At 65.3% G+C, this 55,876-nt stretch carries 53 protein-coding genes and 1 pseudogene (1 of these 54 running past the window's edge); 24 read left to right on the top strand and 30 right to left on the bottom strand.

Going from position 1 to position 55,876, the window contains the following annotated elements; translation table 11 throughout:
• Positions 1–364 precede the first annotated feature (364 nt).
• Positions 365–1,432, top strand: coding sequence for a phosphatase PAP2 family protein (locus NKJ37_RS13835; protein WP_023813862.1), 1,068 nt, complete (start codon positions 365–367; stop codon positions 1,430–1,432).
• Between the two features lie 143 nt (positions 1,433–1,575).
• Here the strand turns inward: NKJ37_RS13835 and NKJ37_RS13830 are convergent, their stop codons facing one another.
• Positions 1,576–2,076: a hypothetical protein gene (locus NKJ37_RS13830; protein ID WP_023813863.1), complete on the bottom strand. Its 501-nt coding sequence runs from the start codon at positions 2,074–2,076 to the stop codon at positions 1,576–1,578.
• Positions 2,077–2,242: 166 nt separating this feature from the next.
• Positions 2,243–2,569, bottom strand: coding sequence for a DUF1330 domain-containing protein (locus NKJ37_RS13825; protein ID WP_023813864.1), 327 nt, complete (start codon positions 2,567–2,569; stop codon positions 2,243–2,245).
• Between the two features lie 173 nt (positions 2,570–2,742).
• Between NKJ37_RS13825 and NKJ37_RS13820 the strand changes: the two genes are divergently transcribed.
• The 5 genes from NKJ37_RS13820 (at position 2,743) to NKJ37_RS13800 (ending at position 6,253) form a co-directional block, all read left to right on the top strand.
• Positions 2,743–3,435 carry a winged helix-turn-helix transcriptional regulator gene (locus NKJ37_RS13820; RefSeq protein ID WP_023813865.1) on the top strand — a complete coding sequence of 231 codons (693 nt, stop codon included), beginning with the start codon at positions 2,743–2,745 and terminating at the stop codon, positions 3,433–3,435.
• A gap of 67 nt (positions 3,436–3,502) precedes the next feature.
• The gene (ada, locus tag NKJ37_RS13815; protein ID WP_023813866.1) at positions 3,503–4,615 is read left to right on the top strand and encodes a bifunctional DNA-binding transcriptional regulator/O6-methylguanine-DNA methyltransferase Ada; all 1,113 of its coding nucleotides are present in this window, start codon (positions 3,503–3,505) and stop codon (positions 4,613–4,615) included.
• A gap of 12 nt (positions 4,616–4,627) precedes the next feature.
• Positions 4,628–4,855 carry a hypothetical protein gene (locus tag NKJ37_RS13810; protein WP_023813867.1) on the top strand — a complete coding sequence of 76 codons (228 nt, stop codon included), beginning with the start codon at positions 4,628–4,630 and terminating at the stop codon, positions 4,853–4,855.
• Positions 4,856–4,958: 103 nt separating this feature from the next.
• Positions 4,959–5,513 carry a methylated-DNA--[protein]-cysteine S-methyltransferase gene (locus NKJ37_RS13805; protein ID WP_023813868.1) on the top strand — a complete coding sequence of 185 codons (555 nt, stop codon included), beginning with the start codon at positions 4,959–4,961 and terminating at the stop codon, positions 5,511–5,513.
• A complete protein-coding gene (locus NKJ37_RS13800) occupies positions 5,510–6,253 on the top strand; it encodes a 2OG-Fe(II) oxygenase (protein WP_023813869.1) in 744 nt (247 codons plus the stop codon). Before NKJ37_RS13805 ends, NKJ37_RS13800 begins: the two co-directional genes overlap by 4 nt.
• A 24-nt stretch (positions 6,254–6,277) precedes the next feature.
• Here the strand turns inward: NKJ37_RS13800 and NKJ37_RS13795 are convergent, their stop codons facing one another.
• A complete protein-coding gene (locus NKJ37_RS13795; protein WP_352441786.1) occupies positions 6,278–6,877 on the bottom strand; it encodes a dihydrofolate reductase family protein in 600 nt (199 codons plus the stop codon).
• Positions 6,878–6,980: 103 nt separating this feature from the next.
• Here NKJ37_RS13795 and NKJ37_RS13790 point away from each other — a divergent pair, with 103 nt between their 5' ends.
• Entirely contained in the window at positions 6,981–7,397 is a 417-nt protein-coding gene (locus tag NKJ37_RS13790) for a winged helix-turn-helix transcriptional regulator (RefSeq protein ID WP_352774077.1), read from the top strand.
• 120 nt (positions 7,398–7,517) lie between these two features.
• Positions 7,518–8,765, top strand: coding sequence for a DNA polymerase IV (gene dinB, locus NKJ37_RS13785; RefSeq protein WP_352774075.1), 1,248 nt, complete (start codon positions 7,518–7,520; stop codon positions 8,763–8,765).
• Between the two features lie 18 nt (positions 8,766–8,783).
• Here dinB and NKJ37_RS13780 read toward each other — a convergent pair whose 3' ends face one another.
• The 11 genes from NKJ37_RS13780 to groES form a co-directional block, all read right to left on the bottom strand.
• On the bottom strand, positions 8,784–9,812 hold the full coding sequence (locus tag NKJ37_RS13780) for a cupin domain-containing protein (RefSeq protein WP_352774073.1): 1,029 nt from the start codon (positions 9,810–9,812) through the stop codon (positions 8,784–8,786).
• A gap of 140 nt (positions 9,813–9,952) precedes the next feature.
• On the bottom strand, positions 9,953–11,554 hold the full coding sequence (locus NKJ37_RS13775) for an FGGY-family carbohydrate kinase (protein ID WP_352774071.1): 1,602 nt from the start codon (positions 11,552–11,554) through the stop codon (positions 9,953–9,955).
• 160 nt (positions 11,555–11,714) lie between these two features.
• Entirely contained in the window at positions 11,715–12,443 is a 729-nt protein-coding gene (locus tag NKJ37_RS13770; RefSeq protein WP_031214035.1) for an SDR family oxidoreductase, read from the bottom strand.
• Positions 12,444–12,465: 22 nt separating this feature from the next.
• On the bottom strand, positions 12,466–13,725 hold the full coding sequence (locus NKJ37_RS13765) for a sugar ABC transporter permease (protein WP_352774069.1): 1,260 nt from the start codon (positions 13,723–13,725) through the stop codon (positions 12,466–12,468).
• Positions 13,722–14,543 (bottom strand): ATP-binding cassette domain-containing protein, encoded by an 822-nt coding sequence (locus tag NKJ37_RS13760; protein ID WP_128305755.1) that lies wholly within the window; start codon positions 14,541–14,543, stop codon positions 13,722–13,724. Before NKJ37_RS13760 ends, NKJ37_RS13765 begins: the two co-directional genes overlap by 4 nt.
• A gap of 95 nt (positions 14,544–14,638) precedes the next feature.
• On the bottom strand, positions 14,639–15,727 hold the full coding sequence (locus tag NKJ37_RS13755) for an ABC transporter substrate-binding protein (protein ID WP_127270010.1): 1,089 nt from the start codon (positions 15,725–15,727) through the stop codon (positions 14,639–14,641).
• Positions 15,728–15,972: 245 nt separating this feature from the next.
• On the bottom strand, positions 15,973–16,857 hold the full coding sequence (locus tag NKJ37_RS13750) for an AraC family transcriptional regulator (protein ID WP_031214037.1): 885 nt from the start codon (positions 16,855–16,857) through the stop codon (positions 15,973–15,975).
• Positions 16,858–17,187: 330 nt separating this feature from the next.
• Positions 17,188–17,484, bottom strand: coding sequence for a DUF982 domain-containing protein (locus NKJ37_RS13745; protein WP_031214038.1), 297 nt, complete (start codon positions 17,482–17,484; stop codon positions 17,188–17,190).
• A 98-nt stretch (positions 17,485–17,582) separates the two neighbouring features.
• Complete coding sequence (locus tag NKJ37_RS13740) at positions 17,583–17,801, bottom strand: hypothetical protein (protein ID WP_023814433.1); 219 nt, start codon at positions 17,799–17,801, stop codon at positions 17,583–17,585.
• 77 nt (positions 17,802–17,878) lie between these two features.
• Positions 17,879–19,510 (bottom strand): chaperonin GroEL, encoded by a 1,632-nt coding sequence (gene groL, locus NKJ37_RS13735; protein WP_352674186.1) that lies wholly within the window; start codon positions 19,508–19,510, stop codon positions 17,879–17,881.
• Between the two features lie 57 nt (positions 19,511–19,567).
• Positions 19,568–19,882, bottom strand: a complete 315-nt coding sequence (gene groES / locus NKJ37_RS13730) for a co-chaperone GroES (protein WP_352441792.1) — start codon at positions 19,880–19,882, stop codon at positions 19,568–19,570.
• A gap of 155 nt (positions 19,883–20,037) precedes the next feature.
• On the opposite strand from groES, the pseudogene NKJ37_RS13725 reads away from it, so the two are divergent.
• Positions 20,038–20,316: pseudogene (locus tag NKJ37_RS13725) on the top strand (ATP-binding protein); the annotation flags it as partial.
• Positions 20,317–20,448: 132 nt separating this feature from the next.
• On the opposite strand, the gene NKJ37_RS13720 reads toward NKJ37_RS13725, so the two are convergent.
• The 3 genes from NKJ37_RS13720 to NKJ37_RS13710 form a co-directional block, all read right to left on the bottom strand.
• On the bottom strand, positions 20,449–21,231 hold the full coding sequence (locus NKJ37_RS13720; RefSeq protein WP_128305760.1) for an SDR family oxidoreductase: 783 nt from the start codon (positions 21,229–21,231) through the stop codon (positions 20,449–20,451).
• Positions 21,232–21,405: 174 nt separating this feature from the next.
• Positions 21,406–21,684 carry an usg protein gene (locus NKJ37_RS13715; protein ID WP_127809820.1) on the bottom strand — a complete coding sequence of 93 codons (279 nt, stop codon included), beginning with the start codon at positions 21,682–21,684 and terminating at the stop codon, positions 21,406–21,408.
• Positions 21,630–23,093 carry a helicase HerA domain-containing protein gene (locus NKJ37_RS13710; RefSeq protein ID WP_352774067.1) on the bottom strand — a complete coding sequence of 488 codons (1,464 nt, stop codon included), beginning with the start codon at positions 23,091–23,093 and terminating at the stop codon, positions 21,630–21,632. Before NKJ37_RS13710 ends, NKJ37_RS13715 begins: the two co-directional genes overlap by 55 nt.
• A gap of 206 nt (positions 23,094–23,299) precedes the next feature.
• Between NKJ37_RS13710 and NKJ37_RS13705 the strand changes: the two genes are divergently transcribed.
• The gene (locus NKJ37_RS13705) at positions 23,300–23,605 is read left to right on the top strand and encodes a hypothetical protein (protein WP_013530714.1); all 306 of its coding nucleotides are present in this window, start codon (positions 23,300–23,302) and stop codon (positions 23,603–23,605) included.
• A gap of 58 nt (positions 23,606–23,663) precedes the next feature.
• Here the strand turns inward: NKJ37_RS13705 and NKJ37_RS13700 are convergent, their stop codons facing one another.
• The 3 genes from NKJ37_RS13700 to NKJ37_RS13690 form a co-directional block, all read right to left on the bottom strand.
• The gene (locus tag NKJ37_RS13700; RefSeq protein WP_127297075.1) at positions 23,664–24,494 is read right to left on the bottom strand and encodes an aldo/keto reductase; all 831 of its coding nucleotides are present in this window, start codon (positions 24,492–24,494) and stop codon (positions 23,664–23,666) included.
• A gap of 144 nt (positions 24,495–24,638) precedes the next feature.
• Entirely contained in the window at positions 24,639–25,271 is a 633-nt protein-coding gene (locus NKJ37_RS13695; RefSeq protein WP_352441793.1) for a Vgb family protein, read from the bottom strand.
• Positions 25,272–25,306: 35 nt separating this feature from the next.
• The gene (locus tag NKJ37_RS13690) at positions 25,307–26,527 is read right to left on the bottom strand and encodes a helix-turn-helix domain-containing protein (RefSeq protein WP_352441794.1); all 1,221 of its coding nucleotides are present in this window, start codon (positions 26,525–26,527) and stop codon (positions 25,307–25,309) included.
• A gap of 293 nt (positions 26,528–26,820) precedes the next feature.
• On the opposite strand from NKJ37_RS13690, the gene NKJ37_RS13685 reads away from it, so the two are divergent.
• The 3 genes from NKJ37_RS13685 to NKJ37_RS13675 all read left to right on the top strand — a co-directional run bounded on the left by NKJ37_RS13685 (position 26,821) and on the right by NKJ37_RS13675 (position 28,971).
• Positions 26,821–27,573, top strand: a complete 753-nt coding sequence (locus tag NKJ37_RS13685; protein ID WP_352441795.1) for a DUF899 domain-containing protein — start codon at positions 26,821–26,823, stop codon at positions 27,571–27,573.
• A gap of 83 nt (positions 27,574–27,656) precedes the next feature.
• Positions 27,657–27,917, top strand: coding sequence for a hypothetical protein (locus NKJ37_RS13680; protein ID WP_128305764.1), 261 nt, complete (start codon positions 27,657–27,659; stop codon positions 27,915–27,917).
• Positions 27,918–27,966: 49 nt separating this feature from the next.
• Positions 27,967–28,971 (top strand): zinc-dependent alcohol dehydrogenase family protein, encoded by a 1,005-nt coding sequence (locus NKJ37_RS13675; protein WP_352441796.1) that lies wholly within the window; start codon positions 27,967–27,969, stop codon positions 28,969–28,971.
• Positions 28,972–29,034: 63 nt separating this feature from the next.
• Here the strand turns inward: NKJ37_RS13675 and NKJ37_RS13670 are convergent, their stop codons facing one another.
• Together NKJ37_RS13670 and NKJ37_RS13665 are read right to left on the bottom strand one after the other, a co-directional pair.
• Complete coding sequence (locus NKJ37_RS13670; protein WP_352441797.1) at positions 29,035–29,304, bottom strand: bestrophin family protein; 270 nt, start codon at positions 29,302–29,304, stop codon at positions 29,035–29,037.
• An 18-nt stretch (positions 29,305–29,322) separates the two neighbouring features.
• Complete coding sequence (locus tag NKJ37_RS13665) at positions 29,323–29,943, bottom strand: TetR/AcrR family transcriptional regulator (protein ID WP_127327753.1); 621 nt, start codon at positions 29,941–29,943, stop codon at positions 29,323–29,325.
• A gap of 291 nt (positions 29,944–30,234) precedes the next feature.
• Here NKJ37_RS13665 and NKJ37_RS13660 point away from each other — a divergent pair, with 291 nt between their 5' ends.
• The 6 genes from NKJ37_RS13660 to NKJ37_RS13635 all read left to right on the top strand — a co-directional run bounded on the left by NKJ37_RS13660 (position 30,235) and on the right by NKJ37_RS13635 (position 37,905).
• A complete protein-coding gene (locus NKJ37_RS13660) occupies positions 30,235–30,732 on the top strand; it encodes a (2Fe-2S)-binding protein (RefSeq protein WP_352441798.1) in 498 nt (165 codons plus the stop codon).
• Positions 30,729–31,787, top strand: a complete 1,059-nt coding sequence (locus tag NKJ37_RS13655) for an FAD binding domain-containing protein (RefSeq protein ID WP_352441799.1) — start codon at positions 30,729–30,731, stop codon at positions 31,785–31,787. Before NKJ37_RS13660 ends, NKJ37_RS13655 begins: the two co-directional genes overlap by 4 nt.
• Positions 31,777–34,050, top strand: coding sequence for a xanthine dehydrogenase family protein molybdopterin-binding subunit (locus NKJ37_RS13650; protein ID WP_352774063.1), 2,274 nt, complete (start codon positions 31,777–31,779; stop codon positions 34,048–34,050). The genes NKJ37_RS13655 and NKJ37_RS13650 overlap by 11 nt, the downstream gene beginning before the upstream one ends.
• Before the next feature lie 101 nt (positions 34,051–34,151).
• Positions 34,152–34,631 (top strand): (2Fe-2S)-binding protein, encoded by a 480-nt coding sequence (locus tag NKJ37_RS13645; protein ID WP_352554561.1) that lies wholly within the window; start codon positions 34,152–34,154, stop codon positions 34,629–34,631.
• Positions 34,628–35,611, top strand: a complete 984-nt coding sequence (locus NKJ37_RS13640) for an FAD binding domain-containing protein (protein WP_352554562.1) — start codon at positions 34,628–34,630, stop codon at positions 35,609–35,611. The genes NKJ37_RS13645 and NKJ37_RS13640 overlap by 4 nt, the downstream gene beginning before the upstream one ends.
• A complete protein-coding gene (locus NKJ37_RS13635; RefSeq protein WP_352774061.1) occupies positions 35,608–37,905 on the top strand; it encodes a xanthine dehydrogenase family protein molybdopterin-binding subunit in 2,298 nt (765 codons plus the stop codon). Before NKJ37_RS13640 ends, NKJ37_RS13635 begins: the two co-directional genes overlap by 4 nt.
• Positions 37,906–38,061: 156 nt before the next feature.
• Here the strand turns inward: NKJ37_RS13635 and NKJ37_RS13630 are convergent, their stop codons facing one another.
• Positions 38,062–38,220 (bottom strand): outer membrane protein, encoded by a 159-nt coding sequence (locus NKJ37_RS13630; protein WP_352774141.1) that lies wholly within the window; start codon positions 38,218–38,220, stop codon positions 38,062–38,064.
• An 818-nt stretch (positions 38,221–39,038) separates the two neighbouring features.
• Between NKJ37_RS13630 and NKJ37_RS13625 the strand changes: the two genes are divergently transcribed.
• A complete protein-coding gene (locus tag NKJ37_RS13625; RefSeq protein ID WP_352774059.1) occupies positions 39,039–41,210 on the top strand; it encodes an autotransporter outer membrane beta-barrel domain-containing protein in 2,172 nt (723 codons plus the stop codon).
• Positions 41,211–41,322: 112 nt separating this feature from the next.
• On the opposite strand, the gene NKJ37_RS13620 is transcribed toward NKJ37_RS13625, so the two are convergent.
• From NKJ37_RS13620 to NKJ37_RS13590, 7 genes are all read right to left on the bottom strand, one after another.
• Positions 41,323–42,204: an EamA family transporter gene (locus tag NKJ37_RS13620; protein WP_352774057.1), complete on the bottom strand. Its 882-nt coding sequence runs from the start codon at positions 42,202–42,204 to the stop codon at positions 41,323–41,325.
• A 215-nt stretch (positions 42,205–42,419) separates the two neighbouring features.
• Entirely contained in the window at positions 42,420–43,502 is a 1,083-nt protein-coding gene (locus NKJ37_RS13615) for a sensor histidine kinase (RefSeq protein WP_023814325.1), read from the bottom strand.
• Between the two features lie 166 nt (positions 43,503–43,668).
• Complete coding sequence (locus NKJ37_RS13610; RefSeq protein WP_352774055.1) at positions 43,669–45,159, bottom strand: efflux transporter outer membrane subunit; 1,491 nt, start codon at positions 45,157–45,159, stop codon at positions 43,669–43,671.
• 12 nt (positions 45,160–45,171) lie between these two features.
• On the bottom strand, positions 45,172–48,315 hold the full coding sequence (locus NKJ37_RS13605) for an efflux RND transporter permease subunit (RefSeq protein ID WP_352774053.1): 3,144 nt from the start codon (positions 48,313–48,315) through the stop codon (positions 45,172–45,174).
• 3 nt (positions 48,316–48,318) lie between these two features.
• Positions 48,319–49,590, bottom strand: a complete 1,272-nt coding sequence (locus NKJ37_RS13600; RefSeq protein WP_502901996.1) for an efflux RND transporter periplasmic adaptor subunit — start codon at positions 49,588–49,590, stop codon at positions 48,319–48,321.
• A 243-nt stretch (positions 49,591–49,833) separates the two neighbouring features.
• On the bottom strand, positions 49,834–50,040 hold the full coding sequence (locus NKJ37_RS13595) for a hypothetical protein (RefSeq protein WP_352611136.1): 207 nt from the start codon (positions 50,038–50,040) through the stop codon (positions 49,834–49,836).
• A gap of 140 nt (positions 50,041–50,180) precedes the next feature.
• Complete coding sequence (locus NKJ37_RS13590; protein ID WP_352774050.1) at positions 50,181–50,900, bottom strand: hypothetical protein; 720 nt, start codon at positions 50,898–50,900, stop codon at positions 50,181–50,183.
• Positions 50,901–51,110: 210 nt separating this feature from the next.
• Between NKJ37_RS13590 and NKJ37_RS13585 the strand changes: the two genes are divergently transcribed.
• The 4 genes from NKJ37_RS13585 to NKJ37_RS13570 form a co-directional block, all read left to right on the top strand.
• Entirely contained in the window at positions 51,111–51,839 is a 729-nt protein-coding gene (locus tag NKJ37_RS13585) for a response regulator (protein ID WP_352774048.1), read from the top strand.
• On the top strand, positions 51,836–53,077 hold the full coding sequence (locus tag NKJ37_RS13580; protein WP_352774046.1) for an ATP-binding protein: 1,242 nt from the start codon (positions 51,836–51,838) through the stop codon (positions 53,075–53,077). Before NKJ37_RS13585 ends, NKJ37_RS13580 begins: the two co-directional genes overlap by 4 nt.
• 544 nt (positions 53,078–53,621) lie before the next feature.
• On the top strand, positions 53,622–54,788 hold the full coding sequence (locus NKJ37_RS13575; RefSeq protein ID WP_352774044.1) for an acyltransferase family protein: 1,167 nt from the start codon (positions 53,622–53,624) through the stop codon (positions 54,786–54,788).
• Positions 54,785–55,876, top strand: the 5' portion of a protein-coding gene (locus NKJ37_RS13570; RefSeq protein ID WP_352774042.1) for a glycosyltransferase family 2 protein. It continues 15 nt past the right edge of the window; only the first 1,092 of its 1,107 coding nucleotides appear in the window; the start codon lies at positions 54,785–54,787; the stop codon falls past the right edge of the window. Before NKJ37_RS13575 ends, NKJ37_RS13570 begins: the two co-directional genes overlap by 4 nt.

The following is a 55,876-nucleotide window of genomic DNA, read 5'->3' as shown; positions in this document are numbered from 1 at the left end:
CGGCAAAACCAGAGAAGAAACAGTTACCGCGGCGATGGCGGGCTGCTTTGTTGGCTCCCCGCCTGCCGCCTCTGCTCTTCGATTGGCCGGCAAGAACCGGAGTTTCGCATCGGCCGGATCTTCCTAGTCATGGCTCCAGGTCATCGGCCAATCCGATGATCCCGGGATCATCGGCGGCGCCGATGATCGCGTTGCAGAGACAAAGAGGACGGCGCAACGCTTTCGTAAACAGACTCTTTGCCAACAAGCATTCCATCGCTCTAATATTTAGAGATCTATTTGCCCACAAGTGTAACCTGATGGTAATATATCGCCTGCGAAATAATCCAATTATTTTTTTGGACAACTGGCGGGACGTCCTTCGATGAGTGAGCACACAGGTCAGCGCGGCAACAATCGCCGCCCAGCTGCCATCCTTGACCTCGACATCGCGACAACCAGGAGCGGCTGGCTGCTGGTTGCCTTGTGTCTGATCTATGCCATGACCGCTGTTTGCCTGCAGCCGGACCGCTACCTGCATCTGGCGCAATCCTATGCCAAGCCGTTCGCCTTTTTCCTGCCCGCGCTTCTGGCGGCGGGCCTTGGTGTGGCGGGGCTGGCATTTGCCCGGCATACGCCGACGAGGTTCATCCTCGGCGTACTCAGGCACCGCTGGCTTGCAGCCGCACCCGTCATCTTCTTGTTCTTTCTCGGCGTCACCGCATTCACCACCTTGAAGGCCGCCATCCCGGACATGGTGCCGTTCTACGCCGACCGCGCCCTGGCGGACCTCGATCTTCGGCTGCATGGCGCGGATCCCTGGACATGGGCGCACAGCATCGTTTCCGAACCGGTGTCGGTCGCCATTTTCGCCGGCTATGGATATGGCTGGCTTCTGCAATGGTTCGGCGCCGTGCTCTTCGTCGCCTTCTGGAACAATCCGGTCGGGCGTTTGCGCTACCTATGGGCATTCGCGCTGACCACGATGCTGTGCGGCACCGTTCTTGCGACCCTGCTGTCGTCCGCCGGCCCGATATTCCACGACCAAATCTACGGCGGCGACCGGTTTGTCGCGCTGCAGGCCGCCCTGGCGCAGAGGGGCTACGGCGCGTCGGTCCATCTGTACGCCGATTATCTGTTTACAGCCTACCAGAGTGGCCGCCCGGAACTCGGCGGCGGCATCTCGGCCATGCCCAGCATGCATGTTGCGATCGCCACGCTCAACGCATTCTTCCTGGCCCAATTCGGCCGCCGGTGGGCAATCGCCGGCTGGTCCTTCGCGGCCTTCATCCTGTTCGGTTCGGTTTACACCGGCTGGCACTATGCCGTGGATGGCTATCTCTCGATTCTCGTGGTGTCCCTGCTCTGGTACGTGACGGGACGCTTCGTCTTGCCGCAAGCGAGCCGGGATACCGCCGAGGTGGGATTGGCGATCCCGGATCAAGCGGCATAAAGACCGTACCTGCCTGACGCCGCGAGGAGCGCCAGCGGCACGCACCTCCCCGGCTTTTCCTCGCCGAAAGCGGCCGCTGGGCCGGAGCTGCCAACTGTCACGGAGGGCGACCAGGCGGCATTGACGCCGCCTGGCTTCATTGCTTACTGGCTCGGCGCCATCGTGTGTTCGCATGACACTTTCGGGTTCATGTCGGCGAAAATGCCGGTCGGGTTGCCCTTCCAGGCCCAGACATGCAGTTCGTAGAATTCGCCCAGGCCATAGCGGTTGGGCGCGCTGTTGAAATTGAACAGCTGTCCGTCCAGCGACGCCGGCCCCTTCGAGGTGATGTATTCGACCGCCACCAGTTGCAGCGTGCCGTCGGCCATCGGCTCGTACATCACGGCCTCAGGCCGGGCGATATCGATCTTGTCGTCCTTCAGATATCCGCCGTTGACATAGTGGATGCCCATGGCGCCGCCGGTGATGCCGCTGGCGCAGGGAATGGGCGCATAGCCCTCTGATGTAGCGGCCTTGACGTCGAGAAACCGGCTGTTGGCAGCCCGCACCTTGTCAGCCAGCGGATTGGGGACGGACGCAAGCGCGGCCGCTTCCTGATGCGCCTGTGCGAAGCTGGTGCAGACGGCCAGCATGGCCCCGGCCATGACAAGTCTGCAGCGAAAATTTGGCCTGTTGAGAAAGTTCGATATCATCTTCATTCTATTCTTCTTGAAAAAGCACAGCTGGCCGGCCGCCGAAAATACGGAGGCCCGGCAGGCAAGCGCTGTGACTGTTGTTGCTTGGAGATCCCGAAAACGATGCCAGGAATGGTCATCCCTTTGGCAGATACGGGATCGTTCCGGCCAGATCGGTGTTGTCGATCATCTGGAAACGGCTGTCGCTGCCGCCCTGACGGGCCGAAACGAAGGGCGCATAGGCCGGATCATTGGTGAAGGCGCGCGCCGCCGCTTCCGACGGGAACGCCATCAGCGCGATCAGCGTGGTGTCGAGCGGCTTGCCTTCGAGCGTCTTCACATTGCCGCTGCGCGACAGATATCTGCCGCCATGCTTGTGTACGAGGTCGTGCACCGATGCGGCATAGGCCGGCACCCATTGCGGGTCGTTTATCTTGATGTCTGCGATAACGTAAGCGGTCATGATAGTCTCCTGATTGCGGCGCACAGGGTATCCCGTGCAACCGGCCAAGGGCTCGCATGGCAAGGCGCTCGCCAACCAGTCCGCGATCTGTACTGGGGTAGTACAGTTTCCGTACTGGCCGCCTCAATCATGAAGGCCTAATGTTCGACCCAAGTTGGAGGAGAGGCACAATCATGACCCAGCACGGATACAAACAGTTCTGCCCGCTATCGATGGCCGCGGAGGTGCTGTGCACCCGCTGGACGATGGTGCTGATGCGCGAATTGGTGGCGGGTTCGACCCGCTTCAACGACCTGCGCCGCGGTGTCCCCAAAATGTCGCCAACCCTTCTGTCGCAACGGCTGAAGGAGCTTGAGATCGCCGGGATCGTCGAGCGCGGGGAGGTCCGGGGCGAGAAGGGGATCTTCGATTATCGGCTGACGGAGGCCGGCCGCGATTTGCGCCCGGTCGTCGAGGCGATGGGCTTCTGGGGGCAGAAATGGGTCGAGTCCCGGCTGTCGCTCAAGAACCTCGATCCGTCATTGCTGATGTGGGACATGCGGCGCAATTTGAACCCCTCGCCGCTGCCCGAGGGACGCACGGTGATACAATTTCTGTATCAGGACCTGCCGGCGTCCAAACGGTCATGGTGGCTGATCGTCGAGAAGCACGGCGAGGTCGATCTGTGCTGGTACGATCCGGGTTTCGACGTCGACCTCTACGTCTCGACCGACCTGCACACGATGACGGCGATCTGGATGGGATTGCTGACCGTCGAGAAGGCCGGTGCGAAGGTTGCCCTGACCGGCGACCAGGCCATCGGCAGGAAGATGCAGACCTGGCTCGGGCTCAGCCCGTTTGCGATCGAGCCCAAGCGTGCGGCGTAGGAGAACCGGCGGGAGGTTGTCAGGAAACGGGTGGCGGGGCCTTCTTCCAGCGGCTTCAATGCCGGCCATGTTCATCACCCTGGCGAAAAATCTGAAATCCGCGCCGCCGCAAATCGCCGACGATCCGCGCTGGGCGCGTATCGTTGCGCGCGACAAGTCGGCCGACGGCGCATTCTGGTATTCGGTGGCGACGACCGGCGTCTATTGCCGGCCTTCCTGCCCGTCGCGGCGCGCCAATCCGAAAAATGTGCAACTGCACGGCACGCTCGATCAGGCCAGGACAACCGGCTTTCGCCCGTGCCGGCGCTGCAACCCGGATGGCCCATCGCTCGAGGCCGGTAATGCCGCGATGGTCGCCGATGCCTGCCGCAGGATCGAGCAGAGCGAGGAAGAACCGTCGCTCGCTGAGCTGGCTGATGCCGCCGGCCGTAGCGCCGGTTATTTCCATCGTACCTTCAAGGCGGCCACCGGGCTGACACCGAAGGACTATGCCGCCGCGCACCGCGCCGCCCGGGTCCGCCAGGGCCTGGAAGACGGCGCCAGCGTGACGACGGCGATCTACGATGCCGGTTTCAATTCAAGCGGACGTTTTTACGAGAAATCCACCGGCATGCTCGGCATGACGCCAACGCGCTATCGCGCCGGCGGCGCTGATGAAGAGATCCGCTTCGCCGTCGGCGAGACTTCGCTCGGCGCCATCCTGGTCGCGTCCAGTCAAAAGGGCGTCGCCTCGATCCTGCTCGGCGACGATCCCGACGCGCTGGTGCGCGACCTGCAGGACCGTTTCCCCAGGGCACGGCTGATCGGCGGCGACAGCGACTACGAGGCGCTGGTCGCCCGCGTCGTCGGTTTCGTCGAGGTTCCGGCGCTTGGTCTCGATTTGCCGCTCGACGTGCGCGGCACCGCCTTCCAGCAGCGTGTCTGGCAGGCTTTACAAGACATCCCCGTCGGCCGCACGGTTTCCTATGCCGAGATCGCGCAGCGCATCGGTGCGCCGAAGGCAACCCGCGCCATCGCCGCCGCCTGCGCCGCCAACAATCATGCCGTCGCCATTCCCTGCCACCGCGTGATCCGCAGGGATGGCGCCCTGTCCGGCTACGCCTGGGGCGTTGAGCGCAAGCGCGCACTGCTGGAGCGTGAGGCGGCGTCCGACAATGCCAACCGGTCAATTCGGGCCTGACCAGGACCGGCAATGCGCGCGATGGCAAGGTCTCCCACCACCGATACGACCAGCCGGACCCAAGCTGCCGGCAGCCGGCGCGCCGAAGGCTCTAAGTTACTGGTGATGGCGGCCATTGGCGAGATGGTCGATCACGGCAGAGCCGAATGGAGCCGCACCGCGGCCGGCGAGATCGAGCTGCGGTTGTTGACGGGTGAGGTGTTTTTGCTCGGCGAGGTCGCTGTTACTCGTGTCGCGTAGAACGGTTCACCTACCTTCGAAATTCGAATTTGAAAGCAAGCACCGGAGTGAGCGCGAGAAGCCGTCCCTGTAGGGTTCACGCACAGACAAAGGAGTAAACGCAATGAACCTCATGCAAACCCAAATGGCGCCGCCGGCGAGCGTCCCCAATGCCTTCGACACCATAAGCTATGCCATCGGTGAATCCGCAATCGGCGACGTCCTGGCAGCGCGCAGCCAGATCGGCGTCTGCGCCATCCTGATCGGCTCGGACGCCGACGCGCTGGAGCGGGACCTTGGCCATTGCTTCCCCGACAAGATACTGGTCGAGGACGAGGCCGCACTGCGCGACGATCTCGCGACAATCGCGCGCTTCATCCAAATGCCCGGCGTCGGCCTCGACCTGCCGCTCGACATGCGCCACGGCACGCCATTCCAGCAACAGGTTTGGGATGTGCTGCGCAGCATCCCGTGCGGCGCCACCATCCGCTACACCGCACTGGCTCGCCGCCTCGGCCAGCCGAATGGCGCCCGCGCCGTGGCGACCGCCTGTGCGGCCAACGCGATCGCGCTGGGCATTCCCTGCCACCGTGTCGTCCGCGCCGACGGCTCACTGGCCGGTTACCGCTGGGGTGTCGAACGCAAACGCGCCCTGCTCGACAAGGAGGCTACGATATGAATGCCCATGCCAAAATTGCCAGATCGGTGATCGAAGCCGCCGAGACACGCGTCGCCGGTTACGACTGGCCGGCCCTTGCCGCCGAACTCGACGGCTTCGGCTGTGCCGTGATCGAAAAGCTGTTGTCGCCCGAGGAGTGCCGGCGGATCGCCGACCTCTATTCGGATGAGAAATATTTCCGCAGCCACATCCATATGGCCAGGCACGGCTTCGGCAAGGGCGAGTACCGCTATTTCCGCTATCCCTTGCCCGATCTCCTGGGTGGCCTGCGCAGCGCGCTCTACCCCAGGCTGGCCGAGGTCGCCAATCGGTGGAACGAGCGCATGGGGCAGGCCATGCGTTATCCCGCGACGCACGCCGCGTTTCTCGATCAGTGCCATGCCGCCGGCCAGTCACGGCCGACGCCGCTGCTGCTGCAATATGTGCCTGGCGACTTCAACTGCCTCCACCAGGATCTCTATGGCGACCTCGCCTTTCCGCTGCAGGTGGCGATCCTGCTCTCCGAACCGGGCCGGGATTTCAGCGGCGGCGAGTTCGCCCTGACCGAGCAGCGCCCGCGCATGCAGAGCCGGGTCGAAGTGGTGTCGCTGCGCCAGGGCGACGCCGTTGTCTTCGCCGTCCACAACCGGCCGGTGCAGGGCACCAAAGGCAATTACCGGGTCAACCTGCGCCATGGCGTCAGCCGGTTGCGCTCAGGCATGCGCCACACGGTCGGGATCATTTTTCACGATGCGAAGTGACCAGGGAGAAGATGGAGGTCCCCCTCACCCCGCCGGCGCATAGCGGCTGACCACCATGCCACAGGCATAGGCCTTCGAGCCGAGTAGCCGCAGGTTCCTAAAACCGCCCTGATCAAAAATCCGGCGGCCCGCACCCAGCACCGCCGGGTTGATGAAAAGCTGGAACTCGTCGACCAGCCCGGCCGCAATCAGCGCCGACGCGAAACCGGCGCCGCCGAACACCGCCATGTCGCCGCCCTCGCCCGCTTTCAGCGCATTGACTTCGCGCGGCAGGTCGCCGCTGACCACACTGGTGCGCTCCCAAGCCGGCTCCGAGGCCGATTGCTTGAGCTTGTTGCTGAGCACCACCTTGCGGGAGTCGACGATGCGCTGCGCAAAGGCGTAGAACGGATCGCGCGGAAACTTCTTCGCCGCATTGCCCCAATGGGTGAGATAGCCCTCCTGCGCCATCTTGCGGCTGAGCAGGATGGTATCGACGCCTGCGAAGACGGCGTTAAAGTCCTGCTTCAGCGCACCGTCCCAGGCGCTCTCGTCACCCCACTCCCAGAGCTGCCAGGAATGGTCCTCATTGGCGCCGACAAAGCCGTCGACCGACATCTGCATCTGCAGGACCAGCTTTTTCACCGTCATTCTCCTCAGGGCCATCGCAAAACAGTTTACATTTGGAACCGTTGACGCAAGGCCAAAACGATGTCAATAGCAAAGTGATTTAAAAATGGAACCATAGATGTCGACGCGCGAAAGATCCGGCTGCCCGATCAACCTGTCACTCGAACTGATCGGCGACCGCTGGACGCTGCTCATCGTCCGCGACATGGTCTTCGCCGGGAAAAAGCACTTTCGCGAATTCCTGCAATCCGACGAAGGCATCTCCTCGCGCACGCTGGCCGAGCGACTGCAAACGCTTCAGGAGGAGGGCATCCTCACCCGAAGCGACGACCCGACGCATGGCTTGAGAACCGTCTACCGGCTGACCGAAGCAGGCATCGACCTCTTGCCGGTGCTGGCGACGCTCGGCGCCTGGGGCAGCAAGCACCGCAAGGCCGACGACAAGCTGGCCAGGATTGCCGACGAACTGGTGGCAGGCGGCGAAGCGGCGCTGGAAAGGATGGAAGCGGCGCTGCGAACGGAGCATATTGTCTAGGCGGTTGCGTTCAGGCCGAACCGGCATGGCTGTTGCCGCACAAATCGCCCTTCCCTTGACAATGATCCATCTTTGTTCTTTATTTGTTCCAATCTATCAGCAACTGCGGATGTGCGGTCGATGGAAACGACAGCCACCATCCTGCATGCCGATCTCGACGCTTTCTACGCCTCGGTCGAGCAGTTGCTCGATCCGTCGCTGCGCGGCAAGCCGATCGCGGTGGGCGGCGGCGTCGTGCTCGCCGCTTCCTATGAGGCGCGCGCCTTCGGCGTGCGTGGCGGCATGCCAGGACGCAAGGCGCGCGAACTCTGCCCGCATTTGATCTTCGTCGGCGGCAATTTCAGCCATTACCAGCGGCTGGGCGACGCGGCGATCAAGGTGCTCGACGATTTTACCCCGGTGGTCGAGCGCATCTCCATCGACGAGGCCTTTGCCGATGTCGCCGGCTGCACGCATCTGTTCGGCTCCCCACAGGAGATCGCCACGACGATCCGCAGCCGGGTACGCGCCGAACTCGGCCTGCCGATCTCGATCGGCGTGGCGCGCACCAAGCATCTGGCCAAGATCGCCTCGCAGGTCGCCAAGCCCGACGGGCTGGTGGTGGTCGACCCCGGTAGCGAACTCGCCTTCCTGCACGATCTGCCGGTGGGGCTGATGTGGGGCGTCGGCCCGGCGACCAAAGCGCGGCTGGCGGAAATCGGCATCGAGACCATCGGAGAGCTGGCGAGGACACATCGCGGCGCGCTGACGCGGCTGCTCGGTCCGGCCGCCGGCGAAAAGCTGGCCGCATTGTCCTGGAACCGTGACCCGCGCAAACTGGAGACGAAGCGCCGCGCGCATTCCGCCGGCGCACAATCGGCACTCGGAGAGAAGCCTGCCGTAGCACGGGTCATCGTGCCCACTCTGCTGCATCTGGCCGACCGCGTCGCGAGCCGCCTGCGCGCCAAGGCACGGCCCGGCCGCACGGTGACCGTGCGTGTGCGCTTTGCCGATCTCAGCGCAGTCACACGATCGATCACGCTTGACCAGCCGATCTCGGCGACAACCATCCTGGCCGAGATCGCCGGCGACCTGGTGCGCGGCGTGCTCGCCGACCACCCGCATGACAAAACGATCTCGCTGCTGGCGATCTCGGTCTCGCACCTCAAGGAAAGCTTCGAGCTGCAACTCGAACTGCCGGTCGGCCTCGCCGACGAGAAACGCCGGCCCGGCACCAGGAAAGGCCTGGCACGCTTCGACGCCGACCGCGCCATCGACAATATCCGCGAACGCTTCGGCAAACAGGCGGTCGGCTACGGCACGGTGGCACTGGAAGCGGCGCGCTCGGTGCCCGACGAATTCAGGAAGCTGGCGGAGAAGGAACTGTGAACCCGGGACCGCCGGGCGCTATTTCGTCTCCTCGCCATCCCAGTACCGCCTCACCGCTCCCATGTCGAAAATGCCGTCGCGCCGGCGCAAGGCGTCGACCGCCATCTTGTTGGAATCGGGATAGACGCAGACCTCGTTGGGATTTTTTTCGCCGATCATCAAATAGCGGCACGGTCCGCTACCGCTGTTGAGGAAGGAATGTCCGACCGCCAGGCCGGCCGGAAAGCAGACATAGTCGCCGGCTTTCATCTCATAGCGCTCCTCGCCAAGCAGCAGCGTCACTTGCCCTTCCAGGATCAGCGCATGCTCTTCTTCCAGCATATGGTAGTGCCTGGGCGCCAGGCGCATGCCGGGGGCCGGTGCCTCGATCAGCACGCCGACATGGTAGTCGGGCCGTCCCAAGGCGGCATAGGTGAGGTGTTTGGACCGACCACCGAACCGCGCCCCCTCGCCTTCCTGTTTCCACTCGACAGCATCGCTGGCGACCGGCGGGATCGGAGTGGCCGGGGCCTTGGTGACACCGGCCGTCACATCCGACGGCAACGGATCGCCGGCGGCGAGGCCGGTGCTCTCACCGTCCCAGTAGGTTCGAGTTGCAGCGAGATCGAAGATCGCACGGCTGCCCAAGGCGCGCACCAGCACCTTGTTGGAGGCGGTGTAGACGACAACGTCGTTCGGGTTACGCTCGCCGACGATGACGTAGCGGCAGGGTGCGTTGCTGGTGTTGATGAGGCAATGCCCCGCCGCTGCACCTGCCGGAAAGCAGATGTAGTCGCCGGCCTTCATGGCGTAGGCGGCGTCGCCGACATGCGCGGTAAGCATCCCCTCGAGGATGAAGACATGCTCTTCCTCGAAAATATGGTAATGCGCCGGCGAAGTCTGCTTGCCCGCCGGCAACTCCTCGATCGCCACGCCGACATGGTAGTTTTCGCCAAGCGCGGCCAGCGACAAATGCCGATAGCGCACGCCGAAGCGCGGCACATCGGACCATTCCGTCCACGGCACCTCATCCGATGCGAATGGCACGGGCGCTTTCTCGTCAGCCATTGGGGCCTCCTGATCCTGTCGCCCTGCCCTCGTCGCAAGCCGCAGGAGGGTCTACGACAGAACAAAGCTGCCAGCTTCCGGCATCATCGCCAAGCGGTGTTCGCCACGCTCCTGACAGAGCCCGACAGGAGCCGCTCGCTTCAGCCTCGGATGGCCCTGCCGGCCTGCTGCAGCAATTCGAATGCCACGAAGCGCTTGGCGTGCCAGCCGGTCAGCGTTGCGTCGGGATGATAGGCCTCGCCGAGTTCCGACATGCCGGCCATCGCCGTCACCAGGTCTTTGTAGGTTCCGGCGGCGACCGCGCCCAGCATCGCCGAGCCGAGCAGCACCGGCTCCGGCGAGGTCGACGCCACCACCACCATGCCAGTCGTGTCGGCCAGCAGCTGGCGCACCAGCGGGCTTTGCCCGGCGCCGCCGCTGACGACGATGGTGTCGACGGGAATGCCCTTATCATGCTCGGCCCGCACGATCTGGCGCGCGCCATAGCCCAGCCCGCAGACGCCGGCGACATAGAGCCCGACCAGGCTGTCGAGGCTGGCGTCGAGATCGAGCCCGGCAATCAGCGCGCGTGCGTCCGGGTCGGCGAAAGGCGCGCGGTTGCCAAGGAATTCCGGCACCACATGGATGCCGCCGACCAAGGCCGGCGTCGCCGCTGCCCCGTTGCGGCTCTGCGCCTGCAGCGACAGCCAGGCGCTGAGGCTGAGGCCGTCGGCCTGCGCCCTCGCCGTCGCTTCGCCGCTCGCCGGATGCATGCGCATCAGATGGTCGATGGCAGCACCCGCCGCCGACTGGCCGCCCTCGTTCAGCCACAGGCCCGGCACCATGGCCGAGAAATACGGACCCCAGACGCCGTCGACGAAGGCCGGCTCGGCGGTCGACGACATGGTGCAGGCCGAAGTGCCGAAGACATAGGCCATGCGCGACAGAACGCTGCCGAACGCGCCGCGCGCGCCGACCGTACCGACGCCGCCGGCATGCGCGTCGATCAGCCCCGCCGCCACGGCCGTGCCGGGGCGCAGGCCCAGATCCGATGCCGCCTGCGCGGTCAGTCCGCCGCCGAGCGCGGCACCCGCCGGCACGATCTGCGTGCCGATGCGCGCGAACCCCTCGTCGGCCAGGCTCCCTAGTCCGATGGTGCGGAAATAGGCCTCGTCCCAGCGGCTTTCATGCGCCAGATAGGTCCATTTGCAGGTCACCGTGCAGACCGAGCGCGCAAGGCTGCCGGTCGCCCGCCAGGTGAGGAAGTCGGGGAGGTCCATGAACTGCCAGGCGGCGTCGAAAGTGGCGGGCAGGTTTTCGGCCAGCCACAGGAGTTTCGGCGTTTCCATCTCCGGCGAGATGACGCCACCGACATAGTTCAGCACCGCTTCGCCGCTGCGGTTGATGCGGCGTGTCTGCTCGACCGCGCGATGATCCATCCAGACGATGATGTTGCGTTCGGGATTCCCCGATTTGCTGACCGGCAACGGCACGCCGCCCTCGCCCAGCACCACCAGCGAACAAGTGGCGTCGAACCCGATGCCGGGGATGGCCTCAGCTGCCACACCCGATTGAGCGACCGCTTCTCGCGTGGCCGCGCACACCGCCCGCCAGATGTCGTTGCTCGACTGCTCGACAATGTCGCCGGCCTCGCGCCAGACCTCGATGTCCCGCTTGGCGGAGGCGAGCAAGGTGCCGGTGTGGTCGAACACCCCGGCCCGCGCGCTGCCGGTGCCGACATCGATGCCGAGATAATGGGGCATGAGGAACCTCCGGTTCAGGGAATAGGGGATAGGCAGTAGGCAGTAAGCGATTAGTTAGTAGGATAGGACGCGCGAAGCACTTTTGAGCGGGGCCTGTAAGACTGTGTCTACATCTTCCTATTGCCTATTGCCTATTGCCTATTCCCCATTCCCTACTGCCTCACAAATCATTGCTCTGCGGCAAAATCACCAAATCCCGGATCGTCACGTTGCGCGGGCGGGTCAGCATGAACATCACCGCTTCGGCCACTTCGCGCGGCTGCATCAGGCCGCCGGCGGCGAGTTCCTCTTCGAGCTTGGCCTTCGGCCAGTCGTCGACCAGCGCCGTCACCACCGGACCCGGCGCCACCGCACCGACGCGCAGGCCGTGCTTGGCGACCTGGCGGCGCACCGTGTGGACGAAGGCCTGCACCGCGTGCTTGGAAGCCGTGTAGATCGGCTCCCAGACCACCGGGACCAGACCGGCGATCGAACTGGTGACGATGATGTCGCCGGTCTTGCGTTCGATCATGTGCGGCAGCACCGCCTGGATCGAGCGGAAGCAGGCATTGATGTTGAGGTTGAGCATCCGGTCCCAGGCGTCGGGATCGCCGGTCGCTACCTCGCCGCCGACATAGGCGCCGGCATTGGCATGGAAGATGTCGAGCTGGCCGGCTTTCTCCAGAATCTGCGGCATCATGGTGGCGACGCTTGCCGGCTGCATCAGGTCGATCACCAACGGGATCGCCTTCGAACCGAGCTCGGCGCACAGTTTGTTCAGCGTCGCCTCGGCACGGTCGACCAGCACCACTGTGGCGCCGGCCGCCAGCATGTGCCTGGCGCATTCGAGGCCGATGCCTGATGCCGCGCCGGTGACGGCGGCAACTTTTCCGGACAGTTCTTCGCTCATGTCTTGCTTCCTGTTGATGGGTTCAGGCCCGGCCATGCGAGACACGCGAGCGGCGTGCCAGCGAGTCGACGATGACCGCGATGGCAAGCACGGCGCCGGTGATCATGTACCGAAGCGACGAGGACAGATCGAGCAGCGTCAGGCCGCTGGCGATCGACTGGATGACGATGATGCCGAGCAGTGCCGAATAGGCGCTGCCGCGGCCGCCGAACAGGCTGGTGCCGCCGATGACGGCCGCCGCGATGGCGTTGAGATTGACGTCGCCGGTGCCGGCCTGCTGACTGGCCGATGCAAGGCGGGCCGCCGACAGCACACCGCCGAAAGCCGCCAGCATCGAGCACAGCACGAAGGCACTGGAATAGATCAGCCGCACATTGATGCCGGCGCGCCGCGCCGCCTCGCGGTTGCCGCCAACCGCCGACATCGAGCGGCCCCATTTCGTCCGCGTCAGCGCGTAGTGCATTGATATGACCAGGCCGACGAACAGACCGAACATCCACGGAATGCCGCGCGCCTGGTTGAGATAGAAGACGATGAGTTCGAGAATGACCGTGATCACCACCGCGCGCGTGACAAGCCCGCCCGTCGACGGCGCCGTCAAATTGGCGGCATGGCGGCGCGCAACGGTGCGCAGGCCGGTGACCAGCATGACGATGCCGGGCACGGCCGCCAGAGCGAACGACACGAACTTCGGCATCATCAGCAACTGGCCGAAATTCACCAGGTTCGAGCCGTAGGGAAGATTGATCGAGCCGGTCGAGCCGAGGATGTAGAGCTGCAGGCCAAGCACTGCCAGCAGGCCAGCCAGCGTCGAGACGAAGCTCGGCATGCCGAGCCGGTTGAACAGCAGCGCATAGAGTGCGCCGATGAAGCCGCCAACGGCGACAGCGGCAATAATGGCGAGCGCCACCGGCCAGCCCTGGTTGACCCACAGCGTGCCGACCATCGCCGAGGCAAAGCCGCTGATCGAGCCTACCGACAGGTCGATCTCGCCGACCATCAAAACGCAGACGATGCCGAGCGCGATGACGCCGACGGTGGAGCAATCGAACAGCAGATTGACCAAATTGCTGCTCGACAGGAAGATCGGGTTGATGCTGGCGAACACCGTCCAGATGATGACCAGCCCGACGATCACCGGCAGCGAGCCGAGATCGCCGGAGCGGACCCGGTCGAAGAACCTGCGGATGGCGCCGCCGATCCCCGCCTCATGCTTGACGCGCACATCGGCGCGGTCGAGCTGCGGCGGCACGGAGGCGGCCTGTTCGGCTTCACGGCTCATGGGCGTGGCTCCTGGGTTTGCTCGTGCCTGGCCTGTCTGCGCTCGGCGCGCCGCGACACCGAATTGTTCGACGCGCCGGTGATGGCGCTGACCAGTTCCTGGTTCGAGGCGTCGGGCGAGAAGATGCCGTTGTTTCGGCCAAGCCGCAGCACGACGATGCGGTCGGCGACGGCGCGCACGTCTTCCATATTGTGGCTGATGATGACGACGCCGAGGCCGCGGTCGCGCACGCGCTCGATCAGGTTGAGCACTTCCGCCGTCTGTGCCACGCCAAGTGCGGCCGTCGGCTCGTCGAGCAGGATGAGCTTGGGTTCGAGCAGCAGCGAGCGGGCGATCGCCACCGTCTGGCGCTGGCCGCCCGACAGCGAAGCGACCACTTCGCGAACGCTTGGGATGCGCGCCGATAGCTCGTTGAGCAGCGTCCAGGCGCGCACTTCCATCGCCACCTCGTCCAGCCGCAGCGGGTTGAGCTCTCGGCCGAGAAAGATGTTGGCGACGATGTCGAGGTTCTCGCACAGCGCCAGGTCCTGGAACACCGTGGCTATGCCGAGCGTCAGCGCCGCACTCGGATCTGCAAGCGTCACCTGCTTGCCGCGAAAACTGATCGTGCCTGAGCTCGGCTGATGCACGCCGGCCAGGATCTTGACCAGGGTCGACTTGCCGGCGCCATTGTCGCCGACCAGCGCCACCACCTCCCCAGCATGGACATCGAGATCGATGTCGGTGAGCGCTGAAACGGCGCCGAAATTCTTCGAAACGCCGCGCAGGCTGAGCACCAGCTCGCCTGCCGGAACCGGTTCGTCCGGGGTATCGATCATGCCAGGAAGCCTTTCAAAACCGGTTCAAAATGTCGGATGAGCGCTGCCTGGCCACCGCGTGGGCGGCCAGGCAGCGGAGCGGGCAAGGGTCGCGGTCAGTTCCCGATGCCCAGCTTCTTGCAGCCTTCCGCATAACGATCGACGCAGAGTTCAGCCGCAGTGTTGATCTTCTTGTCGATGATCTCGGCCTTCAGGTTTTCCTGCGTCACCACGGCCGGCGTGAACAGCTGCGAGGGTGTGTCGTACAGCGTCATCTCGGCCTTCGGCGTCTCGCCCGAAAGCAGCTTGATGGCGATGTTGGCGGCGGCCGCCGCCACGATCTCGCTCGGCTTGGAGATGGTGTTGTACTGGTCGCCGGCGATGATCAGCTGAAGTGCCGCGATCGTCGCGTCATTGCCGGTCACCGGCGGCACCGGATCGACGCCGGCCGCCTTGAAGGCCGCGATGGCGCCGCCACCGGTGCCGTCATTGGCGGCGACGACGCCGAGGATTTTTGGTCCGAAGCGGGTGATCTGGCCGCCGGCCCATTGCTGCGCCTTCGGCGGCGCCCATTCCGGCGTGTCGTATTCGGCCAGGATCTTGTAGCCGCTGTTGTCAAGGCCGGCATGGATGCCCTTCTTGATCAGGCCGGCCGCCGCATCGGTCGGCGAGCCGTTGATCTGCAGCACGCCGCCGCTGGCCGGATCGACCTTCAGCGCCTTCAGGTGCTCGACCAGCGAGTCGGCGATGGCCTTGCCGATGCCTTCATTGTTGAACGACACATAGAAATCGGCCGGCGCAGTCGGGATCGGCCGGTCGTAGGCGATGACCTTGATGCCCTGGCTCTGCGCCAGCTTGACCAGCGAGGCGGCGGCGGTCGAGTCGACCGGGTCGAGCACGATCGCCTTGGCGCCCTGCGAGATCACCGAGTTGAACTGCTGCTGCTGGCGCGAGGCGTCGGCATCGGCATTCTGGTAGAGCACCTTGCAGCCCGGGCACAGCTTCTTCATCTCGGCGGCGAAGCCGGGATAATCATGCTGCTCGTAGCGGGTCGAGGCCTGGTCGGGCATCAGGAAGGCGACGGTCGCGTCGGTGACTTCGGCGGCCCTGGCGATCGCGGCGGTGCCGGCCAGCAGCGACAGCGCAAGGGCTGCCACACCGGCGGACTTGCCAGCGGACTTCAATGAAGATGAAAGTTTGGTCATTCGGTCTTCTCCGTTTCTGATATGGTTGTAAGAAGGTCGTTGACTGCTTTGGTCTGAAGACACCCATCCGCCCTCGCCCAAACTGCATTGGGAACCGGGACCCGGCGCCGGCCTTTCGAGCCGCGCCGACAACCTCCGCCTACGGAGGAATTCGAGACAAGCGTTCTCTATCGCGAACCGCTCCACGCGGCTCACGTCGTCATGCAAAAGAAAAATCCTCCCTTGGTTCCTCCCTGGCTCCTCCGTTAAGCGGCTTTGCCCGCGTTGATGTTGTCGGCCAGCAGGCGCCTGAAGCGCGAGGGCGGCATGCCCTTCTCCGCCAGGAACTGCCGGTTGAAATTGGACAGATTGTTGAAGCCGACCTCGTAGCAGATGTCGGTGATCGAGGCCTGCTCGTCGCTCATCAGGATCTGGCAGGCGAGATTGATGCGCAGCCGTTTGACATACTGCACCAGCGACATGCCGGTGTGACGGCGAAACGAGCGCGAGAAGGCGCCGGTCGACTGGCCGGCGATGGCGGCGAGATCCGCCTCGTCGAACAGCTGCGTCAGGTTTTCCCTGATATAGGCGAGCGCCTTGTTCATGCCGGCGGTCATGTAGCCGGAGGGATCGGGCCGGTAGCTGGCGCTGGCCAAAAGCTGGAATTCCTGGGCGCGGCTGAGCAGGCCGGCGATCATCATGAACAGCTCGATGCGGCGCACGCCTTGCGCCTGCATCATCTCTTCCATCAGCGGCGCCAGCGCCTTGCTGGTGCGGCTGGAAAACAGCACGCCGCGCCGCGACGCTTCGAGCAGGTGCCCCAGCCCCGCCAGCTCCGGCAGCACATGCATGGCATCGCCGATGAAACTTTCGGAAAATTGGATGATGCGGCCGCGCAGCGGGATCGAGCTGTCCCTGGGGATGTCGCTGACCCAATTGTGCGGCAGGTTCGGCCCGGTCAGCACCAGATTGCCCGGCTCGAACTCCCCGATGAAATCGCCGACGAAATAGCGGCCGTTGGTGAAGATCACCTGATGCAGTTCATATTCGGGATGGAAGTGCCAACGCACCGTGTGGAAGGGGTAGCCATGCGACCACGCCTTGAAGGACTCACCGCGTCGTATCTGGACTACTTCCAGGTCCGGTTCCATGTCCGTTTCCTCCCGGGCCGGCACGGATATTTGCCGCGTTCGGCCCAATTCCCTAAACCGGCCGAATTGGTTTCGGCTCTGCATTTCAAGAGCCAAGGTACCGGCTCATGACAACAGGCGCCACCACGATTCAAGACAACGGATGATACTTTTTTAACCGGGAGGCGGCGCTCAGAAGCGCTATTCGGGCAGAACAGGTCAGTCTTGCTGACGCGTTCGCTCAATTGACCGACGGATGCCGCCCGCCCGGGAAGGAATTCCGGCGTCTCCGTGTTCGCCTGGCTTATCTCAAGAACATAGTCTGCAGGCGCTGTTGAAGCGCCGCATCCGTCAGTTCACCTCGTGCACAGCACCACCGGCCGCCGTCGCGAGCGGCGTAACCATATCAGGCACCAGTATGTCGTGGCGGCGCGCGAAGCTGATCAGCGTGGCCCGCACCGTCTCCGGATCGATCTCGCCGACGATGCCCGCCTTGCAAGCGTTGAGCGCGACGGCATGGGCGCCGTTGCGGCCGGCGCTCGGCCAGTCCTGCAGCAGTGCATAGGCTTCCATCACGCTGTCGATCTTCCTCGGAAAGCCCATTCCGACCAGAAGTGTGACCGGTTCCTCAAATTGCCCGCGATTCATGGCTTGTACCTCCTCTCGATTGTTCAGGGCCTGCAGCGGACCGAACCCCGGGCAGCACGGCCCGCCGCGGATAGGTGAATGGACTGGCCGATTTCCGTTCAGCCGCTGCCGGCGGATACCTCGGATGTTGCCGACACTTGCTGCGCTGCGAGGAACATCAGTGCCGACGCCGCGGTTCGCCGATTCCAGCCGGCGGCTTCAGCCATGTCGAGCAGCCCTGCCAGCAGCGGCTTCAGCACGTTCCTGCATTCTGTTTCATAGGCCAGGAATTCCTTCGCTTGGTGCGTAGGAGCCGGTACGGATTCGATGCCAGCCATTGCGTCCATCTTTACCTCCACTCTCTCTCGACTGACGCCCGCTCCCCGCCAGGGGAGCGGGCGGATTGGCCGCGACCTCAGAAGTCCATGCCGGCGCCGGCGGGCATTGCCGGGGCGGCGGCTTCCTTCTTCGGCTTCTCGGCCACCATCGCCTCCGTGGTCACCAGCAGGCCGGCGACCGATGCCGCGTCCTGGAGAGCGGTGCGCACCACCTTGGCCGGGTCGATGACGCCCTGGCCGTAGAGATCGCCGAATTCGTTGGTCTGGGCGTTCCAGCCCCAGCCGAATTCGGTTTTCTCGCGCAGCTTGCCGACGATGATCGAGCCTTCGGCGCCGGCATTCTCGGCGATCTGCCGGACCGGCGTTTCGATGGCACGGCGCACGATGTCGACACCAGTCTTCTGGTCGGCATTGTCGGTCTGCACGGTATCGAGCGCCTTGGCTGCCCGCAGCAACGCGACGCCGCCGCCGGGCAGCACGCCCTCCTCGACGGCCGCGCGGGTCGCATGCAGCGCATCGTCGACGCGGTCCTTGCGCTCCTTGACCTCGACCTCGGTCGAGCCGCCGACCCGGATCACCGCAACGCCGCCGGCGAGCTTGGCCAGCCGCTCCTGCAGCTTTTCGCGGTCGTAGTCGGAGGTGGTCTCCTCGATCTGCGCCTTGATCTGTGCGACACGGCCCTGGATCTCTTCCTTGCGGCCGACGCCGTCGACGATGGTGGTGTTTTCCTTCTCGATCACCACCTTCTTGGCGCGGCCCAGCATCTGCAGCGTCACATTATCCAGCTTGATGCCGAGATCTTCCGAGATCGCGGTGCCGCCGGTGAGAATAGCGATGTCTTCCAGCATGGCCTTGCGGCGGTCGCCGAAGCCTGGCGCCTTGACAGCCGCGACCTTGAGGCCGCCCCGCAGCTTGTTGACGACCAGCGTGGCAAGCGCCTCGCCTTCCACATCCTCGGCGATAATTAGGAGCGGCTTGCCCGACTGTACCACGGCTTCGAGCACGGGCAGCATCGCTTGCAGATTGGAGAGCTTCTTCTCGTGGATCAGCACATAAGGCTCGTCGAGTTCGACGCGCATCTTGTCCTGGTTGGTGACGAAATAGGGCGAGAGATAGCCGCGGTCGAACTGCATACCTTCCACGATTTCCAGTTCGGTCTCGGCGGTCTTGGCCTCTTCCACCGTAATGACGCCTTCATTGCCGACCTTCTCCATCGCCTCGGCGAGGAAACGGCCGATCTCGGCATCGCCATTGGCGGAGATTGTGCCGACCTGTGCGATCTCGTCGTTTCGGGTGACCTTGCGGGCATTGGTCTTCAGCTCGGCGACCACCGCGTCGACCGCCTTGTCGATGCCGCGCTTCAAATCCATCGGGTTCATGCCCGAGGCAACCGCCTTGGCCCCTTCCCTGACGATCGCCTGTGCAAGCACGGTTGCGGTCGTCGTGCCGTCGCCGGCAAGGTCGTTGGTCTTGGAGGCCACCTCGCGCACCATCTGGGCGCCCATATTCTCGAACTTGTCCTCCAGTTCGATCTCCTTGGCGACGGTGACGCCATCCTTGGTGATGCGCGGCGCGCCGAATGACTTGTCGATGACGACATTGCGCCCCTTGGGTCCGAGCGTCACCTTCACCGCATTGGCAAGGATGTCGACGCCGCGCAGCATCTTCTCGCGCGCTTCGGTATGGAATTTCACTTCTTTGGCAGCCATTGGATCACTCCTCTATCTAGGCAGCATTCGTTGACTGGTTGGATACGAAAGAAGCCGTCAGGCGGCCTTCTTCACTTCGGCGATCTTATCGATGACACCCATCACGTCGCTTTCCTTCATGATGAGCAGGTCCTCGCCGTCGAGTTTGATTTCGGTGCCGGACCATTTGCCGAACAGGATGCGGTCGCCGACCTTGACATCGAGTTCGACAAGCTTGCCGCTGTCGTCGCGCGCGCCGGGACCGACGGCGAGCACTTCGCCTTCCTGCGGTTTTTCTTTTGCGGTATCGGGGATGATGATGCCGCCGGAGGTCTTCTCCTCGGCTTCAAGGCGGCGGACCAGAATACGGTCATGCAATGGACGGAACGCCATGTCGTTCTCCTCGTGGACAAACAGGTTTTTGAGGTTCCTCCGCACCGAACCGGCAATATCGGACCGGTGCGGAACGCCGGGACCCTTCGTCAGGCATCGCGGCGCATATCGAGCTAGTTTTGCCGTTTTCCGATTTCAAGAGACCGGCGAAAAAACTGCTGCCCGACGACATGCAGGGCGTGTTCATGATGATCGCCCGTGCGGCGAAAGAGGGCTGGCCGTGCCCGAGCGACGCCGCGATCGCCCGCGCCTACGGCTCGCACTCGCTGCGCCGCGCCCGGCGCCTCTTGACCTATATCGAGGAGCAGGGGCTCATCGTCTGCCAACTCGACGGGACAGGCCGGCGCACCGTGACGCTGGTCGAATTGGCCTGGGCCACCGCACCGGGAGATCCGAATGCCGAGGAGGTGGAGCAGGGGAGCCTGGCGCTGTGAGGCGGCGCGGGTGCTTTGAGCGAATGGGGCGATAGGCGTTTTCAGTCACCGTCATCGACCAACTTCTGAGGGCAACGGTGAAAGCGCCGACGCCGAAATGCGTCATGCAGGGCGCATGCGTTTCGATGGCGCTCACCGGTTCGCCCCGATCACCCACTGTTCCTGGTCGACGAGCGTGCCGGTCATCGGCCCGGCAGCATCCGAGAGCAGGAAGACGGCGAGGTTGGCGATATCGCTCGTCGAGAACAGGCGGCCGAAGGGTTGCGAGGCGTTCGCGGCATCGAGCCAGCCCGGCCCGTTGCCCAGCGTGTCGGCCTGCATGGCACGTTCGGCCGGCGTGTCGGTCCAGCCGACATTGATGCCGTTGACGCGGATGCGATCGAAGCGATGGGCGTTGGCGGCGTTCTTGGTCAGCGTGGCCAGCGCGCCCTTGCTGGCGGAATAGACGGCGAGCTCCGGCGAGCCGCAATGGGCGTTGATCGACAGGATGTTGACGATGGCGCCGCCCTGACCGCGCTTCTTCATGTCGGCGATGGCCGCCTGCATGAGGAAGAACGGCGCCCGCGCGTTAACGGCGAACAGCGAGGCCCAGCCGTCGAGATCGGCATCGAGGAACGAGGCCCGGTCGGTCAGCCCTGCGGCGTTGACCAGCGCATCGATGCGGCCGAAGCGCTCGATGCACGCTTGCGCCAAAAGGGCAGGGGCGGCCGGGTCGGCGAGGTCGGTGGCGACGAAGAGCGTTGGTGTGCCAAGCTGCGAAAGCTCCGCCGCCACCGCATCGCCGCGGGCCTTATCACGCCCGGTGACGAGCAGGCCGCCGGCGCCGGAACGCGCCAAGGTCTCGGCGATGGCGCGGCCAATGCCTTGCGTCGAGCCGGTGACCAGCGCCACCTTGCCATTGAGTTGAAGCTCCATTCCTCTTCCCCGCATCGCATCTGGTTTCAGGCTAGCGCGGCACGATCGTTTTACAACATGGAAATTGGAAATTTTGGAGGGGAGGCTGTTGGCTGTCGCTGCGTGAGGCCGGCGAGAGCCTGCCCTAACGCCGCCGCTCCAGGCGAAGCAGGAGCGGAGGCCGTCGCAAAGACCCTAGTGGACCGTGATGATGCCCTCGACGGCCCGCCATTCCGAAGGCTGGATGAGCCGGTGATGAGCAACGCGGACCGAGTGCAGCGGACCGTCGAGTTCGCGCTCCCAATATTGGAGAAAGCCCTTGAGTTCGGGAAAGGCCGGAGCGAGATCATAGTCCTGCCAGACATAGAGCTGAAGCAGGCTCGGATGATCGGGCAGGTGATAGTGGATTTCGGCCGTCGTCAGGCCATAACCTTCCATTTGCAGGCGGAATTCGCTGCTGACCGTATCGGCCATATCTTTCTCCTTCTCTCTCCGTTCAGGCATCCAGCCTGCGACATTTGTATTGAACCCGCCCGATGCCGGGGCGGGACGATCGGTCTGTCGGTCCGTCTTCGAACAACGCCACGAGAAGCTCGGGGGTTCCGAAAATAGCCGCGCCATAACAGTGCGTTGGCGCCCTTTCTGGTCGAATGTAAAAACGACGCGCGGACAGAAACGTCCCGCCACGCGTCATCCTGCGTCGTCTCGGAACCAAGGCCGGCACGGGCGCGCGTCAGCATGCGGCGGAACTCCGGCAGGTCCGGCACAACCGACGCGAGGCCTTCTATGCGGCAGCGGACCACGAATTCCTGATAGAGCACCCCGATCACGCGAAAACCCGCATCGGGCTGCGCCAGGATGGCGCGCAGCACACGGTCGACGCGCTCACGACGCTCGGCCAGATCCTCGGCGCTGATTTGTGGCTCCGCCGGCTCGGGGCGCATTTCCAGTGCCGCCGATTTGGCCGCCATCAGCTGGTCGAGCAGGTCCGGCGACGCCGGGCGGCGCGGCGTGCGCACCGTCTCGGGGGGCGGCGCCGCCAGGATGATCGCGCGTGCATCTTCCAGCGCGGATTCCGGCATTGCCATGAGCCGCGGCGTGCCGTTGCGCGGGCTGGTGTCGGTCGGGCCGATGCGCAGCCCCAGCGGACGGCGCGACAGCGCCGGACCGAGCGCCATGAACTGCCCGCGTTCCAGATCACGGAACGCTTCCGCCTGGCGTCTCTCCATGCCCAAAAGATCGGCGGCACGCGCCATGTCGATATCGAGGAAGGTGCGGCCCATGAGAAAATTGGACGCCTCGGCTGCGACGTTCTTGGCGAGCTTGGCCAGGCGCTGGGTGGCAATGATGCCGGCCAGCCCGCGCTTGCGGCCACGACACATCAAATTGGTCATGGCGCCGAGCGAGAGCTTTCGCGCTTCGTCCGACACCTCTCCGGCCACCGCTGGCGCGAACAGCTGCGCCTCATCCACCACCACCAGCATCGGGTACCAGTGGTCACGGGCGACCTCGAACAGCCCGCCGAGGAAGGCGGCGGCACGCCGCATCTGGTTCTCGGCGTCGAGCCCTTCGAGATTGAGCACGGTGGAGACGCGATGCATGCGCGCCCGCTCGCCGGCCGCCTGCAGGCCGCGCTCGGTATGCTGCTCGGCATCGATCACCAGATGGCCGTAACGGTCGCCCAGCGAAACGAAGTCGCCCTCGGGATCGATGATGGTCTGCTGCACCCAGGGCGCGCTCTGCTCCAGCAGGCGCCGCAACAGATGCGACTTGCCGGAGCCTGAATTGCCCTGCACCAAAAGGCGCGTCGCGAGCAACTCCTCAAGATCCAGCTTCGCCGGGGCGCCTGCGGTCGTCTGTCCCATCTCGATCGCAACGGTCATCTCGACTCAGGCGCTCCTTCGCAGACGGGCTTATCAACTGGGTCACAGCCCGTCGAGCGTGCATGACCGCCTGCGGCGTGTTGCGCACAACTGTGCAGGCACCGCCTGGAGGGTCATCAGCCGATGCCTGGCGCAAACTTTGGGTTGACCCCTTCGGACCACGAGGCGACACTCCACCCAACGCTAGGAGTACGAGGAGAAAAGCGATGGACGAGCCCGAACGGTGGCGCCACATGTCGACGGCGCCGAAGGATGGCAGCCGCATCCTGGTCACTGTGCGTCCGTCCGAACAGGGGCCGGCGGAAGTCGACCTTGCCTATTGGTCGCGTGCCGACCAGTTCGCCTCGGAAGGCTGGCGCGCGTCGGACTCCTCGCCGGGGCGCGTTATCGAATACGCTGACCCGGAACTGAAGTGCTGGATGCCGCTGCCGACGGCCAACCTCAGCCGCGCGTCGATGCCGGCGCCGTGGGAAGGCGAAGACGCCCAGCAGCTGGATGGGTCCGGGATTTAAGAGCGCGGAGAGGCCGGAGATTGGCAACTCCACGGTCGGCGTCTCTAACCTGCTCCTCTCAGAACAGGAACGCGGCCGTGGCGGGGTTGGGCCCGTTGCGGCCTTCGGGCGAATCCATGCCGCGGATCGTCTGCAGGTCCTGCGCATCCAGTTCGAAATCGAAGACATCGAAATTGGCGGCGATGCGATCCCTGCGGATCGACTTTGGAATGACGATCAGCCCCTCCTGGAGATGCCAGCGGATGATCGTCTGGGCGACGGACTTGCCATGTTTTTTGGCGATGTCTGCAATGGTCGGATCGCCGAGCAGCCGGCCGCTGCCCAACGGGCTCCAGCTTTCGATACGGATGTCGTGCTTGGTGTGAAAGTCCCTGACACCGCGTTGCTGGAACTGGGGATGCAGCTCGATCTGGTTGACGACGGGCGTCACGCCGGTTTCCGCGATGATCCGCTCCAGATGGTCCGGGTTGAAATTCGAAACGCCGATCGACTTGATGCGGCCGGCCTGCCGGAGTTCGACCAGCGTCTTCCAGGCCTCGACATACTTGTCTTGGCTGGGCACAGGCCAGTGGATCAGGAACAGGTCGATCTGCTCAATGCCGAGCTTGGCCATGGTGTCATCGAAGGCGCGTAGCGCCGCATCGCGCTGGTGTGCGCCGTTGCGCAGTTTCGAGGTGATGAACAGCTCAGCCCGCGACACGCCGGCGCTGCGGATCGCCTTTCCGACCCCTTCCTCATTCTGGTAGCCTTCGGCGGTGTCGATCAGGCGATAGCCGGCCTCGATGCCCCAACCCACCACCTCGGCGGTAATATCCTGGTCGACCTGCCACACGCCAAGGCCGAGTTGGGGAATGGCGGAGCCGTCGTTCAATGCGATCTGTTCGGGCATGGGGGATCCTTTGCAAAGCGGGTCCGGGCGTTCTGCCCGGTCCACAGGCTATCTAGGTCCGACAGGGTGCGACGACCACCCGACAGCGGACAAATTGCCGTGTGAAGTGCGCCTGCAGCCGTTATCTCGGCGTCAGCCGCAATCTCATCGCGGCCGGCGCACCGCCCGCACCACACCGGCCGAAGTGCTGCCGCAATAGAGGCGGTCGCCGCCATCGGATTCCAGCCCCGACACGCCCATGCCCGCCGGCATGTCGAGCTTCTCGAGAACCTTGCCTGATCGCGGGTCGACGCGGCGCAGGTCGCTCTGCTCGCCTTCCCAGGTGGCGTGCCATAGCTCGCCCTCGACCCATGTCACCCCGGTGACGAAACGGTTGGATTCGATGGTGCGCAGGATCGCCCCCGTCTCCGGGTCGATCTGATGGATCTTGCGCTCGCGGTATTGCCCCACCCACAGCGTCCCTTCGGCCCAGGTCAGCCCGGAGTCGGCGCCACCGCCGGGCGCCGGGATGGTGGCCAGCACCTGGCCGGTATCGGGGTCGATCTTCTGTATCAGGTCGTTGGCAAGCTGGAAGAAATGCTGGCCGTCATAAGCGGTCCCGGCATGTGCCGCGACATCGATCGAGCGCAGCGCCTGCCCGCTTTCCGGATCGAAGGCGTTCAGCCTCTCGCCCGAGGCAAACCAGACGTTGTTACCGTCAAAGCTCACCCCATGCACCCTCTCCACATCGGCAAAGGGTCCGTATTCGCGCAGGATTTCGGCTTCTGAATGTTTCATGTCTTTATCCTCACGAGATGATCTGATGTGCCTTACTAACCACTCGGCAGCGGGGCCGGGAGTAACAAGGTGGCCGTGAATCCCGCCACCGGCGGCGTCATCCAGCGGCGCGCCCGGCCGTGACCGAAAAACTGCACCTTGCCGGCCTCGCCGAGCTGCTCCAGCGCCCGCTGCACGCTGCGCTGGCCGGTACCGAGCGCCAGTGCCAGCGCCGAACTCGCCCAGGATTCACCATCGGCAAGGAAGGCCAGCACTGCCGCGTGCCGCTCCTCGATCGGCCGGGCCAGCACCAGCACCTCGCGTGCGTGGCGCGGCGCCAGCGCGAAGCCCTGCCTGGTCGCGCCGATGTCGGCCAGCCCGCGCAATTCGGCGCGCAGCCGGCCGATCTCGACCCGCAGCCGCGCCCGGTGCGATTCATCGGCGTGCCTGCCGCCGAAGGCTTCAGCGATCAGCCTCGCCCTCGACACATCGCCTGGCCACGCTTCGGCGAGCGTACGGGCCAGCGCAAACAGCACCGGGCGCGTTGCCAGCGAGACCGTTTTCTCCTGTTGGCGCACGACGTAGCGAAAGCTATCGACCAGCAGCGCCGGCGACGCCTGCAACGCCTCGACGTCCTCAAGCAGCAACGGGCGCTGATTGCCAGCCGCGATCAGCCGCGCCGCCGGCGTGTCCAGCGCCAGGAATGCGCGATCGACTTCAGCGATGAGCCCCGCAATGCCGGCCTGGCGGGCGGCGTGGCGTGCCCACTCCAACGCCCTGCGCGCCGGCTTCGTCTTGAGGCGCCGCATCGCGATGCCGGCGACGGCAAGCTCGTGGGCGGCGCGCGAGGCCGGTGGAAGCGGCATCGGATCGAGCCCGGCCAGCACGTCTTCGGCCTCGTCGAGACGGCCGATCAATAGCAGGCGGCGCACCTTGAGGTGGCCGGCATGCGCTGCGTTCAGCCGGTCGCCATGCTTTTCCAGCGTCGTCCACGCCGCATCCAAAGCCTTGGCCGGCCAGCCGAGGTCACGCGAAACCAGCGCGATCTCGGCCTCGGCGACGACGCATCTGGCGCGCGCCACCGCCTCTTTGGGGCCGAAGCCACGCGCGGCACGCCGCAGCAGCGCCTTGGCGCGGTCAAGATCGCCGAGCTGCGCCATCGCAATGCCGCGCAGCGCCAGCGCCGGCGCATCCTCACGCAAGGCAACGCGGTCCAGCGCGCCAAGCGGATCACCTGCCGCCAACGCCAGTCCAGCCGCGGTGATCAGCGAGTCCATTCAAATCCCGTCACACTTGTAACTCCCACCCCCAGTGCTCAGCGCCCTAACTTAAGTCATGGCCGCCAACCAGCAAGCCGTATCGGCAGCGGCACAACAAGGGAGAACCACGCGATGAACGACACTGTCGGGGGCACCGAGCGGATGCGCCACCCCTGCTGCGGCGGGCCGGCTCTTTCAAATCCCGTCACACTTGTAACTCCCACCCCCGCGATTGACCGCCCTATTCTAGCTCACGGCAAGCAACCACACGTCGCAACAGCGCGACAACAGACTGGCAAAGGAGACGACCAATGACCAAGCACATCGCAATGAAGACCCCGCCGATCGTTTCGCAGCAGGACTGGGAAGCCGCCCGCGAACAGATGCTGGTGAAGGAAAAGGCAACGCTGCGCGCCAAGGACGCATTGGCCGCCGAGCGCCGGCGCATGCCCTGGATGGAAGTGGACAAGGCCTATGTGTTCGAGGGGCCGAACGGCAAAGCGAGCCTGCTCGATCTGTTCGAAGGCCGCCGCCAGTTGATCGTCTATCGCGCCTTCTTCGAGCCCGGCGTGCATGGCTGGCCCGATCACGCGTGCCGCGGCTGTTCCCTTGGCGCCGACCAGGTCGGCCACCTCGCCCATCTCAATGCCCGCGACACCACGCTTGCCTACGCTTCACGTGCCCCGCAGGCCGACATTGCGCGGCTGAAGCAGCGGATGGGCTGGGAGATGCCGTGGTACACAATCACCGACAGTTTCGACAAGGACTTCGGCGTCGACGAATGGCACGGCCACAACGTCTTCATCCGTGACGGCGACCGCATCTTCCGCACCTACTTGATCAACAGCCGCGGCGACGAGGCGATGGGCACCGTCTGGAGCTATCTCGACGCGACGCCGCTCGGCCGCCAGGAAATTTGGGAGGATTCGCCCGAAGGCTATCCGCAGACCCCGCTCTACTCCTGGTGGAACTGGCACGACAATTACAACGCCGGTGCCGACAAGAAATGGGAAGAAGTGTCTGCTGCCGGCGAGGCGGCGTTCCGCGACAAGGGCGAGTACTAACGGTTGTCCAGCCTGGGTTCCTCTCCCCGCTCCGTGAGGAGAGGAACCTGTCGTGGCTGGCATAATCATCAGGGATCAAGACCATGAGCGATATCCACACAGGTGCCGGCAGCGCGATCCCGGAAGCCACCACCCTCGGGCTGGCCGACTGGCTTTGCCTTGCCGCGGCACCGACCTTCGCCGTGATGGCGCTGCTCACCTGCATCTTCAGCGGCGATGCGGCCATGCAGTGCATGGGCACCAACGCCTCGCCCCTCACGGGCATGGCCGCGATGTATCTGCTGATGAGCGCCTTCCATCTGGCGCCCTGGCTGCGGGTGATTTCCGGCAGGCAGGTCCGCTAGGCGCAGCGCGCCGTTCCAATTCCAAACACCCCACACATCGGAGAAGACAATGAGACTGGTCAGGCTGAGAGCGCCGGGCGGCTTGGGCAATCTCGACCTGGTCGAGGAAGATCCGCCCCAGCCAGGGCCGGGCGAGGTGCTGGTCAGGATCCGGGCCTGCGCGTTGAACATGCGCGACGACTTCGCGGTGCAGGGCAAGACACCGTTCGTTGACGGCCGTGTTCCGCTCTCCGACGGCGCCGGCGAGGTGATTGCCCTCGGCGACGGTGTCGATGCACTCAAGCCCGGAGACAGCGTCGTCAGCGTCTTCTATCCCTGGTGGCTGGGCGGTGACATGACGCCCTGCACAAGGCGCGACATTCCGGGAGACAGTTTCGACGGCTTCGCCAGCGAGTATGTCTGCATGCCGGCGCACGCTTTCACCAGGGCACCGGCAGGCTATACGCATGTCGAGGCAGCCTCGCTCACCTGCACGGGCGTTACTGCCTGGCGCAGCCTGGTTGTGTGCGGCAAGGTGAAGCCGGGCGACGCGGTGCTGGTCCTCGGTTCGGGCAGTGTATCGCTGTTCGCGCTGCAATTCGCCAAAGCCGCCGGCGCCCGGGTCATCGCCACCTCATCCGACGAGCAGAAGCTGGAGCGGCTCAAGCGCCTCGGAGCCGACGCCGTCATCAACTACAAATCCGTCCCCGACTGGGGCCGCAAGGCCAGGGATTTGACCGACGGACGCGGCGTCGATCACGTGATCGAGGTCGGCGGACCCGCCACGCTGGCGCAGTCCATTGCGGCCTCCAGAACGGGCGGGCATATCGCGCTGGTTGGCGTCCTGACCGGCTTTGCGGCGGAAGTGTCTATCCCCGCCCTGTTTTCCAACCAGATCCGCATCAGCGGCATTTCCATCGGCAGCCGGGTCGACCAGGAGGATATGATCCGCGCGATAGAGTCCAACAGGCTGAAACCCGTCATAGACCGCCACTTTCCGCTGCAGGACATCGCCACCGCCTTCGCGCACTACGAAACCCAAAAGCATTTCGGCAAGGTCTGCCTCGACGTTTGAGCGGCTTCAGCCAGCAGCACGATGAAGGGGACCGTCGGGTCCGCGCCTTCGTCGTGATCCTGCCTAGGTCGCGATGTCGTCGTTGACCGGCAGCAGGGGCTTGGGAAGATCGGCCTCGCCGAGCCCGCTGCGCAACTCGATCTCGATGTCGCGGCAGATCTGCGAGATCGGGACGTCGTTGGCGTTGCCCTCGAACGGGTTGGCGCTGCTTTCGCCGACCTGGTCGAGGGACATGTAAGCCCAGCCCAGCAGCGTGCTAAACGAGATCGTCAGCCAGATTGCGATCGACCCGAGTACATCGGTCCCCTCAAATCGACAGGTCTGGTTTTGCACGGCCGGAATCTGGTGTCCTCATTGTGCCTTTGCAGCCCCGAACCGCAACCCGTCCATCAACAGCTTGACCAGCCGGCGCGAGCGGTCACGCCATTCGGGGGTGTCGGGCGCTGAATAGATGCCGCCCAGCGCGTGCAGCACGTCGGAAGCGTCGACGTCGCCGCGGATGGTGCCGTCGGCCACCGCCGCCTCGACCAGCTGTCGCAAGGCTTGCGACACCCGGCCGAACGTGTCGGAAAACAGCGTCGAATTGGTGGTGAGCACAATGCGCAGGCTGGTCGCCAGGCCGCGCTTGGTGGCGATGTAGTCGACGAAGCGCTGCATCCACTGTTCCAGCGCGACATCGGACGGATGTTTTTGGGCAAGCTCGCCGGCGGCCGCGCACAGCGCCTCCACCTCGCGGCGATAGACCACCTCGACCAGATGCTCGCGCGTCGGGAAATGCCGGTAGAGCGTGCCGATGCCGACGCCGGCGCGGCGCGCGATCTCCTCCAGCGAGCCATCGATGCCGCGCTCGGCAAAGACTGACACCGCCACCTCGACCAGCCGGTCGCGGTTGCGCCGCGCATCGGCGCGCAGCGGCTTTGCGTCTACGGCCTCGGCCTTCTGTTCAGCAATGGCGGACGGCTCGCTGGCCAATTTTTTCTCCACATCGTGTCAGGGGGGCTTGAACCCGGCCGGGTCAGCCACCACGTAATAAACGGAGGCGCCTCCGTTTTAGTGGAGCACCTTTATCATATAATCAGGGGAACCGGTATGTCACGTCTTTCGAACACGCAAGCCGACATCTCCCCTGCCCGCCTGCCTCGCGGGAGACCCGCTGCCATCTCCGCTTTCGCCGTCAAGACCTGACCGAACGGTTACCTTGCCCTTCTGCGGCAAGGCACCAGTTCAATCCCATCCGCGTCAAGCAACTGGAGCCAGACGCCCATGACCAGCCTTCCCATCACCCTCACGATCAACGGACACAAACACGAACTGGAGGTCGATCCACGCGTAACCCTGCTCGACCTGCTTCGCGAGCGGCTCGATCTCACGGGCACCAAGAAGGGCTGCGATCGCGGCCAGTGCGGCGCCTGCACGGTGCTGGTCGACGGCAAGCGCATCAACTCGTGCCTGGCGCTGGCGGTCAGCCATGACGGCGCCCAAGTCTTGACCATCGAAGGCGTCGCCCACGGCGAGGAGCTGCATCCGGTGCAGGCCGCCTTCATCGCCCATGACGGCTTCCAGTGCGGGTTCTGCACACCCGGCCAGATCATGAGCACGCTCGGCCTGATCGCCGAGGCACAGGCCGGCGACGATCCCGAACGCATCCGTGAGGGGCTGAGCGGCAACATATGCCGCTGCGCGGCCTATGGCGGCATCGTCGAGGCCGTCCTGGAAGCCCAGCAACAGCTTGCCAAAGCCGACCGGAGGACCGCGGCATGAGAGATTTCGATTACATCAGGCCCGCCACCATCCCCGACGCCATCGCCGCGGCAGCCGAGCCGGGTTCGGCCTATCTCGCCGGCGGCACCAATCTGCTCGACCTGATGAAAGGCGGCATCACCAGTCCCGAGCGTATCGTCGACATTTCCCGGTTGCCGGAGCTCAACCGCATCGAACGGCTGGACGATGGTGGCCTGCGCATCGGTGCGCTGGTCCGTAATGCCGACCTTGCCTACGATCCGGCGTTCGCCAAATCCTATCCGGCGGTGGCCGAGGCGCTGCTGTCGGGCGCTTCGGCTCAGCTTCGCAACGCCGCGACCGTCGGCGGCAATCTGCTGCAGCGCACGCGCTGCAGCTATTTCTACGACACCGCCAGCGCTTGCAACAGGCGCGAGCCAGGCGCCGGCTGCGATGCGCTGGGCGGCGAGAACCGCCTGCACGCCGTGCTGGGCTGGAGCGATGCCTGCATCGCCACCCACCCGTCGGACTTCTGCGTGCCGCTGGTGGCGCTCGACGCCGTGGTCGAGATCGAAGGCAAGAAGGGCCGGCGCCATGTGACGCTGGAGGAATTCCACCGGCTTCCCGGCGAAACGCCGCAGCGGGAGAATGCGCTGGAGCCCGGCGACCTGATCGTGGCGGTGCGCCTACCGGCGGAGGCGGCCTCCTTCTCCGCCAATGCCCGTTACCTGAAAGTTCGCGAACGCACCTCTTATGCTTTTGCCGTCGTATCGGCCGCGGCAGCGCTCGTCGTGGATGGCGGCAAGATCCGCGCCGCAAGGCTGGCGCTGGGCGGCGTCGCGGCCAAGCCGTGGCGGGCACGAACGGCGGAAGCCGTCCTGCTTGGCGCGGACGCCAACGAGGTGACCTTCGCCAGCGCCGCGGAGGCCGCCCTGGCCGATGCCAGCCCATCCGGCGACAATGCGTTCAAGATCGAGCTTGCCCGACGCATCGTGGTCAGGGCGCTGATGTCTGCCCAGGCGGGAACGCCCGAGCGGCTGCCAGCCCTTCCTGCCTCCCCGTTCTCAAACATTCCCGGAGCGCGCCATGACGCTTGAACTCAGCCTCAACCAGCAACCCGCCCATGCCCGGCAGGGCTCCAGCATCGGCCAGCCGCTGACCCGTCGCGACGGCTTTCTGAAAGTCACCGGAGCCGCGCGCTATGCCGCCGACAACCATCCGCCCGGCATGCTTTACGCCGTGCTCGCTGTCTCTAGCATCGCGCGCGGCCGCGTTGCCGCGCTGGATATCGAGGCGGCCAAGGCGCACCAGGGCGTGGTCGAGGTGATGACGCCCAAGAACCGGCCGGCGCTCGCCGCCGATCCGGATGCCAAGGACCATCCCTTCATGTTCCGGCTCGACCTGCTGCAAAACGATCAGGTCCGCTACCCCAACCAGAGCATCGCCGTGGTGATCGCCGAGACGCTGGAGGCGGCGACCGAGGGGGCGGCGCTGCTGTCGCCGCGCTATGAAGTGCTGCCGGCGCGCGTTGGCCTCGACGGCGCTGAAAGCTTCGTGCCGCGCGGTGTCGGTGTCGGCGGTCCGGCGGTGCAGCACAAGGGCGATGTCGAGGCCGGCCTCAAATCCGCAAAGACGCGGATAGAGGCCACCTACGAGACGCCGGCCCAGTACCACAACGCCATGGAGCCGCATGCGATCGTCGTCGCCTGGGATGGCGACACACTGTCGATCGACACGCCGAGTCAGGGCCTTGCCATGGCGCAGGGCCGCATCGCCGGCCTGTTCGGCATCGCGCCGGAAAACGTCCACATCCGGAGCCCGTTCCTGGGTGGCGGCTTTGGCTCGAAAGGCATGATCTCCGGGCCGCAGGTGCTCGGCATTCTGGCGGCGCGCCTCGTCGGCCGTCCGGTCAAGCTGGTGCTGCGGCGTGAGCAGATGTACGGCCCGGTCGGCCACCGTGCGCCGACGCGCCAGACGCTGCGCATGGGCATGGATGGCGAAGGGCGGCTGACGGCACTCGACCATCACGCCAAGACTGCGTCGAGCACGTTCGACGATTTCTTCGAACCGGCGGCGGATGCCTCGCACACGCTCTATGCCAGCCCGGCCATCGCCACCTCGCACGATGCGGTGCGGTTGGACACCGGTACGCCGCTGTTCATGCGGGCGCCCGGCGAAGCCACCGGCTCGATCGCACTCGAAAGCGCCATCGATGAGGCGGCACACGCTTGCGGCATGGACCCGCTGGAGTTCCGGCTGCGGAACTATGCCGAGGTCGAGCCGATGACCGGCAAGCCGTTTTCCTCCAAGGCGCTGCGCGAGTGCTACAGGCAAGCGGCCGAGACGTTCGGCTGGGCGAGCCGCCCGCTTCAGCCTCGGCTGATGCGCGACGCCGACGGTTTCCTCACCGGCTGGGGCATGGGCACGGCGACCTTTCCAGCGCTCATGTTCCAGGCCGAAGCGCGTGCGGTGCTGAGGGCCGATGGCAGCGGCCTGATGGAGACCGGCGCGCAGGACATGGGGCAAGGCGCCTGGACCGCCTTCGCCCAGATCGCGGCCGACGGACTGGGACTGGATATCGACCAGGTCGATTTCAGGGCCGGCAGTTCCGACCTGCCCAATGCAGGCATTGCCGGCGGCTCCGGCCACACGGCGACGGCCGGCATGGCGATCCACAATGCGGGTGCCGCCGTCATCGCCAGGCTTGCCGATCTCGCCACCGGCAACGAGGCCTCGCCGCTGTTCGGCGCCGGCAATGAAGGCGTGCTGGCGCGCGGCGGCCACCTCTATCGGCGCGACGATGAAAGCCGCGGTGAAAGCTATGCCGAGATCCTCAAGCGCGCGGGCCTCACCGAGATCGAGGGCCATGGCAAAGGCGCTCCCGACCCGGCATCCCAGGAGACCTATGCCAAGCACGCGCACGGCGCCGTGTTTGCCGAGGTGAAGGTCGATCCGGATTTCGGCCAGATCCGCGTCACAAGGCTGGTCGGCGCGTTCGCCGCCGGGCGGGTTATCAATCCCAGGCTGGTGCGCAGCCAGTATTATGGCGGCATGATCTGGGGCGTCTCGTTCGCGCTGCATGAGGAAGCCATCACCGACCGGCGCTCTGGCCGGATCCAGAATGCCAACCTCGCCGAATATCATGTCCCGGTGAATGCCGACGTTCCGTCGGTCGAGGCGCTGCTGGTCCACGAGGACGACCCTCATGTCAACGCGCTCGGCATCAAGGGCGTTGGCGAAATCGGCATCACCGGCACGGCCGGCGCCGTCGCCAATGCGGTCTGGCATGCGACCGGCGTGCGGCCGCGGCGCTTTCCGATCCGCATCGAGGATCTGCTGGGTGAGGAGTGGTCCGCCTAGCGGACGGGAGCGGCAGCGAAGGGCCGGACAACCGGCGCCAGGTCCTCGCTGGCCCACATGAGATCAACCGACTTCGCGTCAAGCACTGGAGCCAGACGCCCATGACCAAAACAACGATCCCAGTTCATCTCGATATCAACCGCCGTCATCACGATCTGCAACTCGAGCCGCGTGTGACGCTGCTCGACGCCTTGCGCGACCGGCTCGGCCTGACCGGCACCAAGAAGGGCTGCGACCACGGCCAGTGTGGCGCCTGCACCGTGCATATCGATGGCGAGCGCGTGCTGGCCTGCCTGACGCTGGCCGCCCAAGCCGAAGGCCGCACCGTCACCACTATAGAGGGGCTTGCACGGGAGGGCGAAATGCATCCCGTGCAGGCTGCCTTCCTTGAGCACGATGCCTTCCAGTGCGGCTATTGCACACCGGGCCAGATCATGTCGGCGGTCGCTTGCATCCGCGAAGGCCATGCCGGCTCCACCGACGAGATCCGCGAATACATGGCCGGCAATCTCTGCCGCTGCGGCGCCTATCCGCACATCGTCGCCGCCATCCGCCAGGCCGCCCTGGAGGCCGCATCATGAGGGATTTCTCCTATCTGCGCGCCAATTCACTCGATGCCGCACGCCAGGCGGCCGCCCTGCCCGGCGCCATGCTCTTGGCCGGCGGCACCACGCTGATCGATCTCGCCAAATGCGGCGTCGCCGAGCCCGAGACGCTGGTCGACATCGCTCATCTCAAGGGGTTGGACAGCATCGAGGTGAACGAACGCGGCGCTACCATCGGCGCGCTGGCCAGAATGAGCCATGTCGCCGACCATGCCGACATCAAGAGCCGCTTCCCCGCCGTCTCCAAAGCCCTGTGGCAGGCGGCTTCCGCGCAGATCCGCAACATGGCGACCATCGGCGGCAATCTGATGCAGCGCACGCGCTGCCCCTATTTCCGCGATCCCGCGAATTTCCCTGCCTGCAACAAGCGTGAGCCCGGCTCTGGCTGTTCGGCGATCGGCGGCGTTACCCGTGGCCATGCCGTACTCGGCACCAGCGAGGCCTGCATCGCCATGTATCCGGGTGACCTGGCCGTGGCGCTGGTCGCCTTCGATGCGATCGTGCATCTGGGCGAGCGCCAGATCCCGGTCGACGACTTTTTCCTGCTGCCCGGCACCACGCCGGATAGGGAACATGCGATTGAACCGGGCGAGATGATCACCGCCATTGAAATCCCCGGCTCGGCCGCTGCCCGGCGGTCGACCTACCTGAAAATCCGCGACCGGCAATCCTATGAGTTTGCCGCCGCGAGCGCGGCGGTCGGTATCGAGTTCGAACCTGACGGCCGAACGATCCGCGATTTGTGCGTCGCACTCGGCGGTGTCGCGACGAAACCATGGCGGGCGCGGACCGTGGAAGACGCGCTGAAGGGCAAGGCGCTGGAGCCGAACACTGTGCGCGCCGCCAGCCTGCTCGCTATCCAAGGCGCCGTCGATCATGGCGCCAACCGCTACAAGGTCGAACTGGCGCCGCGCGTCGTCGCCCGCGCCATCCTCAAATTGGGAGAGACGGCATGACCGTTCACAACATCAGGCATGGGGATGCGTCCGACGGCGCTTTTGCCGAAGCCGTCGGCGGCCGGCTGTCGCGCGTCGACGGCCCGGCCAAGATCACCGGTGCGGCGAAATACGCCGTCGAGCAGCAACTCCAAGGGCTCGCCTACGCCGTGCTGGTCGAAAGCACGATTGCATCTGGCAAGGTGCGCTCGATCGACACAACTGCCGCCGAGGCGGCGCCCGGCGTGCTGAGGGTGCTGACGCCGGACACCATCACCAGCCTGAGGACCGCGGCGGACTGGTTCGGCACACCGCCGCCCGACAAGCCCTATTGCCCGCTCGCGCGCGACATCACTTTTTCGGGCCAGCATGTCGCCGCCGTCGTCGCCGAGACCTTCGAACAGGCGGTGGCGGCGGCAGCACTGGTCAAGGTCAGCTATGACGAGACGCCTGCCATCGTCGACCTCAGCGATGCCAAGGCCGGCGACGGCATCCCGATCGACGCCATGACCAAGGAATGGGGCGATGCGCAAGGTGCGTTCGCGTCGGCACCGGTCCGCATCTGCGCCGCCTACAACACGCCGCGCGAATACCAGGCGCCGATAGAGCCGCATGGGCTGATCGCGCGCTGGGAAGGCGATAAGCTCACCGTATGGGAGCCGAGCCAGTGGCTGGACGGGATGGCGCGCACCTATGCCGAATGGTTCGGCGTGCCGTTCGAGAATGTGCGGCTGGTCTCGCCCTATATTGGCGGCGGCTTCGGCTCCAAGGCGCTGGCGCTCAGCCATGGCGCGGTGGCCGCATGTGCGGCCAAGATGCTCGGCCGGCCGGTGCGGCTGGTGATGACGCGGCCGCAGACTTTCACCGGCTATGGCGGCCGTGCCGCAACGCGGCAGACGGTGACGATCGGCGCCGACGCGCAAGGAAAAATCCAGTCGATCGTGCATCGCGGCGTCAATGAAACATCCATCGACGGCATGTGGGTCGAGCCGCTGGGATCGGTCACCTCGATCATGTATGCGACGCCAAATTTCTCCTCGAAGCAGAATGTCGTGCGGGTCAATTCGGTGGTGCCGGGCGCCATGCGCGCGCCGGGCGAAAACCCCTCTGCCTTCGGCATCGAAAGCGCCATCGACGAGCTCTCTTACGAGGTCGGCATCGACCCCCTGGAGATCCGGCTGAGAAATTATGCCGAGCAGGATCCGCATGCCAAGAAAGCCTGGTCGACCAGACAGTTGCGCGAGGCTTTTGCCGCAGGCGCGGAGCGCTTCGGCTGGGCCAGGCGCTCGCCCGAACCGCGCTCGATGCGCGACGGCAACCAGCTGATCGGCTGGGGAGTCGCGGCCGGCACCTATCCGGTTCGGCGCGCCTATGGCGAGGCGATCGTGCGTATCCTGGCGGACGGCTCGGTCGAGGTCGAGAGCTCCTCGATCGACATGGGCCAGGGCACGTACACAATCCTGGCGCAGACCGCCGCCGAAACGGTCGGCGTGCGAGCCGACGACGTGGTGGTGAAGTTCGGCGACTCCCGTTTCCCCCGGGCCGGCGTCACCGGCGGTTCGCGGCTGGCCGGTGTGATGACCGGCGCGGTCCATAAGGCGGCGACCTCGGCGCTGGACCAACTGGTCGGGCTGGCGATCAGCGACCCGCGCTCGCCCTTCCATGCGCTGCAGGCGAACACTTTGGTCGTCGCCAATGGCCGCATCGCCTCGCCGCGCGGCGACGGCCCCAATGTCTCGATCGCCGAGCTGCTCACAAGCGTCGGCCGCGACCATATCGAAGCCACCGGCGACACCATGCCGGCCAACTCGACGCCAGAGGATCGCTACAAGAACTACACCACCATCGCCATGGCGCTGCCGCACACCGAGGGCGACTACTCCCGCCACTCATGGTGCGCGCACTTCATCGAGGTGCGCGTCGACGAGGATTTCGGCACGGTGCGCGTGTCGCGCGTGGTGTCGGCGCTGGATTCGGGTCGGCTCTACAACCCGAAGCTCGCCGAAAGCCAATGGAAGGGCGGCATCATCATGGGCATCGGTCAGGCGCTGCTCGAAGAGGGCATCGTCGACCGCCGCCATGGCCGCATCGTCAACAACAACCTCGCCGATTACCTGGTGCCGACCAATGCCGACATTCCCGACATCGAGGTGATCTCGGTCGGCGTCCCCGACCTGCACTCCTCGATGCTCGGCGGCAAGGGCGTCGGTGAACTGGCCATCGTCGGCGTCGCACCGGCGATTGCCAACGCGGTGTTCCATGCGACGGGAAAGAGAGTAAGGGATTTGCCGATCACACTGGAGAAGCTAATCTGAGGGCGGTGGCTGATCTCCCACTCGAGGGAGATGTCGCCAGAGGCAACAGAGGGGGTCGCCGCGTGTAGAGCGCCGACCCCGTCTGCGGCAGCAGGCCGAGCCCCGCCGCCCCTGGCCTGCCGGCCATCTCCCGAGGGAGATTTGTAGCACCAGCAATCAGAACTTGTAGCTGAGCCCGACCCGGATATCCTGCGTCTGGAGGTCGACATGGGTTTCCGTGGGCAGGCCGGCGGCCACCGAGAGGTCCTGGCTGCCGAAATCCGAGTAGCGATATTCGGCCCGCGCGACCCACTTGTCGGTAAAGGCGTGCTCGATGCCGGCGCCAACGGTCCAGCCGACATGGCTGTCGCTGTGGAGCGTTACTTCGGCGGCAGGGCCACCGGCGCTGACCGCAATAAGCTCATACTTGGCCGCGGCGACGCCCGGTTCGGCATCGACGCCGAGAACTTCGGATCGGGCTCGACCACGGTGACCACGGTCGGTCCGGTCACCGCGACCAGCGGCAACGGCATCTATGCGCAGTCGGCCGGCGCCGCCGTCACGGTGACGGCGGGCGACGTGACGTCCACCGGCAACACGGCCATCATCGCCCGGCAGACCAAGGCAGCAGGCTCGGGCGCGGTCAATGTGACCGCGGGCGATGTCTCGGGGACGACCGGCATCGAGGCAACCAACTACGGCACCGGCGCGATCGGCATCACCGCCAATGGCACGGTGACCGGCACACTTGCCGAGGGCATCAAGGCGACCGGCAACGGCGCGGTGAGCGTGAGCGTCGCCGACACGGTGACCGGCGCCACGATCGGCCTGTCGCTGACCGGCGGCACCGGCGGTGCGGGCGACATCAGCGTCACCGGCACCGGCGGGTTCGTCGGCGGGACCGGCAACGCTGCGACCATCCAGAACAACGGCTCGGGCACGGTCACGGTCGACATCTCCGGCGCGAGCAGTTCGACCGGCGGCGAAGGCTTCGTCGTGCGCGACACGGCGGCCGGCGGCGACATCAGCGTCACCACGGGCGCGGTGACCGCACTGACCGCGGGCAAGGATGCCATCGACGTCCAGACCCAGTCGACGACCGCCGATATCACGGAGGTCGCCAACGGCAACCTCCAGGCGGGGGCAATGCCGGCATGGTGGCCGCGATCCTCAACGCTTCGGGGACCGGCAACATCGACGTGACCGCCAACGGCTCCATCGACGCCCGGTTCGGCATCGACGCCGAGAACTTCGGATCGGGCTCGACCACGGTGACCACGGTCGGTCCGGTCACCGCGACCAGCGGCAACGGCATCTATGCGCAGTCGGCCGGCGCCGCCGTCACGGTGACGGCGGGCGACGTGACGTCCACCGGCAACACGGCCATCATCGCCCAGCAGACCAAGGCAGCAGGCTCGGGTGCGGTCAACGTGACCGTGGGCAACGTCTCGGGTACGACCGGTATCCGCACCCTCAACAACGGCACGGGCGCGATCGGCATCATCACCAACGGCACGGTCGAAGGCGATATCGCCGCGATTTCGGCGCAATCGAACAGCGGCAATGCGATCGGCATCACCCTTTCCGGCGCGACGCACAACACCGCCCTGACGGCCGCGGCGCTGGCCATCACTACCTCTGATGGTGCCACGACAATTCTCAATGGCGGTGCACTGACCGGCCGGGTGGAGCTTGGCGGTTATGCCGACCTCCTGACCAACCACGCTACCTGGACAACCGGCGGCACCAGCCTGTTCGGCGCCGGCATCGACACCGTGACGAATACAGCCGCAGCCTCTCTCAGAACCGCCAGCAATGGCGCAACGCAGGAGACCACCACCTTCAGCGGGCTCGAGTTGCTGTCCAATGCCGGACGTCTCACCATGCAGGATGGCGGCGCCGGCGACCGCACGGAGCTTGCCGCCACTGTGGCTCTGGCGGCCGGTTCGACCTACGCCGTCGACATCAACGCCGCACTTCAGTCGGATCTCCTTCACACCACCGGCACTGCCACCATCACCGGCTCGACCCTGGCGGTGACGGCGCAAGGCATCACCGCCGGCCGCTACACCGTGCTGACCGCCGATCTGGGACTCACCGGCGAGTTCGCCTCTGTGACGGGGATCACCAGCACCGCGTTCCTGTCGGTGACGGATGCCTACGACTTGAACAATGCCTATCTCGATGTGCTGGTGTACGGCTTCACCGATATCGGGCTGACACCCAACCAAATCGCCACCGGTGAAGGGCTGGACAGCCTGACCGGTGGGGCTGTGTTCAATGCCATTGCCGGTCTCGCCACCGACGCCGAAGCCCAGGCAGCCTTCGACCGGCTGTCTGGCGAAATCCACGCCTCGGCCAAGGGCATGCTGGTCGAGGACAGCCGCTTCGTCCGCGACGCAGTCACCAATCGTATCATGTCCGCTTTCGGCGATGTTGGCGCGGCCGCATTGCCGGTCATGGCTTATGGCGAAGGTGGCCCCGAAATGGTCGCGGCCGACACCGACCGTTTCGCCGTCTGGGACCAGGCCTTTGGGTCGTGGGGCAATACCGACTCCGACGGCAACGCCGCCGCCTTCGATCGTTCGACCGGCGGCCTGCTGGCCGGCGCCGACACGCTGGTGGGCGGCTGGCGCGTCGGCCTGCTCGGCGGCTACAGCCATTCGAGCTTCGACGCCGACGATCGCAACTCTTCGGGCAAGAGCGACAGCTATCATCTCGGCCTCTATGGTGGCACCAACTGGGGCGCCATCGCTTTCCGTACCGGTGCTGCCTACAGCTGGAGCAGCCTTTCGACCAAACGCTCGGTTGCTTTCAACGGCTTCACGGATGGGTTGTCGGCCGACTATGATGCCGGCACCGCGCAAATGTTCGGCGAACTCGCCTACAGGGCCGATGCCGGACAATTCAAGTTCGAACCGTTCGCCAACCTCGCCTATGTCAGCGTCCATACCGATGGCTTCACCGAAGACGGTGGCGATGCGGCACTGACCAGCGCCGGCTCGAACGATGATGCGACCTTCACCACGCTGGGCCTGCGCGGTTCGACCGATTTCGCGCTCGGCGGCATGAACGCCACGGCGCGCGGCATGCTCGGCTGGCGCCACGCGTTCGGCGACGTCACGCCGACCTCCAGCTTCGCCTTCGCCGGCGGCGATCAATTCAGCATCGCCGGCGTGCCGATCGCCAGGGATGCGGCCGTCATCGAGGCCGGTCTCGACTTTAACATGTCGGCCAACGCGACGCTCGGTGTGTCCTATTCCGGCCAGTTCGGTGGCGGCACGGTCGATCAGGGCGCCAAGGTCGATCTCGGCATCAAGTTCTGAACAGCAACGAAGCGCGCCGGCCGGACAAAGGCAACGCCCGAATGGCGGTCGGCGACGGGACCGGCTTTACGGCACGATTCCGCATATCCCTCCCACCCTACTCCGCCCCACCCTACTCCGGCGATGGAACCGGCGGCCGTGATGTCAGCGCCGTGCCGAAGGCGGCGACAACAACGGCTGCGATCCCGGCCAATTGCGTTGCGGTCAGGCTTTCATGCAGGAACAGGAAGCCGGCCAGTGCGCCCAGCCCCGGCTCCAGGCAGGTCAGCGTGCCGTAGATGCGCGCCGGCATGCGGGTCAGCGCCACCATCTCCAGGAAGAATGGCAACGCGCTGGAAAACAGGCCGACCAGCAGCGCGCTGACCAGGATCGACGGCGCCAGCAGCGCGGTTCCCGCCTGTGCCACACCGAAGGGCAGCACCAGCACGGCGGCGATGGCCATGCCGTAGGCGGTGGTGCGAGTGCCAAGCTCCGCGCCGGCCTTCTGGGCCAGCACGATGTAGAGCGCCCAAAACCCGCCGGCCGCCAGCGCCAGCATCACCCCGATCGGATCAAGCGGCGCGAGGGAATGAACGAAGGGCGACAACAGCAGGATGCCGGCCACCGCCAGCGCGATCCAGGCAAAGTCGCTGGCGCGCCGCGAGCTCAAGGTCGCCACCAGAAGCGGGCCGGTAAACTCCAGCGCCACCGCGATGCCGAGTGGGATCCTGGCCAACGCTGCGTAGAACAGGAGGTTGAGCGCGGCGAGCGTCACCCCATAGGCGACCAGCCACGGCATGGTGGCACGCGAGGGCCGCATCTGCCAGGGCCGCAGCACCGCGATCAGCATCAGCGCACCGATGACCAGCCTGAGCGTCGTCGTGCCTTGCGCGCCGATCTGCGGGAACAGGCCCTTGGCGAAGGTGGCGCCGATCTGGATCGACACCATGGCGCCCATCAGTGCCGCGACCGGTAAGGGCGCCGCTTCGCGACTGGGAATCGGGGTCGATGTCACGTGATCCCATCCTCCATACCGCCTGGTCCAAACCCGACCGGCGGCATGGAGATAGGGCGAACCGACCGGCCTGTCGTGAGGCAGCGGCAACTGGCTGCTAGGGCAAGGACTGCAGGCACGCTATGAGCCTCCCGGGCCGCGAAGCGTTCATTGCCGCGGCGGACAAGGAATAGCTGGAGATGATCCTGTAGGTGTGAGAGCGCAACGACAACGCTTTAGGCGGTGGCAGCCGAGCGCTTGAAGACGATGGTGACCCGCGTACCCTCGGCAGCGCTCGACTTCACATCGAATTCCGCCCTAGCATTCTCGGTTAGCGAGCGGGCGATCAGCGCGCCGAGCTTGCCGCTCTTGGGCCAGGTCTCGCCGTCCGGCAGGCCGATGCCGTCATCGGCGATCACGATGCGGCAGCCATCACCGTCGACGATGCTGTGCAGCGTGATCGTGCCGCCGTCTCGCCCCTGGAAGGCATGTTTGAGCGCATTGGTCAAAAGTTCGTTCACCACCAGTCCGGTCGGCATGGCGACATTGATCGACACCGGATAGGTGTCGACCTTCATGTCGAGGCGGATGCCCTCGACCGCATGCGAGTTCATCACCGCCGACGCGATCTGGCTGAGATAGACGCCGAGATCGACCTCATCCTTGCCATCGTCCCCCGACAGCGTCTGGTAGAGGATCGCCAGCGCGTCGACGCGCCCTGCCAGCCTCTCGAAACGCTTCTGGTCCGGCTCGGCCGCGTTTCGCGTCTCCATCCGGATCAGTGCGGTGATCATCTGCAGATTGTTCTTCACCCGGTGCTGCAGTTCGCGCAGCAGCGTGTCCTTCTCGCGGATGCGCTCATCGATCGATCGCGCATCTTCGGTTTCGCCATGGGCAGAGACGTCGACCAGCGCCACCAGCCGGAAGCAGGCCTTGCCATTGTCGTCCTCGATGACATTGGAATAGACGTCGACGATCGCCTGTTGGTCTTCCTTCCGCTCCAGCCGGAACGTGCCGATGAAATCGGTGTCCTCGACCACGGCCTCGAACAGCGGCCGGCCCTTCTGCTTGTGCAGGCCGGTGCCGGAAAGCGCCGCCCAGTGTTGCCGAGCGAGCGTCGCCGCCTTGAGGCCGGACAGTTTCTCGAATTCCGGATTGGCATAGACGACACGCTCCTTCGCACCGAGGTCCGAGACGGCAATGGCGATCGGCACCTGGTCGAGGAACTTCTTGAACTGTTCGCTTTCCAGCGCGCTGGCAAGGTCCGGCGTTTCGAGCAGCTGCCCGACCGCTTCGGCCTTCTGTGTATCGGATGTCATCTGCGGCGCCTGTGCTGTGTAATGACCATCAATAACAGCGATACGATCACGCCGCCATCGCCAAAGCACGAGGCGGCATTTCACGCGCCGCCACGAGCGGTGTGTCGCACAATCTCGAAATCTGCGTAGCCGCCTCGAAATACTTGACCGAGGCCTTGGAAACCGCTCAGGCCGCCGGCTTCGACGCCAGCCGTGGACCGGTTTTGACGTCGACGACCTCAGGCTTGGTACTGTCGACCGCACCGTCCCAGCCGCCGCCGAGCGCCTTGTTGAGGGCGATGTAGTTGGTCGCCAGCAGGACGCGGCTTTGCAGCAGCGAGTCCTCGGCCGAGTAGAGAGAGCGCTGGGCGTCGAGCACATCGAGAAGGCTGGTCTCGCCGGCCTTGTAGAGCGTGCCTTCGAGACTTGCCGCCTCGCCATAGGACCTCGCCGACGAGGCGAGCTTGCCGATCCGGATGCGCTCCTGTGACAACAGCACCAGCGCATTCTCGACATCCTCGAGCGCCGTCAGCACCGAAGACCGGTATGCGATGAAATATTGATCGCGCTGCGCCTTGGCGACCTCGACGGCGGCCTGCAATTGACCGGCATTGAACACCGGCACGCTGAGCGTCGGCCCGAACGACCAGCCAATCGACGAATTCTTGCCGAGATCGCCGAGCTTCAGCGCCGCCGTGCTGATGTCTCCCGTCAGGCTGACCGAGGGATAACGGGCGGCTTCGGCCTGGCCGACCTTGGCGGTGTATTGCGCATATTGGCGCTCCGCCATGCGCAAATCGGGCCGCGACAGCAGGAGGTCGGCGGGAATTCCGGTGGGCATCGGCAGGCGTGGTGCAGGGATTGGCGCGACCCGCTTCAGCCGGTCGCTGAGCGCGGCCGGCGGGCGGCCGGTCAGCACCGAGAGACGATGCACGGCTTGCGCATAGCCTGCCTCCAGCGTCGGCACCGCGGCTTCGGTGCTCGCTGCCTGCCCCATCGCCTTGGCGACATCGGCGGCGGTCGCCGTGCCCGCCTGCGCCATGGTGCGGGTAAGTTCGGCGGTCTGCCTTTGCGACGCGGCCGAGCGCCGGGCGAGCGCGATGCGGGCCTGGTAGCCGCGCGCCTGGGTATAATAGGAAGCGACATCGCCGAGCAGGGTGAGAAGCGTCGAGCGCAGTTCCTCCTGCGAGGCGTCCAGCCCGTAACGCGCGGCCTCGACGCCCCTGCGGTTGGCGCCGAACAGGTCGAGTTCCCAGCTGGCGTCAAAGCCGGCCTGATACTCGCTGTAGGTGGCATCAGAGCCAGACGTGGCTTCTGACGACTTGTTGCGGGAGACCGAGCCGGAGCCCTCGGCCGACGGCAGCAACGTGCCTGCACTCTGGCGATAGCTGGCGCGCGCCTCGCGGATCCTGGCCTTGGCGGTGGCGACATCGAGATTGCCGGCAACCGCTTCCTCGACAAGCGTGTTCAACTCGGGATCGCGCAGCCGCTGCCACCATTTCGACAGTTGCGCCGGCTGGGCAGGCTTTGTCGGCTTCTGGCCGCTCCAGCTTGCAGGCATCGCCAATATCGGCGTCTGATAATCCGGACCGACGACGCATCCCGCGAGCAGGACAGCGGTAAGCATAGGCACAAGGAGCCGCCTCGCGGCCACCGAGCCACGTTCCAAGCCTGTCATGTGAAGTTTTCCTTATTGCTGGTTGGCCGTCACCGGCGTCTCGCCCGTATCTGGTTTGGCCGCCCTGCCCTTGAAGATGCGTCGCACCGTGACGAACAATAGCGGCACCAGGAACACGCCGATGATCGTCGCCGCGATCATGCCGCCCATCACGCCGATGCCGACGGAGTTCTGCGCGCCCGAGCCCGCACCGCTGGCGATCGCCAACGGCAGCACGCCGAGGATGAAGGCCAGCGACGTCATCAGGATCGGCCGCAGCCTTTGTCGCGCCGCCTCCAGCGTCGCCTCGACCAGCCCCATCCCGGCGGTCTGCCGCTCGATGGCGAACTCGACGATGAGGATGGCGTTCTTGGCGGCTAGACCGATCGTGGTCAGCAGACCGACTTTGAAATAGACGTCGTTGGACTGGCCGAACAGGCTTGCCGCCAGCAGTGCGCCGAAGATGCCGATCGGCACCGACAGCATGACCGCGAACGGGATCGACCAGCTCTCGTAAAGTGCTGCCAGGCACAGGAACACCACAAGTGCCGAGATCGCATAGAGCGACAGCGCCTGGTTGCCGGAAAGCTTCTCCTGGTGCGACAGCCCTGTCCATTCGTGGGAATAGCCGGCGGGCAGTTGCGCCACAAGCTTGTCGATCTCGTCCATGGCGGCACCCGAGCTGATGCCCGTGGCCGCCGCGCCCTGGATCTCGACCGCCGCCGAACCATTGTAGCGTTCGAGCCTGGGCGAACCGAATGTCCAATGGCTGGAGGCAAAGGCCGAGAACGGCACCATCGCCCCGCTGGCGTTGCGGACCTGCCATTTGTCCAGGTCTTCCGGCTGCATGCGGAAGTTCGGGTCCGACTGCAGATAGACCGGTTTCACCCGCCCGCGATCGATGAAGTCGTTGACGTAGTCGCTGCCCCAGGCGGTGGAAAGCGTGTTGTTGATGTCGGCCAGGCTGACGCCCAGCGCGCTGGCCTTTTCCTGGTCGATGTCGACCGAGAATTGCGGCTGGTCTTCCTGGCCGTTGGGCCTTGTGTTGGCGAGCAGCTTGCTCTGCCCGGCCAGGGCCAGAAGCTGGTTGCGCGTCTGGATCAGCGCGTCATGGCCAGCGCCGTTGACGTCCTGCAGGTAGAAGTCGAAGCCGTTGGTGTTGCCGAAGCCCTGGATGGCCGGAGGCGCGAGCGCGAACACCTGCGCATCCCTGATCTTCGAAAACGCGCCCATCGCCCGGCCGGCGATTGCCTGCGCGGCGGAAGCCGGCGATTTGCGCAGGTCGAAATCCTTCAGCCGCACGAAAGCGATGCCGACATTCTGCCCTGCGCCGCCGAAGCCGAAGCCGGAGGCGGTGAACACCCCGTCGACGACGTCCTTCTCCTGGTTGAGATAATGGTTGGTCACCTCTGCCAGCACGCGCTCCGTGCGATCCTGCGTCGCGCCGACCGGCAGCTGCACGCTGGTGATCAGGATGCCCTGGTCCTCTTCCGGCAGGAACGAACTCGGCAGCCGGGCAAACATCCAGCCCACGGCAACGACGATGGCCAGGAACACGACGAGGAAGCGCCAGGACCGGTTGATGATGCCGTGCGAGCCGTCGCGATAGGCAAGCGTGCCGCGATCGAAGACGCGGTTGAACCAGCCGAACGGACCGGTCTGCGTCGCATGGTCCTTGGGCGGCCGCAGGATCGTGGCGCAAAGTGCGGGCGTCAGCACCAGTGCGACCAGCACGGACAGCACCATCGCCGAGACGATGGTCACCGAGAATTGCCGGTAGATGATGCCGGTCGAACCGCCGAAGAAAGCCATCGGCACGAACACGGCCGAAAGCACGGTGGCGATGCCGATCAGCGCGCCGGTGATTTCGTGCATCGACTTGCGCGTCGCCTCTTTCGGCGGCAGGCCCTCTTCCTGCATCACGCGTTCGACATTCTCGACCACGACGATGGCGTCGTCGACCAGCAGGCCGATCGCCAGCACCATGGCGAACATGGTCAGCGTGTTGACGGAATAGCCGAACAGCGACAGCACGCCGAACGTGCCGAGCAGCACCACCGGCACGGCAATCGTCGGGATGATGGTGGCGCGCAAATTCTGCAGGAAGATGAACATCACCAGAAACACCAGCACGATCGCTTCGGCCAGCGTCTTGACCACCTCCTCGATCGACAGCCGCACGAAAGGCGAAGTGTCGTAGGGATAGACGACCTCGACGCCTTGCGGGAAGGTCGAGCTCAGCCGGGCGATCGTCGAACGCACCGCTTCGGCGGTGTTGATGGCATTGGCGCCGGTCGCCAAATTGACGGCGACGCCCGCCGCCGGCTTGCCGTTGTAATTGGCCTGCGTCGTATAGCTTTCGGCGCCGAGTTCGACGGTGGCGACGTCGTTGAGACGTACCAGCGAGCCGTCCGTCTGGCTCTTCAGGATGATGTTGCGGAACTGTTCGGCGGTCTGCAGCCGGCTCTTGGCCGTCACCGTGGCATTGAGCTGCTGGCCCTTGCGCGCCGGCAGGCCGCCGAGCTGGCCGGCCGAAACCTGCGTGTTCTGCGCTTCGATGGCGGTAGCCACGTCGCTCGGCATCAGGGCGTATTTGGCGAGTTGGTCCGGGTCGAGCCAGATGCGCATGGCATAGCCGGAGCCGAACAGCTGCGTCGAGCCGACGCCCTCGACGCGCTTCAGCGTGTCGTTGACGGTGGCGTCGACATAGTCGGCGAGATCGGTAGAGTTCATCTTGCCGTCGGTCGAGACGAAGCCGATGACCATCAGGAAGCCGGTCGAGGATTTGGAGACGGTGATGCCATTGCTTTGCACCACCTGCGGCAGCTGTGACTGCACCAGTTGCAGCTTGTTTTGCGTCTGCACCTGGGCGGTGTCGGGATCGGCTGATGTGGTGAAGGTCAGCGTGATCGAGGCCGAACCGGTCGAGGTCGACGTCGCCGTCATGTAGTCGAGATTGTCGATGCCGGTCATGCCTTGCTCGATGACCTTGGTCACCGAGTTCTCGACGGTCTGCGCGTCGGCGCCCGGATAGGTGGCGCTGATATTGACCGTGGTCGGCGCGATCTGCGGATATTGCGAGATCGGCAGCGAGGTGAGCGCCAGAAGCCCGCCCAGCATGATCACGATGGCGATCACCCAGGCGAAGATCGGCCGGTTGATGAAGAATACGGACATCGCTCAGTTCCCGGTCGCGGCGGCAGGCGCCGGTTTGGCAGCGTTGGACACGGCGGGCGCGGCGGAAGTGCCCTGCCCGCGGTCCTTGACCTCGCCTGTCGTCTCGTCGATCGTCACTTCGACGCCCGTCGCGTCGCCGCCGGGGCGCACCAGCTGCATGCCCTCGACGATGACGCGGTCGCCGTCGCCGACACCCGAATCCACCAGCCAGTTGTTGCCGACGCTGTTGCGCACTGCGAGCACGCGCGTCTCGACCTTGCCCTGCGCATTGATGACCATGGCGGTGGCCTCGCCCTTGGTGTTGCGGCTGACGGCGCGCTGCGGCACCAGGAAACTATTCTGCGCGACGCCCTCCTCGACCAGCGCCCGCACATACATGCCGGGCAAAAGCAGGCGGTCTGGATTGGGGAATTCGGCCCTGAGCGCGAAGGTGCCGGTGGTCTGGTCGACATTGGCGCCGGCGAATTCCAGCTTGCCGGTCTGTGTGTAGATGGTGCCGTTCTCGAGCTTCAGCTTGACGCTGACATTGGGGCCGCTGAACTTCAGCCGCCCTTCCGAGATCGCCTGGCGCAGATTGAGCAGGTTGGTGCTCGACTGTGTGACGTCGACATTGATCGGATCGAGGGCACGGATGGTGGTCAGCACAGTGTCCTGGTTGGCGGTCACCAGCGCACCCGGCGTCAGCGTGGACTTGTCGATGCGGCCGGCGATCGGCGCGGTGATCGAGGTCCGGTCGAGGCTGATGCGCGCCGTCTCGGCACTGGCCTTGGCCGAGGCGACATCGGCTTGCGCCTGCGCCAGCGTGGCGGCGGCATCGTCATAATCCTGTTTGGAAACAACGTTCTGCTTCAACAGACCGGCATAACGGTCGAACTTGGCCTGTGCGGTGGGCACCGCCGCTTGCGCCTTCTGCTGTGCGGCGACCGCGCTGTCATACGACGCCTTGTAGCTCGCCGGATCGATGAGGTAGAGCGGCTGTCCCGCCGCCACCTCGCTGCCCTCCTTGAACAGGCGCTGCTGGATGATGCCGTTCACTTGCGGGCGCACCTCGGCAACCAGCGAGGCCGCGGTGCGTCCCGACAGTTCGGCGGTGATCGCCACCGATTGCGGATGCAAGGTGACGACACCGACTTCCGGTTTGCCGGGCGCGCCCATGCCGGCGGGGGCGCTGCTCTCCTGCGAGCAGGCCGCCAGCAGAAGAGTGGCGGCGAACATCGCGGCCCAGGGCGCCAGACGGCGTGCCGAAAAACGAGGCTGGCTAGACTTGGAAATCATGGCCTGGATCTTTCCCTGGAGTTGCGTACGCGCTGGCAATGGACCGCTTGGTCGAGGGGCATGCCGATCCATATGATGATAGGCCGCACCCGTCGGCGGGCGGCGACGAGCAATGCTTCGAAGCGGCTCATGTCGCGCTCCTTCTCGTCGGCCGGAGCTGCTCGAAGGTCGAGTAGCTGGCCGCGATGCCCACCGACATCATTATGCCGATCAGCGAGGACATGCCAAGCGCCTTGCCGGAGTTCACGCGATCTTGCGGTCATGATGTCCATGATTGTCGAGCGGCTGCGAGAGCGGAAGCGACACCCGCCAGGCGGCGAAGCGCAGGCGGATCGCGCCCTTCAGCGTGTCGGCCGGCAGAGCCAGTGGCAGGCCGCGTCCGGCATGGTCGAGTGACAATCTCGGGCTGGCGGACGCGAGCAGCCGCAGCAGTATCATGGCTTCCCACATCGTCGTGCTTCCGTTTGATTTGAACTGGGCATGATTTGAAAAACAGGGATGGCGAAGATACGCCCGCCATCCCTGAAAGAGACCGGCCGGCCCGAGAACGGGTTGGGTACCGGGCCGGCCGGCGCAGCCGGTCAGAGTTCTCAGCCGTTCCCGGGCTGGGGCGGCGGACTGCCATCGTTGGGCAGACCTCGGGGGCCGGCTGCATCATCCGGCGGACCGCCCCAGGGACCGGGGGGTGGTCCGTGGGGACGTTCCGCCGAAGCGAGGATTTCGAGCTGTTCGGGCGTCAGCTTGGCGCGCAGTGCCGCGATCGCGTCTTTCAGCTTGCCGGCCGAAACCGCGCGGGCCGTGACGTCGTCGGCCAGTTTTTCCTGGAAGGCGAAGGGATCGCGCTTGCCGTCAGGGCCGGCTGAGTCGGAGCCCTTCGCTTCAGGACTGCCGGAGCCATCAGGACCACCGGGCCGCCCATGATCGGGCCGTGGCGGCGCCAGCACGGCCTGCAGCGCGCTGGTGTAGTCGCGCCAGGCGTCGAGCTGTTCGGAGCGGATGCCGACGCGGGTCTCGAGCGCTGCCAGCCGGGCGGCCAGCATGAATTCCGGCGGCGGACCCATGCGGCGGGGGCCAAAGCCTTCCGGTTCAAAACCTCGCGGGCCAAAACCCTGCGGACCATGCCGCATCGGCCCGTGCGGGCCGGGTCCGGCCATCGGGCCATGATCGGGTCCATCCTGCATTGCCCCACTCTGCTGGGCCATGACCGGTGGCGGCTCGCCGGGGGCGGCACCCGGATCGCGCTGTGTCGCCAGCACGGGGTGAATTGCGGCGACGGAAAACAGGCCGAGCGCAAGAAGTCTGCTTCGCATGACGGTGTTCCTTTCTCTCATGCTTCGGACAAATGAGAGGATAGGAAGCGTATTTGTCCGCTTCGCGTCGGCGTATTGCCGAAGGTTTCCGCAAGAGGGCAATTTGTAACTGAATGTTTCCCACGGCCTGCCGGAAACATTCAGTTGCAATTTTCCGTGCCGCTTGGACGCGGCTCTCCCTATAATCGCGGCCAAGGCAAGGGCACGGTCATGCAGTCACAACCCCATATCCTCGTCGTCGACGACGACCGCGAGATCAGGACGCTTCTCCAGCGCTATCTCGACAGCCAGGGCTTTCGTGTCACAGCTGCGGCGGACCGGCGCGAATGCGAACAGAGGCTGGGCGCGGGCCAGTTCGACCTGATCGTGCTCGACGTCATGCTGCCGGACGGCTCGGGGCTCGATATCTGCCGGGCCTTGCGTGACCGCAAGCCGCATATCCCGGTCATCCTGCTGACGGCGCTGAAAGAAGATGTCGACCGCATCATCGGCCTGGAACTCGGCGCCGACGACTATCTCGGCAAGCCGTTCAACCCGCGTGAGCTCATTGCCCGCATCCGCGCCGTGCTCAGGCGCTCGGCTCCCGAGGAGGCGCCCGCCTCCCCTCGCGCGCGTACCTACCGCTTCGCCGGCTACAGGCTGGAGCCGGACACCCGCAAGGTGACGGATGCACAAGGCGTGGCCGTCGACCTTACGGGCGCCGAGTTCGACCTCTTGCAGGTGTTTCTCGACCGCCCCGGCCGGCTTTTATCGCGCGACCAGCTTCTCGACCTGACGCAAGGCCGCGAGCGCGACCCGCTGGAGCGTTCGGTCGATGTGCTGGTGAGCCGGCTGCGCCGGAAATTTTCCGACACCGGCGACGGGCCGCTGTTCAAGACCGTGCGTAATGGCGGCTACCAACTCACCGCGCGCGTCGAGACCTTGGAGAGCCACGCGTGAATTCGCTGCGCCGCCGTCTCATCCTGCTGCTGGTCGCCTCGATCGTCGGCGTCGTCGGCCTGGCGACGGCCGCCGTCATCAGCGTGCGCGGCGGCGGACCGCCGCCGGAACTGACCGTGCCCTGGATTGCCCAACAGATGGAACTGGTGGTGCGGCTTTTGCCGGGGCCGATCCCCGACGTCCTGCGGGTGCAATTCGCCGACCATCCGGCGGGCGGCAAGGTGGCTAGTGCGGAAACGGCGATGCTCAACGACATCCTGCACCGCCGTGGCCTCGACTTTCCGGCGGTCGTCAACGAGAAGACGGACGAACCCGGCCAGATCGCATCGATGCACCTGCCTGACCGCCGCTGGGCGATCATGGAGGTGCCGCATCTCAAGCCGCCAAGGCGCGAATGGCTGGTCTTGGCCGGCTGGATCTCGCTGATCGTCGCCGGCGCCACGGCGGTGTCGGTCTATTTCACCTCGGTGCTGATCCGCCCGCTCGAGATGCTGGAGGCCGCCGTCTCCAAGATCGGATCGGACGGCGTGCTGGCGGCGGTGCCGGAAGTGGGCTCGGCCGAGGTCAAGGCCACCGCGCATGCGCTGAACCAGCTCTCGTCGCGGCTGCGGACCGCCATGGAAAGCCGAATGCGGCTGGTCGCCGCCGCCGGCCATGATCTGCGAACGCCGATGACGCGCATGCGGCTGCGCGCCGAATTCCTCGACGACGAACGCGACAAATGGCTTCACGACCTCGACGAGCTCGACCGCATCGCCGATAGCGCCATCCGCCTGGTGCGCGAAGAAGTGAACCAGGACGCCGTCGAACCGGTCGACCTGGCAAAGACGGTGCGCGATATCGAAGCCGAGATGGTATCGCTCGGCCATGCCGTCTCGATCGGGCACCTGGACAAGGTTTGCGTGCGGGCCGGCGCGCTTGGCCTGCGCCGCGCCTTGCGCAACCTGATCGTCAACGCCGCCACCCATGGCAAGGCGTGCCGCATCGACCTGGCCGCAGCCGACAATCGCGCCGTGCTGACCATATCTGACCATGGCCCGGGCATACCCACGGAACTCCTGAACAAGGCGTTCGAGCCCTTCTTCCGCGTCGACCCCGGCCGCCTGCAATCCGTCCCCGGAGCCGGTCTTGGCCTCGCCATCGCCAAGGAAATCATCGAGCGCTACGGCGGCATCGTGACGCTGCAAAACCGCCGAGGCGGCGGGCTGGAACAGACGGTGGTGTTCGAGGCAGTGTGAGGGGCGTTACGTGCGAGTTCCCGTTGGACGGAAGGCCTGCCTCGGGAGCAGTGAGCCTTGCGGCAAGAAAAAGACGGCGACGATGCTGCACCGCGCAAAGCCAATGGTTCCAGCCCATTTCTCGGCGTAACCAGAGCCAATCCACTCGGCAAAAAACACAGACTCCGAAATTTCGCCTGGTTTAACAAAAGATTAGGCCTATTTTATTGCGTCAGCCTACGACGTCCTCCCAATCAGCCGAAGCAGGAATCTTTAGCGCTTGCTCACATAAGTATTTCATCCCGGTAGATTTTTTGTGTTGCGCCGCACAATAGGGTGGCCGAACCATTCCTTTGGGGTTCGTTTGCGACTGGACATACCCTGTGGAGGATTCCGGCACGTTGACCAATTTGTGCTGTTCGTCCGTCGATTTCGAGCCCGGCTCGATCGGACCCGCAAAGCGAAGGTTTGACGGTGCCGGTGCCCTGGCGGATCTCGTCCGCCTGGTGCCCGAAACGACCGGCTGGCGGATACGTCGCGGACATCAATGCCGCGGAAGCCGCTGATGGGAAGCGCCCGTGACATCCAACTTGATGCGTTGAGAGCCATCGCCGTAACGATGGTGTTGTATTCCCATTTCTTCGCGGAGGGACCTTCGTTCTGGGGCCATATCGGCGTGCGGCTGTTTTTCGTGCTGAGCGGCTTCCTGATCACGCGCCTGCTGCTGGAGGCGCGTTCGGCCACCGAATTCGAAACCGGCCCCGCGCTGCGCTCCTTCTACATCAGGCGGATGTTGCGGATATTCCCGCCCTATTTTGCCGTCCTGGGTTTCGTCTGGCTGGTTGACCTGGATCAATCCAGAGGATCGCTGGTCTGGCATGCGCTTTATCTGTCGAACTTCTGGTATGCGCAGCACAATAACTGGAACCCTTGGGTGCTGGGCCATTTCTGGAGCCTGAGCATCGAGGAGCAGTTCTATCTTGCCTGGCCGCTGGTCGTCCTGCTGGCCCCACGCCGCCGCTTCGAGGCCATCTGCATCGCCGTCATCGCACTGTCGCTGGCCTATCGCTTCTATTGGCCGATCACTGCCACGCCGGCGCTGGCGCGCGACCTGCTGCCGCCGGCATCCATGGACGCGCTGGCTTCGGGCGCGCTGCTTGCCTGCTGGCATTTTAGGGGCGCCGGCCTGCCGCACTGGATGCGGCTGGGCTGGCCTGCCTTCGCCGCCGCATTCCTGGCGATTGAGTGGTTAGTCCCAGAGCCCGCCGATCCGACATTGGAATGGGCCCGCTGGGTGCTGCGAGAAGTCCTGCCCCTGGTGCCACTGATGGTCATCGTAGCCGCCTGTTCGCGCGGCCTTGGCGGCCCCCTTGGCAAGCTTGCCGAACTGCCGCCGCTGCTTGGCCTCGGCCGCATCAGCTACGGTGTCTATCTCTACCATCCGATATTGCTGTCGCTCGCCGTCAAGGCGCAGCCCTGGATTCCGCTCAACGTCTCGGAGCAAGGGCCAGGGCGATTCCTGGTTGCGAGCGCCGCCACGATTGTCGCGGCCTGGATTTCCTGGGTGGTTTTCGAGAGGCCGCTCAACAGCCTCAAGCGCCACTTCCCCTATGTCGCGCGCACCCGCCCCGCACAGGGCAGCCATGGCGGCTGGCTCGCGACGGCAGCCGTCGGACCGCCCGATGGCCGCACACCGGCGCTCGAATTCCAGCGCACGGATACAAGACGATGACCGCCCCGCCGCTCGTCTCCGTCCTGTTGCCGGTCTACAATGCCGGTCCCTATCTCGCCGCCGCGCTGGGAAGCATCCTGCGACAGGACTACGGCCGCCTGGAGATCATCGCGATCGATGACGGTTCGACCGACAATTCGCTCGAGATACTCGAGCGCTGCCAAAAGGCCGACAGCCGCATTTCGATCGTCTCGCGCGAAAACCGCGGCCTTGTCGCGACGCTCAACGAAGGGCTGGCGCTCGCCCGGGGCGAACTGGTCGCGCGGATGGACGCCGACGACGTCGCCTATCCCTGGCGTCTGTCGCGCCAGGTGGCGCTGTTCGAGCGGCGGCCCGAACTGGGCTTCTGCGGCGCCGGCGTCGACATGTTGATCCGCGGCCGCATCGCCATCGGCAGGCCGGATCCGGTGTTCCAGTTCGGCCGCATCCCTGTATTGGCGATGTTCTTCACGATCTTCATGCACCCGACGGTCGTCTACAACAGGAAGGTCATCGACGACGGCGTTCTCCACTACGACCAGACCTACAGGCACGCCGAGGACTTCGATCTTTTCAGGCGGCTGGCCAGCCGCTACCCGGCAGCCATGATGCCCGAAAACCTGGTCGTCTACCGCGTCCATCAGGCAAGCGTGACCAGCCGGCACTTCACGGAGATGCGCAGGACGCATTTGCGGATCGTCGCCGAGAACCTTGAGCGCGAGGGCCTGGCGCAGGCCACGCGGGACCTGCGCGACATCGGCGATGCGGTCAGCCACGACACGGTCGCCCGTGCGGCCAGCTTCATCGTCGCGCTGGAGGAGGAAATCCGCTCGCTGCCGGCGGCGACGCGGCCGAGCTTCGAGGCTGGCGCGCTGAACCTGTTCTATTTCCTCTACCAGCTCGTCGCCGACAAAAAGCAGCCGGCGTTGACGCATGAATTGCTGACGCGGACCGCGAAATGGAACGTCATCCGGCGCCGCGAGCAATATGCGCTGCGGCCCGGCGCCTGGGCGCCCTGGCTCAGCCTCGCCTCGCTGTCGGCCGCCAGACAAGCCGATGCCATGGCGTACTTCTTCAAATCCGCGCCCGCCGCGGCGGTTCTGGCGTCT

The sequence above is a fragment of the Mesorhizobium sp. M0140 genome, from assembly GCF_040322475.1.
GTDB lineage: Bacteria > Pseudomonadota > Alphaproteobacteria > Rhizobiales > Rhizobiaceae > Mesorhizobium.
The sequence above is the reverse complement of the archived record's forward strand: the minus strand, read 5'-3'. Positions and strand labels throughout refer to the sequence as shown.

Coding starts and splice junctions, on each gene's coding strand:
- ada (WP_023813866.1), top strand. CDS start 3,503: ATGTTCATCACCCTGGCGAAAAATCTGAAATCCGCGCCGCCGCAAATC.
- NKJ37_RS13835 (WP_023813862.1), top strand. CDS start 365: ATGAGTGAGCACACAGGTCAGCGCGGCAACAATCGCCGCCCAGCTGCC.
- NKJ37_RS13650 (WP_352774063.1), top strand. CDS start 31,777: ATGACGCTTGAACTCAGCCTCAACCAGCAACCCGCCCATGCCCGGCAG.
- NKJ37_RS13615 (WP_023814325.1), bottom strand. CDS start 43,502: ATGACATCCGATACACAGAAGGCCGAAGCGGTCGGGCAGCTGCTCGAA.
- NKJ37_RS13675 (WP_352441796.1), top strand. CDS start 27,967: ATGAGACTGGTCAGGCTGAGAGCGCCGGGCGGCTTGGGCAATCTCGAC.
- NKJ37_RS13770 (WP_031214035.1), bottom strand. CDS start 12,443: ATGAGCGAAGAACTGTCCGGAAAAGTTGCCGCCGTCACCGGCGCGGCA.
- NKJ37_RS13595 (WP_352611136.1), bottom strand. CDS start 50,040: ATGTGGGAAGCCATGATACTGCTGCGGCTGCTCGCGTCCGCCAGCCCG.
- NKJ37_RS13590 (WP_352774050.1), bottom strand. CDS start 50,900: ATGCGAAGCAGACTTCTTGCGCTCGGCCTGTTTTCCGTCGCCGCAATT.
- NKJ37_RS13685 (WP_352441795.1), top strand. CDS start 26,821: ATGACCAAGCACATCGCAATGAAGACCCCGCCGATCGTTTCGCAGCAG.
- NKJ37_RS13635 (WP_352774061.1), top strand. CDS start 35,608: ATGACCGTTCACAACATCAGGCATGGGGATGCGTCCGACGGCGCTTTT.
- NKJ37_RS13690 (WP_352441794.1), bottom strand. CDS start 26,527: ATGGACTCGCTGATCACCGCGGCTGGACTGGCGTTGGCGGCAGGTGAT.
- NKJ37_RS13775 (WP_352774071.1), bottom strand. CDS start 11,554: ATGCCCCATTATCTCGGCATCGATGTCGGCACCGGCAGCGCGCGGGCC.
- NKJ37_RS13605 (WP_352774053.1), bottom strand. CDS start 48,315: ATGTCCGTATTCTTCATCAACCGGCCGATCTTCGCCTGGGTGATCGCC.
- dinB (WP_352774075.1), top strand. CDS start 7,518: ATGGAAACGACAGCCACCATCCTGCATGCCGATCTCGACGCTTTCTAC.
- NKJ37_RS13585 (WP_352774048.1), top strand. CDS start 51,111: ATGCAGTCACAACCCCATATCCTCGTCGTCGACGACGACCGCGAGATC.
- NKJ37_RS13765 (WP_352774069.1), bottom strand. CDS start 13,725: ATGAGCCGTGAAGCCGAACAGGCCGCCTCCGTGCCGCCGCAGCTCGAC.
- NKJ37_RS13825 (WP_023813864.1), bottom strand. CDS start 2,569: ATGACCGCTTACGTTATCGCAGACATCAAGATAAACGACCCGCAATGG.
- NKJ37_RS13660 (WP_352441798.1), top strand. CDS start 30,235: ATGACCAGCCTTCCCATCACCCTCACGATCAACGGACACAAACACGAA.
- NKJ37_RS13705 (WP_013530714.1), top strand. CDS start 23,300: ATGGACGAGCCCGAACGGTGGCGCCACATGTCGACGGCGCCGAAGGAT.
- NKJ37_RS13625 (WP_352774059.1), top strand. CDS start 39,039: ATGGTGGCCGCGATCCTCAACGCTTCGGGGACCGGCAACATCGACGTG.
- NKJ37_RS13610 (WP_352774055.1), bottom strand. CDS start 45,159: ATGACAGGCTTGGAACGTGGCTCGGTGGCCGCGAGGCGGCTCCTTGTG.
- NKJ37_RS13810 (WP_023813867.1), top strand. CDS start 4,628: ATGCGCGCGATGGCAAGGTCTCCCACCACCGATACGACCAGCCGGACC.
- NKJ37_RS13780 (WP_352774073.1), bottom strand. CDS start 9,812: ATGGCTGACGAGAAAGCGCCCGTGCCATTCGCATCGGATGAGGTGCCG.
- NKJ37_RS13645 (WP_352554561.1), top strand. CDS start 34,152: ATGACCAAAACAACGATCCCAGTTCATCTCGATATCAACCGCCGTCAT.
- NKJ37_RS13800 (WP_023813869.1), top strand. CDS start 5,510: ATGAATGCCCATGCCAAAATTGCCAGATCGGTGATCGAAGCCGCCGAG.
- NKJ37_RS13575 (WP_352774044.1), top strand. CDS start 53,622: ATGGGAAGCGCCCGTGACATCCAACTTGATGCGTTGAGAGCCATCGCC.
- NKJ37_RS13820 (WP_023813865.1), top strand. CDS start 2,743: ATGACCCAGCACGGATACAAACAGTTCTGCCCGCTATCGATGGCCGCG.
- NKJ37_RS13655 (WP_352441799.1), top strand. CDS start 30,729: ATGAGAGATTTCGATTACATCAGGCCCGCCACCATCCCCGACGCCATC.
- NKJ37_RS13805 (WP_023813868.1), top strand. CDS start 4,959: ATGAACCTCATGCAAACCCAAATGGCGCCGCCGGCGAGCGTCCCCAAT.
- NKJ37_RS13745 (WP_031214038.1), bottom strand. CDS start 17,484: ATGAATCGCGGGCAATTTGAGGAACCGGTCACACTTCTGGTCGGAATG.
- NKJ37_RS13600 (WP_502901996.1), bottom strand. CDS start 49,590: ATGATTTCCAAGTCTAGCCAGCCTCGTTTTTCGGCACGCCGTCTGGCG.
- NKJ37_RS13680 (WP_128305764.1), top strand. CDS start 27,657: ATGAGCGATATCCACACAGGTGCCGGCAGCGCGATCCCGGAAGCCACC.
- NKJ37_RS13750 (WP_031214037.1), bottom strand. CDS start 16,857: ATGGAACCGGACCTGGAAGTAGTCCAGATACGACGCGGTGAGTCCTTC.
- NKJ37_RS13700 (WP_127297075.1), bottom strand. CDS start 24,494: ATGCCCGAACAGATCGCATTGAACGACGGCTCCGCCATTCCCCAACTC.
- NKJ37_RS13720 (WP_128305760.1), bottom strand. CDS start 21,231: ATGGAGCTTCAACTCAATGGCAAGGTGGCGCTGGTCACCGGCTCGACG.
- NKJ37_RS13695 (WP_352441793.1), bottom strand. CDS start 25,271: ATGAAACATTCAGAAGCCGAAATCCTGCGCGAATACGGACCCTTTGCC.
- groES (WP_352441792.1), bottom strand. CDS start 19,882: ATGGCGTTCCGTCCATTGCATGACCGTATTCTGGTCCGCCGCCTTGAA.
- NKJ37_RS13710 (WP_352774067.1), bottom strand. CDS start 23,093: ATGACCGTTGCGATCGAGATGGGACAGACGACCGCAGGCGCCCCGGCG.
- NKJ37_RS13740 (WP_023814433.1), bottom strand. CDS start 17,801: ATGGCTGGCATCGAATCCGTACCGGCTCCTACGCACCAAGCGAAGGAA.
- groL (WP_352674186.1), bottom strand. CDS start 19,510: ATGGCTGCCAAAGAAGTGAAATTCCATACCGAAGCGCGCGAGAAGATG.
- NKJ37_RS13755 (WP_127270010.1), bottom strand. CDS start 15,727: ATGACCAAACTTTCATCTTCATTGAAGTCCGCTGGCAAGTCCGCCGGT.
- NKJ37_RS13715 (WP_127809820.1), bottom strand. CDS start 21,684: ATGGCCGATACGGTCAGCAGCGAATTCCGCCTGCAAATGGAAGGTTAT.
- NKJ37_RS13760 (WP_128305755.1), bottom strand. CDS start 14,543: ATGATCGATACCCCGGACGAACCGGTTCCGGCAGGCGAGCTGGTGCTC.
- NKJ37_RS13830 (WP_023813863.1), bottom strand. CDS start 2,076: ATGGCCGGGGCCATGCTGGCCGTCTGCACCAGCTTCGCACAGGCGCAT.
- NKJ37_RS13640 (WP_352554562.1), top strand. CDS start 34,628: ATGAGGGATTTCTCCTATCTGCGCGCCAATTCACTCGATGCCGCACGC.
- NKJ37_RS13790 (WP_352774077.1), top strand. CDS start 6,981: ATGTCGACGCGCGAAAGATCCGGCTGCCCGATCAACCTGTCACTCGAA.